Origin of the sequence: Streptomyces sp. NPDC058470 (assembly GCF_042721055.1) — a bacterium.
Classification (GTDB): domain Bacteria; phylum Actinomycetota; class Actinomycetes; order Streptomycetales; family Streptomycetaceae; genus Streptomyces.
In genome coordinates, this window is record NZ_JBHXMF010000056.1 from 1 (window position 1) to 56,095 (window position 56,095).

Annotated in this window: 52 protein-coding genes (1 of these 52 cut by a window edge); 30 read left to right on the top strand and 22 right to left on the bottom strand. The window is 70.5% G+C overall.

Annotated features, from left to right (window positions below):
- Window positions 1–98 precede the first annotated feature (98 nt).
- The 3 genes from proB to ACFWP7_RS32830 are packed head-to-tail and all read right to left on the bottom strand — an operon-like array spanning window position 99 to window position 2,928.
- Complete coding sequence (proB, locus tag ACFWP7_RS32820; protein WP_384389109.1) at window positions 99–1,379, bottom strand: glutamate 5-kinase; 1,281 nt, start codon at window positions 1,377–1,379, stop codon at window positions 99–101.
- Complete coding sequence (locus ACFWP7_RS32825; RefSeq protein ID WP_384388961.1) at window positions 1,379–2,362, bottom strand: alpha/beta fold hydrolase; 984 nt, start codon at window positions 2,360–2,362, stop codon at window positions 1,379–1,381. The genes proB and ACFWP7_RS32825 overlap by 1 nt, the downstream gene beginning before the upstream one ends.
- Window positions 2,359–2,928 carry a WhiB family transcriptional regulator gene (locus tag ACFWP7_RS32830; protein ID WP_384388964.1) on the bottom strand — a complete coding sequence of 190 codons (570 nt, stop codon included), beginning with the start codon at window positions 2,926–2,928 and terminating at the stop codon, window positions 2,359–2,361. The genes ACFWP7_RS32825 and ACFWP7_RS32830 overlap by 4 nt, the downstream gene beginning before the upstream one ends.
- 582 nt (window positions 2,929–3,510) lie before the next feature.
- On the opposite strand from ACFWP7_RS32830, the gene ACFWP7_RS32835 reads away from it, so the two are divergent.
- Window positions 3,511–4,572, top strand: coding sequence for a type III polyketide synthase (locus ACFWP7_RS32835; protein WP_384388967.1), 1,062 nt, complete (start codon window positions 3,511–3,513; stop codon window positions 4,570–4,572).
- A gap of 129 nt (window positions 4,573–4,701) precedes the next feature.
- On the opposite strand, the gene ACFWP7_RS32840 is transcribed toward ACFWP7_RS32835, so the two are convergent.
- Both ACFWP7_RS32840 and ACFWP7_RS32845 read right to left on the bottom strand, forming a co-directional pair.
- Window positions 4,702–5,433 (bottom strand): TetR/AcrR family transcriptional regulator, encoded by a 732-nt coding sequence (locus ACFWP7_RS32840; protein ID WP_384388970.1) that lies wholly within the window; start codon window positions 5,431–5,433, stop codon window positions 4,702–4,704.
- 160 nt (window positions 5,434–5,593) lie between these two features.
- A complete protein-coding gene (locus tag ACFWP7_RS32845; RefSeq protein ID WP_384388973.1) occupies window positions 5,594–6,223 on the bottom strand; it encodes a hypothetical protein in 630 nt (209 codons plus the stop codon).
- Window positions 6,224–6,382: 159 nt separating this feature from the next.
- Between ACFWP7_RS32845 and ACFWP7_RS32850 the strand changes: the two genes are divergently transcribed.
- Genes ACFWP7_RS32850 through ACFWP7_RS32860 form a run of 3 tightly spaced genes read left to right on the top strand, consistent with a single transcriptional unit; the run spans window position 6,383 to window position 9,312 of the window.
- Window positions 6,383–7,468, top strand: coding sequence for a 3-oxoacyl-ACP synthase III family protein (locus tag ACFWP7_RS32850; RefSeq protein WP_384388977.1), 1,086 nt, complete (start codon window positions 6,383–6,385; stop codon window positions 7,466–7,468).
- Window positions 7,465–9,078: an acyl-CoA carboxylase subunit beta gene (locus tag ACFWP7_RS32855; RefSeq protein ID WP_384388979.1), complete on the top strand. Its 1,614-nt coding sequence runs from the start codon at window positions 7,465–7,467 to the stop codon at window positions 9,076–9,078. The genes ACFWP7_RS32850 and ACFWP7_RS32855 overlap by 4 nt, the downstream gene beginning before the upstream one ends.
- A gap of 21 nt (window positions 9,079–9,099) precedes the next feature.
- Window positions 9,100–9,312 (top strand): acyl-CoA carboxylase epsilon subunit, encoded by a 213-nt coding sequence (locus ACFWP7_RS32860; protein ID WP_384388982.1) that lies wholly within the window; start codon window positions 9,100–9,102, stop codon window positions 9,310–9,312.
- 64 nt (window positions 9,313–9,376) lie between these two features.
- Here ACFWP7_RS32860 and ACFWP7_RS32865 read toward each other — a convergent pair whose 3' ends face one another.
- The 3 genes from ACFWP7_RS32865 to ACFWP7_RS32875 all read right to left on the bottom strand — a co-directional run bounded on the left by ACFWP7_RS32865 (window position 9,377) and on the right by ACFWP7_RS32875 (window position 12,296).
- Window positions 9,377–9,943: a TetR family transcriptional regulator gene (locus ACFWP7_RS32865; RefSeq protein ID WP_384388985.1), complete on the bottom strand. Its 567-nt coding sequence runs from the start codon at window positions 9,941–9,943 to the stop codon at window positions 9,377–9,379.
- 93 nt (window positions 9,944–10,036) lie between these two features.
- On the bottom strand, window positions 10,037–11,635 hold the full coding sequence (locus ACFWP7_RS32870) for an FAD-dependent oxidoreductase (protein WP_384388987.1): 1,599 nt from the start codon (window positions 11,633–11,635) through the stop codon (window positions 10,037–10,039).
- Window positions 11,619–12,296: a hypothetical protein gene (locus ACFWP7_RS32875; RefSeq protein ID WP_384388990.1), complete on the bottom strand. Its 678-nt coding sequence runs from the start codon at window positions 12,294–12,296 to the stop codon at window positions 11,619–11,621. Before ACFWP7_RS32875 ends, ACFWP7_RS32870 begins: the two co-directional genes overlap by 17 nt.
- A gap of 250 nt (window positions 12,297–12,546) precedes the next feature.
- Between ACFWP7_RS32875 and ACFWP7_RS32880 the strand changes: the two genes are divergently transcribed.
- The 5 genes from ACFWP7_RS32880 (at window position 12,547) to ACFWP7_RS32900 (ending at window position 16,371) form a co-directional block, all read left to right on the top strand.
- Entirely contained in the window at window positions 12,547–12,987 is a 441-nt protein-coding gene (locus tag ACFWP7_RS32880) for a DUF6278 family protein (protein WP_384388991.1), read from the top strand.
- Window positions 12,988–13,153: 166 nt separating this feature from the next.
- Window positions 13,154–13,897, top strand: coding sequence for an amino acid ABC transporter ATP-binding protein (locus ACFWP7_RS32885; RefSeq protein WP_384388994.1), 744 nt, complete (start codon window positions 13,154–13,156; stop codon window positions 13,895–13,897).
- Between the two features lie 17 nt (window positions 13,898–13,914).
- Window positions 13,915–14,832: a glutamate ABC transporter substrate-binding protein gene (locus ACFWP7_RS32890; protein WP_384388997.1), complete on the top strand. Its 918-nt coding sequence runs from the start codon at window positions 13,915–13,917 to the stop codon at window positions 14,830–14,832.
- A gap of 7 nt (window positions 14,833–14,839) precedes the next feature.
- A complete protein-coding gene (locus tag ACFWP7_RS32895) occupies window positions 14,840–15,484 on the top strand; it encodes an amino acid ABC transporter permease (RefSeq protein ID WP_384388999.1) in 645 nt (214 codons plus the stop codon).
- Window positions 15,481–16,371, top strand: a complete 891-nt coding sequence (locus tag ACFWP7_RS32900) for an amino acid ABC transporter permease (RefSeq protein WP_384389002.1) — start codon at window positions 15,481–15,483, stop codon at window positions 16,369–16,371. Before ACFWP7_RS32895 ends, ACFWP7_RS32900 begins: the two co-directional genes overlap by 4 nt.
- Before the next feature lie 48 nt (window positions 16,372–16,419).
- Here ACFWP7_RS32900 and ACFWP7_RS32905 read toward each other — a convergent pair whose 3' ends face one another.
- Both ACFWP7_RS32905 and ACFWP7_RS32910 read right to left on the bottom strand, forming a co-directional pair.
- A complete protein-coding gene (locus ACFWP7_RS32905) occupies window positions 16,420–17,994 on the bottom strand; it encodes an alpha/beta fold hydrolase (protein ID WP_384389004.1) in 1,575 nt (524 codons plus the stop codon).
- 117 nt (window positions 17,995–18,111) lie between these two features.
- Window positions 18,112–18,870 carry a hypothetical protein gene (locus tag ACFWP7_RS32910; RefSeq protein ID WP_384389007.1) on the bottom strand — a complete coding sequence of 253 codons (759 nt, stop codon included), beginning with the start codon at window positions 18,868–18,870 and terminating at the stop codon, window positions 18,112–18,114.
- Between the two features lie 104 nt (window positions 18,871–18,974).
- Between ACFWP7_RS32910 and ggt the strand changes: the two genes are divergently transcribed.
- Complete coding sequence (gene ggt, locus ACFWP7_RS32915) at window positions 18,975–20,780, top strand: gamma-glutamyltransferase (RefSeq protein WP_384389009.1); 1,806 nt, start codon at window positions 18,975–18,977, stop codon at window positions 20,778–20,780.
- 93 nt (window positions 20,781–20,873) lie between these two features.
- Here ggt and map read toward each other — a convergent pair whose 3' ends face one another.
- A complete protein-coding gene (gene map / locus ACFWP7_RS32920) occupies window positions 20,874–21,641 on the bottom strand; it encodes a type I methionyl aminopeptidase (protein WP_384389012.1) in 768 nt (255 codons plus the stop codon).
- 32 nt (window positions 21,642–21,673) lie between these two features.
- Here map and ACFWP7_RS32925 point away from each other — a divergent pair, with 32 nt between their 5' ends.
- The 9 genes from ACFWP7_RS32925 to ACFWP7_RS32965 all read left to right on the top strand — a co-directional run bounded on the left by ACFWP7_RS32925 (window position 21,674) and on the right by ACFWP7_RS32965 (window position 33,171).
- Window positions 21,674–21,925, top strand: coding sequence for a helix-turn-helix domain-containing protein (locus tag ACFWP7_RS32925; protein WP_384389015.1), 252 nt, complete (start codon window positions 21,674–21,676; stop codon window positions 21,923–21,925).
- Window positions 21,926–22,100: 175 nt separating this feature from the next.
- Entirely contained in the window at window positions 22,101–24,026 is a 1,926-nt protein-coding gene (locus tag ACFWP7_RS32930; protein WP_384389017.1) for a hypothetical protein, read from the top strand.
- Between the two features lie 174 nt (window positions 24,027–24,200).
- On the top strand, window positions 24,201–25,043 hold the full coding sequence (locus tag ACFWP7_RS32935; protein WP_365427199.1) for a nitrilase-related carbon-nitrogen hydrolase: 843 nt from the start codon (window positions 24,201–24,203) through the stop codon (window positions 25,041–25,043).
- The gene (locus ACFWP7_RS32940) at window positions 25,040–26,326 is read left to right on the top strand and encodes an aspartate aminotransferase family protein (protein WP_384389020.1); all 1,287 of its coding nucleotides are present in this window, start codon (window positions 25,040–25,042) and stop codon (window positions 26,324–26,326) included. Before ACFWP7_RS32935 ends, ACFWP7_RS32940 begins: the two co-directional genes overlap by 4 nt.
- Window positions 26,327–26,348: 22 nt before the next feature.
- Window positions 26,349–27,905: a PucR family transcriptional regulator gene (locus ACFWP7_RS32945; RefSeq protein WP_384389023.1), complete on the top strand. Its 1,557-nt coding sequence runs from the start codon at window positions 26,349–26,351 to the stop codon at window positions 27,903–27,905.
- 148 nt (window positions 27,906–28,053) lie between these two features.
- Complete coding sequence (locus tag ACFWP7_RS32950; RefSeq protein ID WP_384389025.1) at window positions 28,054–28,896, top strand: nitrilase-related carbon-nitrogen hydrolase; 843 nt, start codon at window positions 28,054–28,056, stop codon at window positions 28,894–28,896.
- A 160-nt stretch (window positions 28,897–29,056) separates the two neighbouring features.
- A complete protein-coding gene (hydA, locus tag ACFWP7_RS32955; protein ID WP_384389027.1) occupies window positions 29,057–30,457 on the top strand; it encodes a dihydropyrimidinase in 1,401 nt (466 codons plus the stop codon).
- A gap of 29 nt (window positions 30,458–30,486) precedes the next feature.
- Entirely contained in the window at window positions 30,487–31,509 is a 1,023-nt protein-coding gene (locus ACFWP7_RS32960) for a TIGR03842 family LLM class F420-dependent oxidoreductase (protein WP_384389030.1), read from the top strand.
- A gap of 132 nt (window positions 31,510–31,641) precedes the next feature.
- The gene (locus ACFWP7_RS32965; RefSeq protein WP_384389032.1) at window positions 31,642–33,171 is read left to right on the top strand and encodes an NCS1 family nucleobase:cation symporter-1; all 1,530 of its coding nucleotides are present in this window, start codon (window positions 31,642–31,644) and stop codon (window positions 33,169–33,171) included.
- Window positions 33,172–33,302: 131 nt separating this feature from the next.
- Here ACFWP7_RS32965 and ACFWP7_RS32970 read toward each other — a convergent pair whose 3' ends face one another.
- The gene (locus ACFWP7_RS32970) at window positions 33,303–33,971 is read right to left on the bottom strand and encodes a hypothetical protein (RefSeq protein WP_384389035.1); all 669 of its coding nucleotides are present in this window, start codon (window positions 33,969–33,971) and stop codon (window positions 33,303–33,305) included.
- Between the two features lie 281 nt (window positions 33,972–34,252).
- On the opposite strand from ACFWP7_RS32970, the gene ACFWP7_RS32975 reads away from it, so the two are divergent.
- Window positions 34,253–34,885 carry a DUF4232 domain-containing protein gene (locus tag ACFWP7_RS32975; protein WP_384389037.1) on the top strand — a complete coding sequence of 211 codons (633 nt, stop codon included), beginning with the start codon at window positions 34,253–34,255 and terminating at the stop codon, window positions 34,883–34,885.
- Between the two features lie 23 nt (window positions 34,886–34,908).
- On the opposite strand, the gene ACFWP7_RS32980 is transcribed toward ACFWP7_RS32975, so the two are convergent.
- Window positions 34,909–35,973, bottom strand: a complete 1,065-nt coding sequence (locus tag ACFWP7_RS32980) for a biotin/lipoate A/B protein ligase family protein (protein WP_384389040.1) — start codon at window positions 35,971–35,973, stop codon at window positions 34,909–34,911.
- Window positions 35,974–36,141: 168 nt separating this feature from the next.
- Between ACFWP7_RS32980 and ACFWP7_RS32985 the strand changes: the two genes are divergently transcribed.
- The 6 genes from ACFWP7_RS32985 to ACFWP7_RS33010 all read left to right on the top strand — a co-directional run bounded on the left by ACFWP7_RS32985 (window position 36,142) and on the right by ACFWP7_RS33010 (window position 43,316).
- Window positions 36,142–37,962: a gamma-glutamyltransferase family protein gene (locus ACFWP7_RS32985; protein ID WP_384389043.1), complete on the top strand. Its 1,821-nt coding sequence runs from the start codon at window positions 36,142–36,144 to the stop codon at window positions 37,960–37,962.
- A 218-nt stretch (window positions 37,963–38,180) separates the two neighbouring features.
- Complete coding sequence (locus tag ACFWP7_RS32990) at window positions 38,181–39,026, top strand: inositol monophosphatase family protein (protein ID WP_384389046.1); 846 nt, start codon at window positions 38,181–38,183, stop codon at window positions 39,024–39,026.
- A gap of 179 nt (window positions 39,027–39,205) precedes the next feature.
- Window positions 39,206–40,615 (top strand): phytoene desaturase family protein, encoded by a 1,410-nt coding sequence (locus ACFWP7_RS32995; RefSeq protein ID WP_384389112.1) that lies wholly within the window; start codon window positions 39,206–39,208, stop codon window positions 40,613–40,615.
- Between the two features lie 74 nt (window positions 40,616–40,689).
- Window positions 40,690–41,199 carry an O-acetyl-ADP-ribose deacetylase gene (locus ACFWP7_RS33000; RefSeq protein ID WP_384389049.1) on the top strand — a complete coding sequence of 170 codons (510 nt, stop codon included), beginning with the start codon at window positions 40,690–40,692 and terminating at the stop codon, window positions 41,197–41,199.
- A 75-nt stretch (window positions 41,200–41,274) separates the two neighbouring features.
- Window positions 41,275–42,015, top strand: coding sequence for a class I SAM-dependent DNA methyltransferase (locus tag ACFWP7_RS33005; protein WP_384389052.1), 741 nt, complete (start codon window positions 41,275–41,277; stop codon window positions 42,013–42,015).
- 152 nt (window positions 42,016–42,167) lie between these two features.
- Window positions 42,168–43,316: a HoxN/HupN/NixA family nickel/cobalt transporter gene (locus ACFWP7_RS33010; RefSeq protein ID WP_384389055.1), complete on the top strand. Its 1,149-nt coding sequence runs from the start codon at window positions 42,168–42,170 to the stop codon at window positions 43,314–43,316.
- A 9-nt stretch (window positions 43,317–43,325) separates the two neighbouring features.
- Here the strand turns inward: ACFWP7_RS33010 and ACFWP7_RS33015 are convergent, their stop codons facing one another.
- The 3 genes from ACFWP7_RS33015 to ACFWP7_RS33025 all read right to left on the bottom strand — a co-directional run bounded on the left by ACFWP7_RS33015 (window position 43,326) and on the right by ACFWP7_RS33025 (window position 44,629).
- The gene (locus ACFWP7_RS33015) at window positions 43,326–43,904 is read right to left on the bottom strand and encodes a hypothetical protein (protein WP_384389058.1); all 579 of its coding nucleotides are present in this window, start codon (window positions 43,902–43,904) and stop codon (window positions 43,326–43,328) included.
- A 189-nt stretch (window positions 43,905–44,093) separates the two neighbouring features.
- Window positions 44,094–44,249, bottom strand: coding sequence for a hypothetical protein (locus ACFWP7_RS33020; RefSeq protein ID WP_384389061.1), 156 nt, complete (start codon window positions 44,247–44,249; stop codon window positions 44,094–44,096).
- Window positions 44,246–44,629 (bottom strand): BlaI/MecI/CopY family transcriptional regulator, encoded by a 384-nt coding sequence (locus ACFWP7_RS33025; protein WP_384389063.1) that lies wholly within the window; start codon window positions 44,627–44,629, stop codon window positions 44,246–44,248. Before ACFWP7_RS33025 ends, ACFWP7_RS33020 begins: the two co-directional genes overlap by 4 nt.
- A gap of 235 nt (window positions 44,630–44,864) precedes the next feature.
- On the opposite strand from ACFWP7_RS33025, the gene ACFWP7_RS33030 reads away from it, so the two are divergent.
- Together ACFWP7_RS33030 and ACFWP7_RS33035 are read left to right on the top strand one after the other, a co-directional pair.
- On the top strand, window positions 44,865–46,367 hold the full coding sequence (locus ACFWP7_RS33030; RefSeq protein WP_384389066.1) for a hypothetical protein: 1,503 nt from the start codon (window positions 44,865–44,867) through the stop codon (window positions 46,365–46,367).
- Window positions 46,364–47,305, top strand: coding sequence for a YbhN family protein (locus ACFWP7_RS33035; RefSeq protein WP_384389069.1), 942 nt, complete (start codon window positions 46,364–46,366; stop codon window positions 47,303–47,305). Before ACFWP7_RS33030 ends, ACFWP7_RS33035 begins: the two co-directional genes overlap by 4 nt.
- A gap of 13 nt (window positions 47,306–47,318) precedes the next feature.
- Here ACFWP7_RS33035 and ACFWP7_RS33040 read toward each other — a convergent pair whose 3' ends face one another.
- From ACFWP7_RS33040 to ACFWP7_RS33060, 5 genes are all read right to left on the bottom strand, one after another.
- A complete protein-coding gene (locus tag ACFWP7_RS33040) occupies window positions 47,319–48,050 on the bottom strand; it encodes a response regulator transcription factor (RefSeq protein ID WP_384389072.1) in 732 nt (243 codons plus the stop codon).
- Between the two features lie 29 nt (window positions 48,051–48,079).
- A complete protein-coding gene (locus ACFWP7_RS33045; protein ID WP_384389075.1) occupies window positions 48,080–50,719 on the bottom strand; it encodes an FtsX-like permease family protein in 2,640 nt (879 codons plus the stop codon).
- A gap of 198 nt (window positions 50,720–50,917) precedes the next feature.
- Entirely contained in the window at window positions 50,918–51,610 is a 693-nt protein-coding gene (locus ACFWP7_RS33050; RefSeq protein WP_384389078.1) for an ABC transporter ATP-binding protein, read from the bottom strand.
- Entirely contained in the window at window positions 51,597–52,301 is a 705-nt protein-coding gene (locus tag ACFWP7_RS33055) for an ABC transporter ATP-binding protein (protein WP_384389081.1), read from the bottom strand. Before ACFWP7_RS33055 ends, ACFWP7_RS33050 begins: the two co-directional genes overlap by 14 nt.
- Before the next feature lie 10 nt (window positions 52,302–52,311).
- Complete coding sequence (locus ACFWP7_RS33060) at window positions 52,312–52,914, bottom strand: hypothetical protein (RefSeq protein ID WP_384389084.1); 603 nt, start codon at window positions 52,912–52,914, stop codon at window positions 52,312–52,314.
- A 161-nt stretch (window positions 52,915–53,075) separates the two neighbouring features.
- Here ACFWP7_RS33060 and ACFWP7_RS33065 point away from each other — a divergent pair, with 161 nt between their 5' ends.
- Window positions 53,076–54,401, top strand: a complete 1,326-nt coding sequence (locus ACFWP7_RS33065) for an ATP-binding protein (RefSeq protein WP_384389087.1) — start codon at window positions 53,076–53,078, stop codon at window positions 54,399–54,401.
- 40 nt (window positions 54,402–54,441) lie between these two features.
- Window positions 54,442–55,293 (top strand): hypothetical protein, encoded by an 852-nt coding sequence (locus ACFWP7_RS33070; protein ID WP_384389090.1) that lies wholly within the window; start codon window positions 54,442–54,444, stop codon window positions 55,291–55,293.
- On the opposite strand, the gene ACFWP7_RS33075 is transcribed toward ACFWP7_RS33070, so the two are convergent.
- Window positions 55,274–56,095 carry the 3' portion of a sensor histidine kinase gene (locus ACFWP7_RS33075; protein WP_384389093.1) on the bottom strand. Its footprint extends 456 nt past the window's final position, so only the last 822 of its 1,278 coding nucleotides appear in the window; its start codon lies off the right edge, out of view — the gene reads right to left on this strand; its stop codon occupies window positions 55,274–55,276. The genes ACFWP7_RS33070 and ACFWP7_RS33075 overlap by 20 nt on opposite strands.

The window sequence follows — 56,095 nt, forward strand, 5'->3', positions numbered from 1 at the left end:
AGTTGATGGTGTTTCCTCAACTCGCCATCGGTGCCCGCCCTTTGCCGCAGTACCGCACCCGGCAGATCCGGCGGACCTGCCGGGGCGGAGGCCTCCGGTCAGAGCGGAGGCTCGTCGTGGGCGCCTCGTGCGAAGGACCCTGCCGAAGCCGGCAGCGGGACCGCGTGCGGGACCTCGTGCGGAACTTCGTGCGCGGGCCGGATCCGGATGCTGACGCGCCGTCGCAGCGGCAGGCGGCGGGGCGGAAGCCCGGCCTTCGTGGCGTTCGGCAGCAGCACGAGGTCGTCCCGGTGCACCACCTCGCGCTCCGAGTTCCCCAGGAGCCGGGACAACTCCTGGACATCGAGACAGGCCAGGCCGCGTGCGATCACCCGCCCCGCCTCGTCGAGCAGTTCCACCGCGTCGCCGACGATGAAGTCACCCTCGGCCCGAGTCACCCCGGCCGCGAGGAGCGGTCCTTCGCCTCGCGAGAGCAGCCGGACGGCGTCTGCGTCGAGGCCGATCACGCCGCGTGGGCTGCTGGCGTGCTCCAGCCAGAGCAGATGGTCGGAGGCTCGGTTGCCGGTGCGGTGGAAGAAGGTGCCGGTCTCGCGTCCGGCCAGTGCGTCGGCGGCGTGCCGCGCGGCTGTGAGGACCACGGGGATGCCCGCGTCGGTGGCGATCCGTGCGGCCTCCACCTTCGTGACCATGCCTCCGGTGCCGACGCCCGAGCTGCCCGCGCTGCCGATCTCCACGCCCACCAGGTCCTGGCGGCCGCGTACTTCCCGCAGCCGCTGTGACCCCGGTCGGCCGGGGTCCCCGTCGTAGAGGCCGTCGACGTCCGAGAGGAGGATCAGCAGATCGGCACGGACCAGATGTGCGACGAGGGCGGCGAGCCGGTCGTTGTCGCCGAACTTGATCTCCTCGGTGGCCACCGTGTCGTTCTCGTTGACCACGGGCACCGCGCCCATGGCGAGCACCTGCCCGAGTGCACGGTAGGCGTTGCGGTAGTGGGCCCGGCGGCTGATGTCGTCCGCGGTCAGTAGCACCTGGCCGACCCGTACTCCGTGGCGGGCGAACGAGGCCGTGTAGCGGGCGACCAGGAGACCCTGCCCCACGCAGGCGGCTGCCTGCTGCCTGGCCAGGTCGCGTGGCCGCCGAGCGAGCCCCAGGGGTGCCAGGCCCGCGGCGATCGCGCCCGAGGAGACGAGGACGACCTCTGTGTCCGCCGACCGCGTCCGCGCGAGCACGTCGACCAGGGCGTCCACCCGGTCCGGGTCGAGGCCGCCGGCGGTCGTCGTGAGAGACGATGAGCCGACCTTCACCACGATCCGACGGGCCGTCAGAACATCGGTGCGCAGGCGTGGTTCACCGGTCGGCCCGGCGTGCCCGTTTGCGATCACCAGAGTGCCGGGACCGACGGGGCGAGGGTTCCGGGCAGGCCCCGGGGCATCTCGCGCAGCAGCGCGTGTACGGTCTCCACGACGAGGACGGGCCGCTCGTACGGCAGGTCGTGGCCCTGTCCGGGCACCGTCTGCAGCACCGCGCCCGGTATGTCGTCCGCCAGCCTTCTGGCCTGTGCGGGCGAGGTGAAGCAGTCCAGGGAGCCGACCAGGATCCGGGTGGGTACCAGGGCCAGTGCGCCGAGGTGGCCGGCGCAGTCGTGGGTGGTGAGTGCCGAGTAGAACTCGGCGACCGTCGTCGCCGGTATGTCCCGGAAGGCGCGGGCGCCCGCGCGGGCCGTCTCGGTGTGGGGTCCCGCCCCGAACACCGCGCGCCACAGCGGGGCGGTGGTCGGGTGCGAGAGCGGTCCGGTGAGCAGTCGGTGCACGGCCCTGGCCGAGCGGGGCGAGCGCAGCAGGCCTTCGGCGACCCGCTGCTGGGCTTGGACGCGGCGGCGTGCCGCCGGGGTGCCGGCCATCAGCGAACCCACCTTGTCCAGGCAGGTCGAGATCAGGCCCACGCCGGCCAACTTGACTCCGGGAAGGGCCGGTTGGCGGACGGCGAGCTGCTGGATGGCCATGCCTCCCATCGAGTGGCCGATCACGATGACGGGGTTGCCGTCCGAGGCCGCCTCGGCGAGGACGAGAGCGAGGTCGCGGCCGAGGAGTTCCATGTCGAGTACGGCGGTGCCCCGGGTGGACCCGCCATGGCCGCGCTGGTCGTAACTGACGGCCCGCAGAACCGGGAAGCCCTGGCGGGGGCGGGTCAGCGCGTCGATGTGCGGCCGCCAGTCCTGGGCGGATCTGGTCCAGCCGTGGCACAGCAGCACGGTGGCCGCGGCGTCGGGATCGCCGTGCGTGTAGACGGCGATCCCGGCGCCGTCGTCGGTGGTCACCGTGCGCACGAGTCGGCGGGGTTGCGCGAGGGCGAGGGCTGTCATGATGTCCGACCACGGTCGGTGGCGACCGCCCCGGCCCTGGGTGTGCAGGCCCTCGGCATACGGGCCTCGGGCGTACGGACCTCGGGCGTGCGGCCCCGGACGTGGACGGATGCGAACTCGGCCGTCCGCAAGGCCTGTTGGACCTGGCTGAGGGTCAGTCCCAGTGCGCCGGCGATCCGTGTGGCGCCCCAGCCGTGACGGCGCAGGAGCCACGCGTACGCCGGGCGTTCCCGTGCGTGCGGACTGATCCGCCTGCCTCCGTCCTCCAGGAAAGCGGTCAGAGCGGCGCTGATCGCGTCGAACGTGCCGGCGACCCGGAACAGCTCGCGGCGCTCCCGTACGGTGAGCCCGCCCCAGATCCCCGTGGTCTCCTCGTGTGACAGTGCCTCGCGTAGGCATGGCTCGGCCACCGGGCAGCGAGCGCACAACTGTTTGGCGGCCGCCTCCCGTTCGGTGTCGTCCGTGCCCCCGGCAGGCGGGAAGAAGGTCTCGGGGTCGGCATCATGGCAGGCCGCGTACTCCACCCAGGAGTCCGTGCCCGCGCGGTGGCGCACCGGTGCATGCATGACGGTCTGCCCTTCCTTGGCGAAGAAGTGGGCGGTTCCTGGGTCGAGCCTAGAACTCAACGGGCAGTGAGTTCAATAGGTGTTGAGTTTTTTTGACGGCGGCCCGGCGATGAATCCGGGTGTGACCGTGAGGTGTGTGGATGGCGCCCGCCGGTAGATTCCACGCTTGTTGAAATACCCTCTTGCTGGTGCCAAGTTCTGTGGAGTACCGTCGAGTTGTCTCGATCTGCCGGGCCCCGAGCGGGCCAAGGGGAGTGCCGACGGACGAGCCCAGGGCTGTTGCCCGGGCACCCCTACCGGCCGAAGCGCTCCGAAGACGGAGAGCCGAGCCTCGTGCTCTTCATTGTCATGCGCCATCGAGTTCGATGTCCTTCATCAGCGCTGTACAGCGCTCCCAACGGGGGAGCACACGGTCAAGCACCGGGGGGTGTTTCGCGTGCGCAGACTTCCATGGCCACAGCGGCTGAACGGGCCGGACCGTCGTCACCCGGAGCCCGTCATCGACGGCCGCCGGGTGCCGCTCCACCTCAAGCACGGGCTCGTGTATCAGTTCGCCACTGTCCGAGAGCTCTTGGAGGTCCCATGCCTGTCGTCACCGCACCTGTCGTCGCCCTGCCCCGCTATCAGGTGACCACCGACGAACTGCTTGAGCACATCACGGAGTTGTACGGGGAGCATCCCAGGCTCCCCGAGGTCCAGCGCGTGATCAGGGCCACCACCGTGCGCAACCGCTGGTACTCCCGGCCGCTGACCGAGCAGTTCCGCGAGAGCGGCAGTCTGGAGGAGCGGGGGCGTGAACATCTGCAGGACTCCCTCGACCTGGCGGAGAACGCCGCACGCGGAGCGCTCTTCGAGGCCGGCCTGTCGCCGGGCGATGTCGATGCTCTGGTGGTCATCAGCGCCAGCGGTCACACCATGCCGGGGCTCGACATCCCCTTACTGGAACGGCTCGGCCTTCGTTCCTCGGTGCGACGTCTGCCGGTCACCCAACTCGGGTGCGCCGGAGCGGTGTTCGGCATCGCGAGAGCCATGGACCTGGTGACCGCCCGCCCGCATGACACGGTTCTCGTGGTGTGTGCCGATGTGTACAGCCATTATCTGCACGGCGGCGACGTCGGCATGGACGGCATGATCTTCAAGGCACTCATCGGCGACGCGGCCGGCGCCTGTCTGGTCAGGGCCCATGCCGACGGCCCTCGTATGGAACTCGTCGACTCCTGGGAAACCGTCCACCCCGGCAGCCGCCACATCGTCGGAACCACCATCGGCAACGACGGGCTCCACGCTCACAACTCACCCAAGCTGCTGGGAGCGATCCGGGGCGTCATGCCCGCACTCCTCGAGTGGCTGGAGAACACCGTGCCCGCCGGTACGGATGCCGTGCCGCAGTTCGTCGTGTCCCACACCGGGAGCCCCAGGGTTCTCGACACGCTCGTCGAAGGTCTGGGGTGCGCCCCGGAGATGGTCGGTCTGGCCCGCGATTCGCTCCGTGAACTGGGCAACCTCGGTTCCGCTTCGGTCCTGGAGGTTCTGGAGCGGACCTTCGCCAAGCCGCCCTTCGACGGTGCCCACGGCCTCATGCTCACGGCCGGCCCGGGTATCTCCGTCATGGCGTTGAAGGGCATCTGGAGGACCGGCGACTGACGGTCGCGCGTACGAGGTGCGTGCCGTGCGCCGCTGACTCGTACGTGGGGTGTACCGGGGGGGTTCCGGCTCGGAGGCTCCCGGGTACACCCTTGTCGGCCTGTCGGCCTGTCGCGCTCGGGCGGAAGGTCAGTCCGCCTTCCGCTTGCCGGACCTGCGGGGCTCCAGCGAGGTGGACAGGCGCAGTTCCAGCGCGGGCACCACCCAGTTGAGGAACTCCTCGAACTCCATCGTGGCCAGCGGGTGGATCCGGAGTACGTAGCGCATGAGGGCCAGTCCCGCGAGATGGCCCGAGGCCAGGGCCGCGCGGGTCTCGGCGTCCGGGCGGTCCTTGTAGCCGGAGTGTCCGGCCCAGTTCTTGGCGCTCGCCTCGACTCGGGCCCGCAGTACGTCCGAGGTGGCGCTGTCGGCGAGGCCCGCCCGGTAGATGGCGGTCATGGCGTAGCGGGTTTCCTCGTTCTCCCAGAACGAGAAATAGGTCTGGGCGATCCAGGTGGCCTCTGCCGGGCCGCTCTCGCTGTCGAGTGCAGGCTCTTCGTCGAAGGCGAGGGAGACGCTCAGGGACGAGTTGACGGCGGCGTCGAAGACCCCTTCCTTGTTGTCGAAGAAGTGGTGCACCAACGCCGGGTCCACCTGCGCGTCCTCAGCGATCGCGCGGATCGTGGTCCTGGAGTAGCCGCGGTCAGCGAAGAGGTGCAGTGCCGACTCGAGGATCTGATCACGGGTGCCGCTGTCCCCGGGCCGGCGTCCGCTGCGTGCGCGAAGCGGACGTGGCTTCCTTGCTGCCGGGGAGGGCGCCCGCTGGGGCGAACTGGGCTTGCGAGCGGGGGTGGGGGAGCTGTCTGCGTGCCTGGATGTCATGGGATCACTGCGCTTCGGGGGATCTGTGAGCGGGTAATTCACTGCTGGGTGAAAACATCGTAACAGGCGGGACCCCGGGATTCCATCCATGGGTGGCGCTCAGGATTCCGTGGGCGTTCCGGGGAGCTGGTGCCGCTGCCGACTCCCCGTCAGCCGCCCGTCACCGTACCGTGCGTGGGTGTGATCGCCGGGAGCTGTCGGGTCCGAGCAGCGTGTGCCGCAGGCTCGGCGTGACCGTTTCGATCACCGTCTCGATGTCCGCGGAGGTGAGGGGCGCGGCTCCGACCAGGTGGCGGACGATGGCGGTGTCGGCCAGTTGGGCGCCGAAGAGCGCGGTGCGCAGTTCCGCGTCCTGAGTGGCCAGTTCGCTGCCGACCGACGTGTTGAGGGAGTCGGAGATGCACTCGCGCAGCACTGCGGAGGCCTCCTTGTCGGAGAGTGCGACGCGGTACACCTCGATCAGGGGGGACTCCTCCTCGCCGGGCTCCCACAGTGTGAGATAGGCGCGGGCGAGGCGGGTCGGCAGGTCTTCGTCGACGCCCTCGGCCACCGCGGGGCCGAGTAGCCCCGCCACCTTGACCGTCCGTTCGATCAGGGCGCCGAAAACCGCGGCCTTGTCCGGGAGGAGCTCGCGGGCGAACTCCGGCTCCAGACCTGCGGTCCTGGCCAGGTCCGCGAAGTCGGTCTGCCGGTAGCCGCGCCGAGTGAAGAGGGTGCGGCCTGCGGAGATCAGAGCCTGGGTCGCCTCGGCCCGGGCCTCGGCCGCTGTCCCTACGCTGGTGAACGTCATGGTCTGCAACTCCCGTTGAGTATGGGGGCGTTGGTCAGGCGCGTTCGATTATTTCACCATCTAGTGAACTCTTTCGGTGTTGAATTCGTCAAGCTCGTCTGCGATGATTTCAACGCATGGTGAGTTAAGTCATGGCTCGCCGCTGCCCGAGGAGGAATCGTGCGGTCCATCGGCATTGTCGGAGTGGGCTCCTATCTGCCCGAGGCCATCATCAGCAACGCGGAGATCGGACACGGCGCCGGCGTGACCGACGAGTGGATCGTCCGCAAGACCGGGATCCGCGAACGGCGGCGAGCCGCGCCGCACGAGGCCACCTCGGACCTGGCCGTTGAGGCTGCCCAACGAGCTCTGGACAGCGCGGGTCTGACGGCGGATCAACTCGCGTACGTGGTGGTTGCCACCTCTACTCCCGACCATCCGCAGCCGGCCACGGCCGCCCTCGTGCAGCACCGCATCGGCGCCCGCAGGGCCGCGGCCTTCGACGTCAACGCGGTGTGCAGCGGCTTCGTCTATGCCCTCAAGGCGGTGGAGAAGCTGCTGAGCGGTGCCACCGGCGGCGAGCCGCGTCACGGTCTGGTCATCGGCGCCGACATCTACTCCCGCATCCTCGACTACAGCGACCGCCGGACGGCCGCGCTCTTCGGGGACGGCGCGGGGGCGGCGGTCCTCGGACCGGTCGCACCGGGCCTGGGCCTGCGACAGGTCTCGCTGGTCTCGCGAGGCGATGCCCACCAGCTTATCCGCGTCGTCGCCGGCGGCAGCCGTCGGCCGTCCTCGCCGGAGACCGTGATGGAGGGCGGGCACTACTTCCGGATGGACGGCCGCGGTGTGCGCGACTTCGTCCAGCGCACACTCCCCGTAGAGATCGAAGCACTGCTGCGCCGCGCAGCGGTCCCGGCGGACGCCGTACAGCACTTCGTCCCGCACCAGGCGAACGGCATCATGCTCGCCGAACTCTGGCCGGAGCTCGGTCTGCACCGTGCCGCCCTCCACCTCACGCTGGAGCGGTACGCCAACACGGGAGCCGCCTCCGTGCCGATCACCCTGGCCGAGATGGACCGCGCGGGGTTGGCAGCGCCGGGGGACCTGGTCGTCCTCGCCGCGTTCGGCGGCGGGATGAGCCTCGGCACGGCGCTGCTGAACTGGTCGATGGGTGCCCGGGAGAACTCCTCGGCAACCGACGGGAGTTCGGTGGTACCGCACCTCCTCACGGCCGGCGACCACCGCTCGCCGCTGGCGCCGTGACCTCCGGCGACCCGACCGCGCCGCCGCCCGCCCGGCCTGCTCCGGACGTCGAGCCCGCGTCGGACGTCAGGGGCCGCGTGGCGCGGTTGCGGGCGATCCGGGAGCTGGTCGAGCGGGGCCAGGACGAGAAGGCGACCGCCGCGCAGCGTGCGAAGGGAAAGCTGACGGCCCGGGAACGCATCGCCCTGCTCCTGGACGAGGGGTCGTTCCACGAGGTGGAGCCCTTGCGGCGGCATCGCGCGACGGGATTCGGGCTGGAGGACAAGAGGCCCTACACCGACGGGGTGGTCACCGGATGGGGCACGGTGCACGGGGCGACCGTGTTCGTCTACGCCCATGACTTCCGTATCTTCGGCGGCGCCCTCGGAGAGGCGCACGCGGAGAAGATCCACCGGATCATGGACCGGGCGATCGCCGCCGGGGCCCCACTGGTCTCGCTCAATGACGGAGCAGGTGCGCGGATCCAGGAGGGTGTCACCGCCCTGGCCGGGTACGGAGGAATCTTCACCCGCAACGCCCAGGCGTCCGGAGTGATTCCTCAGATCAGCGTGATGCTCGGACCCTGTGCCGGCGGGGCGGCATACTCTCCGGCTCTGACCGACTTCGTGTTCATGGTGCGCGAGACCTCGCAGATGTTCATCACCGGCCCCGACGTCGTCCGGACGGTCACCGGGGAGCAGGTGACGCACAACGGTCTGGGAGGCGCGGACGTGCACGCCGAGAGGTCGGGGGTCGCGCACTTCGCGTACGACGACGAACCCACCTGTCTGGACGAGGTCCGCTATCTGCTCTCACTGCTGCCGCAGAACAACCGGGGCACCGCGCCCGCGGCGCCCTCCGAGGACCCGGCGGACCGGCGGTGCGAGGCGCTGCTCGACCTGGTGCCCGCCGACGGCAGCCGTCCGTACGACATGCGGCGCGTGATCGACGAGATCGTGGACGAGGGCGAGTTCCTCGAGGTCCACGAGGGGTGGGCGACCAATGTGATCGTCGCGCTCGCCCGGCTCGGCGGACAGGTGGTGGGGATCGTCGCCAACCAGCCGCAGGCACTGGCGGGGGTGCTCGACATCGACGCCAGCGACAAGGCGGCCCGCTTCGTCCAGCTGTGCGACGCGTTCAACATCCCGCTGGTCACCCTGGTCGACGTGCCCGGCTTCCTCCCCGGCGTCGACCAGGAGCACAACGGCATCATCCGGCACGGCGCGAAGCTCCTGTACGCATACTGCAACGCGACCGTCCCCCGGATCTCCCTGGTGCTGCGCAAGGCGTATGGCGGCGCGTACATCGTCATGGACTCCCGCTCCGTGGGAGCGGACCTTTCGTACGCCTGGCCCACCAACGAGATCGCGGTGATGGGCGCGGAAGGCGCCGCCGACGTGATCTTCCGGCGTGGGATCCGGGCGGCGGACGATCCCGAAGCGATGCGTCGGCAGATGGTCAAGGAGTACAAGGCCGAGCTGATGCACCCCTACTACGCAGCCGAGCGCGGCCTGCTTGACGACGTCATCGACCCGGTCGACACACGCCGGGTGCTCATCGAATCCCTGCGCATGCTACGGACGAAACACGCGGACCTGGCAGCACGCAAACACGGCAACCCACCGCACTGAAACGGTAACTGAAGGAGCGTCATGACCGCAGCAACCGAAGCACCGACTCTCGTCCGTGTGATCAGGGGAGGTGACATCCCCGACGCGGAACTCGCGGCCCTGACCGCCGTGCTGCTCGCCCGCGCCGCCGCACAGACCGCGGACGCCGCACGGGACGAGGTCTCCGTCATGCCGTTGTGGGAGCGCCCGGGGCACCGCAGTCCCTACCGGTCGCCGCTGAGCTGGCGCAGCTGAGGCAGGGCAGCGTGCCCGTTGCCGTCGGGGTGGCGGCAACGGGCACGCTGTGCGTCGGGGGTGATCAGGGATCCGCGAGTGCCGTACGCATCGAAGGTGCGACCAGGTCGGCCAGGGCCTGCACCGACAGGTCGGCTATCGGCTGCAGGCGCAGCAGATAGCGGGCGAACGCCACGCCCAGGAGCTGAGCGGCGACCAGTCCGCTGCTGGAGGCCGCGCGTTCGGCACCGAGTACACCGGTCAGGCTGCTGGTGAGCTGCTCGTGGAGGATGCGGCGCAGGCGCTCCGCGGCCCGCTCGTTGGTCGCCGCGGAGCGCAGCAGCAGCCGCAGCGAACCCTCGTCCGTGTCGTTCTCCCACGGCGCGAGGAACCGGGTGATGAGGGCATGCGGGAGCAGCTCGGGAGGCGTTCCGGTGAGGTCGGGCAGCCCCAGGTCGAGATCGAGGGCGGCGTCGAAGAGCTGCTCCTTGCTCCCGAAGTAGCGCATGACCATGGAGGGATCTATCGCCGCGGTGGCCGCTATGGCGCGAATTGTGGCTCGCTGGTACCCGTGTGAGCCGAAGTGTATGCGTGCGGCGCACAGGATCGCCTCGCGCGTACGTTGGGAACGAAGTGATGCGCTCTGTTCCACGGCTGTGGCCCTTCGCTGATCAGATGTAGACGAGTACGAGTACGAGTACGAGTACGAGGTCCGGCTCGGCGGACGGCCCCCATGTGCGGCTCCTCACGTCCGTTCGGCGCGGGCGGACTCGGGCTCGGACACCGGCGCTGTCACGGGGTCGGCGTGACCGGCGGCCACGGGGTCCGGCTGCGGCGCCGGCCCTTCCACGCCGCACCACCGGTGCAGCGCGTCCCGTACCCGTTCGTCGCGTCCGCCCGGCTCCTCCTCGCCCTCCACCCACGCCGCGTAGCCGTCCGGCCGCACCAACAGCGTTCTGACGCCGGTGAGTTCGGGAAGCGGACCGCCGACCCGGACCGGGCTCACCCGGGAGCCCCAGGCCTCGGTGAGAGCGGCGGCTCGGCCGTCGTCGCTGAGGTCGAGCAGCAGGAACCGGCCGTCCCGCATCAGCTCGTACAGCCGTACCGGGGCGGCCCCGGCCCGGGGGACCGTCAGGTCGGGCACCCGCTGTCCCGCGCGCATCCGAAGCCCGCCCCGCACACCGCGGCGCGCGTAGTCGGCTCGCAGACCTGAGATCGACTCCCCGACGAACCTCTGGATCCGGCGGTGCGAGAGGGCCTTCGCGAGCGCGGTGCGGCGCAGCGCGGTCAGGGCCGCCGAAGTGGTGGTGGCCAGTCGGGTGGCCCGGTCGGTGGTCTGCAGGATCCGCTCGGCCTGAGGCCTACGCTCAGTCTCGTACGAGTCGAGCAGGTCGGCAGGCGCCCAGCCCTGGACCTCGGCGGCGAGCTTCCACCCCAGATTGACGGCATCCTGAATGCCCAGGTTGAGGCCCTGTCCGCCCAGTGGCGAATGCAGATGTGCGGCGTCCCCGGCCAGCAGGACCCGCCCGGTCCGGTACTGGTCGGCGATCCGCTGGTGGATCTTGAACCGGGCGAGCCACTCGGGGGCGTACGGTTCGGGGTCGAAGCCGAGCGCCCGTGTGAGCAGATCGCCGAGTTCCTCCAGGGTCACGGGATCGCGTGTCCACGGCCGGTCCCGGCGCGCCACCGCGATGCGGTACAGGCCGCCGCCGTACGGCACCGAGACCATGACGCCGCCACGGCCGGAGAGCAGCAGCAGATCGTCCGGCGGCGGCTTGCGCAGCCGGACATCGGCGAGGATCGGTGCGATGTCGTACGTGCGGCCGCGGAAGGCGATGCCGGAGAGTTCGCGTACAACGCTGTGGGCGCCGTCGCAGCCGACGACGAAGTCGGCGCTCTCCTCCCACTCCCCGGCCGCCGAGCGCACTTGGAGTGTGACACCTGAGCCGTCCTGCTCCAGGCCGAACACCTCGGCCTCGCGCTCGACGGTGACCCCGAGGCCGAGCGCGTGCTGCTGCAGCACCTCTTCGGTCCGGCTCTGCGGGATGACGTTGAGATAGGGGAACCGGCTGTCCAGTTCGGCGAAGTCGACCATCGCTCCACGCGCCGGCACCATGCGGCCGACCGGGCGGCCGAGGGCCGCCAACGCGTCGGCGTGGCCGCGCAGATCGAGGACTTCCATCGTCCTGCTGTACAGGCCCATGGCGCGGGACTGGGCGGACGGTGTGAGGCGGCGTTCGAGGACGGTGCAGGACACACCGGCAGTGGCCAGCTCACAGGCCAGGGCGAGACCGGTGGGCCCGGCCCCGACCACTATGACGGACTGCTCAGGGGCGACGGCCACGGGATTCTCCTTGGACGGTGGGCGGAGAGTGCGGTGGTTGCGAGGTGACAGAGCTCGGCGAAGGTGCCAGCCGTACGTCGCGCTGCTTGCGGCGGCCCCAGTACCGGCCGGAGCTGCAGGTAATCGGTCGCACCGCAGCCCTTGGGATCGCCGGTGGGGTGTTCCGGGCCGGCGGAGGGCAGCGGAACGGACACCAGACGTCCTCGCGGGCCACCGGGCACGGGCCGCGGGCGGAGTGGCCGTTGCAGCGGATGTCGCGGAACTCGTCGAAGCCGTGCTCCCCGATCCGCGCGAACGACCGCATGGGCATGTTCCCGGCCCGGTAGCCCTGCCCGGACACGCAGTTGCTGTATGGGTCCACGTCGCCGAGGCTGTCGACGTGGACGACCGAGCGGCCGCACTTCTCCTGGCCCACGGCACGCTCCGGGCGCCGGCAGAACTGGATGGTGTACACGGCGGGGACGGGTGCTGAACCTGTCCAGCGTGACCGGCGGAGCGGATAGGAGCGCATGTGGCTCATCGGCTCGTCCGCGGCCACCGAACGCCCTGCGTTGTGGCGCTCGATCAACTCCCTTGCCGACGCGGCAAGGAGATCTGCATGCCCGTTCGGCGGGAGAGCGACCGGCCAGCCTTCGTTCACCTGGGAGGGGATCTTCTGCACGGGCCCTGCCTCTCCTGGGCACGGGATGGCGGAACTCTGAAGTCAACGGATGTTGAACTCATGTGTTGTTGAACTCTACGAAGGATGAATACCGTTGGCAAGGCGCGTGGACGGCCGGCCCGGAAGGGGGTGAGGGCGCGACGCGCGGCCGGTGTGCGGGAGTGGGGGCGTGGTCCGCGGTCGATGTGCGGGGAACTGGTGTTCCGCGCGCCGGTGGTGCGCGGCCCGGCGTGAATGACACGCTGGGCCGATGAACATCCCTTTCCTCGGCAACTGGCGCAAGAAGCGCGGCCCCGCCTTCGGTGTCGCGGTGCTCTCCGACGGTGCCGTCGACGCCGAGGGTGTCGCCGAACTCCTCGCCGAGTGTGATCTGCTGCGCTCCCAGGCGGAGTTGGCGGGGGTCGAACTCGACGACTCCGTGGCCTCGTTGGAAGCGCTCGACCAACTGCTGCCACGCTGGCGGGACGACGAGGAGGGCCTGCCGTGGCTCGGCAACGACGCGGGTCTGTACGTCGGCACGGTGATCGTGCGCACCGTCCCCGGAGCCGTCTGGCAGGTCTGGCCCAACGGCCATCCCGTGGTGCTTCTGCCGTCCGGCCGGGAGATCGACGTGGTCGCCTCCGGTCAGACCTGGGCGTCGAGCGGTGAGCCCGAACTCTCGCAGCTGTACGCGGAGGTGTCGGAGGGTTAGGGCCTGTCTGGCAATTCCCGCCTGCGGGCGACGACGGGAATTGTCAGACAGGCCCTAACCGCACAATACGGCTAATGCCTGAAAAGTGCGTGTCGCGCAGTAAGTCCGTTCTTGTCCCGATAGTTTGCGGCAACTGCGACACAGCTGAGAGTGGGTAGGGCCGGGCATGGCTGTCGATCCGTTGATCGAGCTGCATGACGTGAACAAGTACTTCGGGGAGTTGCATGTCCTTCAGGACATCAATCTCACCGTCGGCAAGGGGGAGGTGGTCGTCGTCATCGGCCCGTCGGGGTCGGGCAAATCGACACTGTGCAGGGCGATCAACCGGTTGGAGACCATCGCGTCGGGGACGATCAAGCTCGATGGTCAGCCGCTCCCCGATGAGGGCAAGGCGCTCGCCCAGCTCCGCGCCGAGGTGGGCATGGTCTTCCAGTCCTTCAACCTCTTCGCCCACAAGACGGTCCTTCAGAACGTCTCGCTCGCCCAGACCAAGGTCCGCGGCCGCAAGCGGGAAGAGGCCGACAAGCGCTCCCACGAACTCCTGGACCGCGTGGGCCTCGCCTCGCAGGCCCCGAAGTACCCGGCACAGCTCTCCGGCGGACAGCAGCAGCGCGTGGCTATCGCCCGCGCCCTCGCCATGGATCCGAAGGCTCTCCTCTTCGACGAGCCGACCTCGGCGCTCGACCCCGAGATGATCAACGAAGTGCTCGAGGTCATGCAGCAACTGGCGCGCGACGGTATGACGATGGTCGTCGTCACCCACGAGATGGGCTTCGCGCGCTCCGCCGCCAACCGCGTCGTCTTCATGTCCGACGGCCGCATCGTCGAGGACCGTACCCCGGAGGAGTTCTTCACCAACCCGCGCAGCGAGCGCGCCAAGGACTTCCTCTCCAAGATCCTCAAGCACTGAGCGGGGGAGCGCACCGCATGATCCGTACCTCACGTGTGTGCCGCACCCTCGCGGCGCTCACGGCACTGATCGCCACGGCCGTGGCCTGCGGCAAGGAGGGCAGCCCGCCCACCAAGGGTCCCGCCGCCGGGAAACTGCCCAACTACCAGGTGACACAAGGCTTCCAGCTCCCCTCCTCGGCCACCTGGAAGCGTGCCGAGAAGCGCGGCTACTTCACCGTCGGTGCCAAGGAGGACCAGCCCTACCTGGGCGAGAAGGACCCGGCGAGCGGCGCCTACTCCGGCTTCGACATCGAGATCGCCAAGATGATGTCGGCCTCCCTCGGCCTCGCCCCGCAGACGGTCCACTTCAGGACGATCGCCTCGGCGAACCGCGAAACCGCCCTGCAGAACGGTCAGATCGACTACTACGTCGGCACGTACACCATCAACGACCTGCGCAAGAAGCTCGTCGGCTTCGCCGGCCCGTACTACATGGCGGGACAGTCCCTGCTGGTGCGCAGCGACGAGAACGACATCCACGGCCCGCAGGACCTCGCGGGCAGGACCGTCTGCTCGGCGGCCGGTTCGACCCCGTACCAGCGCATCAAGGCGGACTACCCGAAGGCGAAGCTCGTCTCGTACGACACGTACTCCGTCTGCGTCGACAACCTGCTCACCTACCAGGTCGACGCCGTCACCACCGACGACGCCATCCTGATCGGCTACGCGGCGAAGGTCCCCGACGAACTCAAGGTCGTCGGCAAGCCGTTCTCCGAGGAGCCGTACGGCATCGGCGTACCGCGCGGCGACAGCGCGCTGCGGTTCGCGCTCGACGACGCATTGGAGGCCCGCGAGAAGAACGGCGACTGGAAGAAGGCGTACGAGGCGACGCTCGGCCTGTCCGGAGTGCCCGCGCCCACCCCACCCAAGATCGACCGCTACCAGGGGAGTTGAGGGCGTCGTGAACGTACTGACAGACAACTTCTCCACCTTCGGCGACGGTTTTCTCGGCACCGTCGAACTCACTTTCTACGCCTCGCTGTTGGCCCTGGCCCTCGGCTTCCTGATGGCCTCCTTCAGGGTGGCTCCGGTCGGCTCGCTGCGGGCCCTCGGCACGGCCTGGGTCACGGTCCTGCGCAACACCCCGCTCACCCTGCTGTTCTTCGCGGTGCTGCTCGGCCTGCCGCGCTTCGGACTTGTGCTGCCCTTCGAGGTGTTCGCGATCCTGGCGCTCGGCTGCTACACCTCGGCCTTCATCTGCGAGGCGCTGCGGTCGGGCATCAACACGGTGCCCAAGGGGCAGGGTGAGGCGGCCCGCAGCCTCGGTATGACGTTTGGTCAGAACCTGTCCCTGGTCGTCCTGCCGCAGGCCTTCCGCTCGGTGATCCCGCCGGTCGGCTCCACGCTCATCGCGCTCGCCAAGAACTCGGCGATCGCGGGGGCCTTCAGCGTCACCGAACTGCTCGGCACCTACAAGACCCTCAGCGAACTCGGCTACGACATCGTCTGGACCTTCGTCTGGATCGCCCTCGGATACCTGATCATCACCCTCGCCATCAGCGCGGTCTTCAATGTCCTCGAAAAGCGCTGGGGAGTCGCCCGATGACCGCCACCGCCACCGAATCCACCGCCCTCTACGACATCCCCGGGCCCAAGACCCGCGGGCGGCACCGGATGTACGGGGCCTTGTCCACCGCCGTGATCCTCGGGCTCGTCGGCTGGCTCCTGTATCTCCTGTTCGACACCGACCAGTTCACGTACACGAAGTGGATGCCCTTCGAGTACAAGGGAATTCAGGAGCTGCTGCTGCGTGGTCTGGGGAACACGCTCAAGGCCTTCGCGCTCGCCGCCGTACTGTCCCTCGCTCTGGGCACCGTGCTCGCGACGGGCCGGCTGTCGGACCACGGGCCGGTGCGCGGGGTCTCCACCCTGCTCGTCGAGTTCTTCCGCGCCATGCCCGTACTGGTGATGATCTTCTTCATCTTCGTGGCGCTCAAGGTGCAGCCGCTGCCCGCGCTGGTCACCGGTCTGACCCTCTACAACGGCTCGGTGCTCGCCGAGGTCTTCCGCGCGGGCGTCAACTCCGTCGAACGCGGCCAGCGGGAGGCGGCGTTCGCGCTCGGCATGCGCAAGACCCAGGTGATGTCGTACGTCCTCGTGCCGCAGGCCGTACGGTCCATGCTGCCCACCATCATCAGCCAGTTGGTGGTGGCCCTGAAGGACACTTCGCTGGGCTATCTGATCACCTACGAGGAGTTTCTCCACGCCGGCAAGCTCATCGCGTCGAACCTCGACTACGATTTGCCGTTCATCCCCGTGGTGATGGTGATCTCGCCGATCTACATCGGGATGTGCATGCTGCTCAGCTGGTTCGCCCAATGGGTGTCCCGGCGGGAGCAGCGCAGTCCCAAGACCGAGGCCGTGGATGTGGCACCGGCCGAACCAGGGACGCTGCTGCCGGGTGGGGGTCCCCCCACAGCCCCGAGATTGTAGGGGAGCAGCAGCTCACGGGCCCTCAACCCGCCCGGCAGCAGCCGGAGATCACTGCTTGCGCAGGGGCACGGACACATACGACGGGTCGTGCCCCGGCGAGGAGAAGGTCAGCTGCGCGCCGGACGGGTTGTGCTCGATGTAGAGCGGGTCGACCGTGTCGACGACCAGGGCGAGCCGATGCCCTGCCGGGACGTCGTAGGCCGTGGAGAACAGCTCCAGGTCGACGCCGAACGGCTTGCCGGGCGTCTGCCCGTGGAAGGTGTACGGTGCGTTGCTGACCAGCTTGCCGAGGCCGAGCGGGCCTACGTCGTAGAGGTACGCGACGAGGGTTCCGCTCTCCTTGGTGCCGGTGACCGTGGTGTGCAACGTGACAGTGCCGCGCACTTGCTGGGCGCTCCCGTACCGCTCCGACTGCCAGATCGCCGCCCAGCGGCGCGGGAGCAGCGGGGTCGACGCCGCGGGGGGCAGCTGGGCGAGCTGGTCGAGGATGCTGGAGAGGAAGATGACTCCGCCGTTCGCGCCCGAGTCGACGTTCGTGCTGATCGTTGTCGTGCCCGCGAGGGCGATCCTCTCCGTCGTCGCGCCGACCGACTTCCAGTTCGGGTAGCCCTCGTAGTCACCTGTGGAGCGGGACTTGAGCTGGACCGGCTGCTCGCGGTCGATGCCGTTGTCCTCGCCCTTGAGGTAGTGGTCGAACCAGCGGCCGGTGTCCGTCCACACGTCGTTGGGGAGTCCGAGGAGACCGGTCACCTCGGCGGTGGCGTGGTCGCCGGGGCGGAACTCCAGGCGCTTGGGGCCGGTCAACTGCTCGTAGAACTTGGCGTATTCATTGGGCGGAAAGATCGTGTCGCCCCAGGTGTTGGCCATCATGATGGCGGCCCCGTTGGCGTTGATCTGGTCGACGTAGGCGCCTGGGGAACGTTTCTTTCCCCAGGAGATGATCTCCGGCTCCCTGGAGAGGTCGGAGGCGAAGAAGTCCTTGAAAACCTGCTGGAGTTCGGCGCTGGGACGGCCCGTGAGCGTGCCGACGCCGTCCAGCAGGGCGGCCGCCTGGACGTGCTGGGTGCGGCCCGAGTAGATCGATTCGATCAGGTCCGCCCAGCCGCTGAGCGCGGCAACCGCCTTGATCCGCGGGTCGTACGCGGCAGCGAGCAGGCTGATGCCCGCGCCGTACGACATGCCCGCCATGCCGATCTTCCCGGCGTCGGCCGGGGTGTTCGCGAGCGACCAGTCGATCACCTTGGACACGTCGGCCATGTCCGGTGGGCCCGCCACTTCTATCTCCCCGCCGGACTGCCAGAAGCCGCGGACGTTGTAACTGACCACCACATAGCCGGAGTCCGCCAGTTTCTGGGCCTGGGCGAGGTACTCGACCTGGGGCAGGCCCCAGCTCGTGGGCAGCACGATGAGCGGGTAGCCGTGTGTACCGGCGGCGCCCGAGGGGGTGACGACGTTGGCCTTGAGGACGGTGCCGCCGTCTCCGGCGATGTCTACGAAACGGACACCCGTCGTGCTGGGGGAGGCCTGGGCGGCGGTGGCCGGGCCGAGGGTGGTGCCGGCGATCAGGGTCGCCGAGACGACGCTGGTGGCGGTCATGCGCAGAGCCTTGCGCGGGTGTCCCACGGGGTCACTCCCTACTCGTGCACGTGCAAAGTGACCCGACAGTAACCTCGGCGAATTACCGCAAGTAACCCGTCGGTAAGTTACGCGGCAGTAACGATTGTTGAAAGGTGATGAAACCTACGAGGCGCGGTGGGAGTTCCGAGCCGCGGTCGCCTCCGGCAGCGGGGCCCGTGCCGCGCGCGTCACATCCGCGACCAGCTCGACGACGTCGGGGCCGTACGCCTGGGAGTTGACGACCTTCAGGAGGAGGACGAAGGAGTCGTTGCCGTGCTTGCGGGCCAGTCGTTCGTGGTTGCGGGCCAGGTAGCGGGAGGCCGCCTGGTTGGTGATCGCGCGCTGGCCGCAGAACAGGAACACCGGCCGGGCCGGGCCGGGTTGCCCGGCCGTGAGCCGTGCAAGCAGCACGTACTCGGTCACGCCCTGCTCCATGCGGTAGCGCTCACTGCCGACCTGGAACGCCAGCCGGTCCGGGACCGGTTCCGGGTCGGTGTTCACGCGGACCCCGGGCAGCATGGCCTGCATATGGGCCGCCATGCGCCGGTTCGACCCCGGGCCGCCGACGCAGAACTCCGTCCGCTCTCCGAAGCCCTGCCGGGCCGCGTCCTGGGTGATCACCTCGGCGTGCGCGCCGCAGTCCTTGATGAGCGCGGCGAGTTCCAGAAGCGCGAACACGTCGTAGCGGTGCACCGCGAGGTCGGCGCTGCCGGCGTCGCGGTTGACCACCAGCAGCGACTCGGAGTTGGCCGGCAGCCCGAAGAAGGCCTGCTTGCGGCGGAGCTTCCGCTTCCACAGATAGGTCCGTGCGAGCCAGCCGAGCGCGGCGCTGATGCCGGCGGCGAGCACGCCCAGGACGATGTTGCGCACGTCGTCAGTCATGGGCGCGCATGCTAGCGGGAATGCGCAACGGTGTTCGAGGGGGTCCTGACGTGAGCTCTGTGCTGAAGTTACGCTGCGCGGACGGTTGTCTACTGGAGGTACGGATGCGTCGCCCTGTTGCACGGAGTCTGGCGGTTTTGGCGGTTTCGGCCGCGGTGGTGTCGATCGGTGCGGCGGCGCCACCGTCCGCCACCGGCGGCGGGGCCGTCGCGGAGAAGGTGCCGGTCGCCGTCGGCTACGGCGGTGCGGTGGCCAGTGTCGACGCGGACGCCTCCGCCGCCGGGATCGAGGTCCTGAAGAAAGGCGGCAACGCGGTGGACGCGGCGGTCGCCACCGCGGCGGCCCTAGGTGTTACCGAGCCCTACTCGTCGGGCGTCGGCGGGGGTGGCTACTTCGTCTACTACGACGCCAAGTCCGGCAAGGTGCACACCATCGACGGCCGGGAGACCGCGCCGCTGACGGCCGACTCCGGACTGTTCCTGGAGAACGGGCAGCCGATCCCCTTCGCCGACGCCGTCACCAGCGGGCTGGGCGTGGGCACGCCGGGCACGCCCGCGACCTGGCAGACGGCGCTGGACAGCTGGGGCAGCGAGCGGCTGAGCAGCGTGCTCAAACCCGCCGAGCGCCTCGCGCGCGACGGCTTCACGGTCGACGCCACCTTCCGCTCGCAGACCGAGTCCAACCAGGCCCGGTTCAAGAACTTCCCGGACACCGCCGAGCTGTTCCTTCCCGACGGCTCGCTCCCGGTGGTCGGCTCGACCTTCAAGAACCCCGATCTGGCCCGTACGTACCAGGAGTTGGGCAGGAAGGGTGTCGACGAGATCTACCACGGCGACCTCGGCCAGGAGATCGTCGACACGGTGAACAATCCGCCGGTGGACCCGAGTTCGGGCTACAACGCCCGCCCCGGCGAGCTGTCGCTCAAGGACCTCGCGGCGTACGAGGCGAAGCAGCAGGCGCCCACGAAGACCTCGTACCGCGGTCTGAACGTCTACTCGATCGCCCCGTCCTCCTCGGGCGGCACCACGGTCGGCGAGGCGCTCAACATCCTTGAGAAGACCGACCTTTCGAAGGCGAGCGAGGCGGAGTACCTGCACCGCTACATCGAGGCGAGCCGGATCGCGTTCGCGGACCGGGGGCGCTGGGTGGGCGACCCCGCCTTCGAGGACGTACCGACGAAGGAACTGCTGTCGCAGAAGTACGCCGACTCGCGCGAGTGCCTGATCAAGGACGACGCGACACTGACGAGCCCGCTCGCGCCGGGTGACCCGCGTAATCCGGCGGCCTGCTCGACGGCCGGAACGGCGGCCCCGACGACGTACGAGGGCGAGAACACCACGCACCTGACGGTGGCCGACAAGTGGGGCAACGTCGTCGCGTACACCCTGACCATCGAGCAGACCGGCGGCAGCGGCATCACGGTCCCGGGCCGCGGGTTCATCCTCAACAACGAGCTGACGGACTTCTCCTTCACCCCGGCGAGCCCGGACGTGCCCGACCCGAACCTGCCGGGTCCCGGCAAGCGGCCGCGCTCGTCGATCTCGCCGACGATCGTCCTCGACCAGCACAACAAGCCGGTCGTGGCGCTCGGTTCGCCCGGTGGCGCGACGATCATCACGACCGTGCTGCAGACCCTGACGGAGTTCGTGGACAGAGGTCTTCCGCTGGTGGACGCCATCGCGGCACCGCGCGCGAGCCAGCGCAACCAGACCACCACCGAACTCGAACCGGGCCTGTGGAACAGTCCGTTGAAGGCTCAGCTGGAGTCCGTCGGACAGGCCTTCCGGCAGAACCCCGAGATCGGCGCTGCGACGGGCGTTCAGCGGTTGCCCAACGGGCAGTGGCTCGCGGCGGCGGAGACGGTTCGGCGGGGCGGCGGGTCGGCGATGGTGGTGCGGCCGGCGTCGTAGCGGTGACGAGGCGGACGGCCTCGCCGTCCGCCTCACCGGGTGCGGCCGCCCCTGGGGCACGCCCATCTCACCGGACGTGCGCCGGTACGGGCGTCAGCGCGCCGTCAGGATGCGCGGGCCCGCGTCCGTGATCGCCACGGTGTGTTCCGCGTGGGCCGCGCGGGAGCCGTCGTTCGTGCGGAGGGTCCAGCCGTCGGGGGCCTCGTGGTAGCCGTCGGTGCCGCCGCCGATGAGCATGGGCTCGATGGCGAGGGCCATGCCGTGGCGGAGCGGGAAACCGCGGCCGGGGCGGCCCTCGTTCGGGACGGACGGGTCCTCGTGCATACGGCGGCCGATGCCGTGGCCGCCGAAGCCCTGCGGGATGCCGTACCCCGCGGTGCGGCACACCGTGCCGATGGCGTGCGCGATGTCCCCGATGCGGTTGCCGACCACGGCGGCCGCGATGCCCGCGGCCAGGGCGCGCTCGGCGGTCTCGATGAGGCGTACGTCGGCGGCGCGCGGCGTTCCGACGGTGAAGCTGATCGCCGAGTCGCCCACCCAGCCGCCCAGTTCGGCGCCGAAGTCGATGGAGACCAGGTCGCCGTCGCGCAACCGGTAGCCGGTCGGGATGCCGTGCACGATCGCGTTGTTCACGGACGCGCAGATGACCGCGGGGAACGGGGTCGTCGCGAACGAGGGGCGGTAGTCGAGGAAGGGGGAGCCCGCCCCCGCGTCGCGCAGGATCTGGTGTGCGATCTCGTCCAGTTCCAGGAGTGAGACGCCCACGTCCGCGGCCTCCCGCACCGCGGTGAGGGCTCGGCCCACGACCTGGCCCGCCTCGTACATCTCGTCGATCGATGTGTCCGTCTTCAGTTCCACCATGCCAATTACTATACCGGTATTAGAATGCGGGCATGGTCCGTAACCCCCTGACCCCCGAAGAGCGTGAGCGCGGCGAGCGGCTCGGCCGGCTGCTGCGTGAAGCCCGCGGTGACCGGAGCATGGCTCAGGTCGCCGCACATGCCGGGATCTCCGCCGAGACCCTGCGCAAGATCGAGACCGGGCGGGCGCCCACCCCTGCCTTCTTCACCGTGGCGGCGCTCGCGCGGGCGCTCGGGCTCTCCATGGACGACCTCGCGGGGGAGTGCGTGTTGGTCGTGGTGTGACCGGCGTGACTGCCTTCGGCCTCCCGAGGGCCTTCCGGATCCCCGCCGGATCACCGCAACTCCCGGTGGGATCAAAGGACTCTGCGTCCGGTCCGAAAACTACTCGTAGCCGTTCCGTAACACGGAGGGTGTTTTCTACCGGATCAGAGCACTCCATTCTGGCGGGAGTTGTGTGATGGCTGTGGAACAACTCCCGGTTCAGGTGGGAGAGTTCGCAAGGTTTCTGAACACGCTGATGGAACGGCTCGACCAGGGTGGCGGCTGGTGCGGAGTGTTCTGGCAGCGCGACCCCGACGGAATGCGGGCCTGCCTGGGCGGGTGGGAGGTGCCGCCCTGGGACGTCGTGGAGGCACTCCTCCAGGACGTCGCGGCTGAGTACGGCGACCGCGCCGCCGCCCGGGAGACCGAGCGGGCCCGCGCCCTGCACGGTGCCTCGCTCGCCGCGTACGACGCCCGGCCGGGTGGCCGCGACGCCCTGGCCGACCGTCTCGACGTCGTTCTCCGCGAACAGCGTTATGCCGCAGAGCGCCAGGCGGAGCTGGACCGGCTGCTCCGCTCGGCCTCCTCGCAGGAGGAGGCCGACTCGATCCGCCTCGACCTCGCCTGGGCCCGCGACGACCACGAACGGGCGACCGCCCGCTGTGCGGAGACCCGCCGCCGGATGGACGAGATCGACCGGAGCGCCCTGAACCCGCATTCCCGGAGCGCACCGAACCTCGGGATGTGGGAGCCCGAGAGCGGGGCGGAGCCGCCTGACGGGGCCGCTGCTCGGCAAGGCGGTGGGGACAGGTCGGCCGAGGCGAGTCGCGGGGGGCTGGGACCGGGCCGGGCGGCCCGCCGCCGCGGGCGCGTTCCGGAGCAGACGGGACCGTCGTCGTTGTCCGCGGATGGCGGGATGCCGGACGACGGGGCGGTCTCGGGGGCGCCCTTCCCTGGCCCCGCCTCGAACAATGCTGCCGGTGCGTATCCGGATGAGTACGCCCCGGAGTATGACCGGCAAGCCCAGCGTGAGGGCGCGTACGGCGCGGACGGTTCCAGCCCCGGCGCGCACACCCAGCGCGACGGCGTGTACGCCCCGGCTGCCGGTGCGTATCCGGATGAGTACGCCCCGGAGTATGACCGGCAAGCCCAGCGTGAAGGCGCGTACGGCGCGGACGGTTCCAGCCCCGGCGCACGCCCCCAGCGGGACGGCGCGTATGCCCCCACCCCCCAGCGCGACGACGGCTCCCGCCCTGCTGCGGCGCACCGTGACGGCGTACACGCCCCTGACGCGCGACCCGACAGCCCCCACGCGCCCGGCGCGCGGTCCGACACCCCCCAGCCCCCCACGGAAGACCGCACGCCCCCCACCAAGCAACGCTCGAAGCGCCGCACCCGAGGCAGTGCCCGCTTCGCCGGAATGATCGAGCCGGAGGCGGAGACGCCCCAGCCCCCCTCGGGCGCCCCTGAGGCGGTGGCGCCCGCCGTGCCCGCCCCGGCAGGGAAAGGCGGCCATGCCCCCCGTGGAGCCCGTTTCGCCGGAGCCGCCACGGAGACGGAGACGGCGCAGCCGCGGCGGGTCCCGCTGGACGACGACGCCCGCCGGGACACCGTCGAGACCGTGGGCGCACTGGTCCGGCTCCGGAGCGAAGGCCGCAGCGGTGAGGCACACGCCCTGCTCGTGGAGGCCGCGTACTGGCCGGCCCCCCGCTTCCCGCTGCTCGCCGCCGAACTGCACCGCGCGAGCCTCGACGCCGACTGGGCCACCCTGCTGTGGGAGGCCGCCTCGCTGCCCGCCGACCGGCTGGTCGCCGCCGCGGACGCGCTCGTCGCGGCGGGCCGCACGGCCGACGGGCAGCAGCTGCTGCGCCAGGGCGTCGCCCGCCCCGCGCCGGAGATCGGGGCCGCCGTACTCGGCCTCGCGGAGGAGGGCCGCCACCGGGAGATCCGCGCGCTCCTCGGCGCGTACGTACGGATGCGCACCCCCGAGGAGACGGTCCACAGCGCGGAAGCGGACCCGCAGCGGCTGGTGCCGCTCCTTCTGGAGGCCGCGAAGGGGGTTTCCGAGGAGCGCCACCGGGATCTCGTCCACGCCCTCCGGGTCGCCGGGTTCACCAGCTGACCGGTCCGGCGCGGGTCCCGCGCGCTCACCCACAAGAGGTGCGAAACGTGATCGACTCAGCGGGTTAACGACGATGGTCTTGGCAAGGCTGTTCAGTGGGCTTACTTTCGAGCCTCTACCGCCTTTGTCTACGGGCGTAGAAGCTCTCTGACGTCCCTGTCGAAGGAGCAGCTCATGGCCAACGTCGTACGCGCCGCTCTCGTCCAGGCCACCTGGACCGGCGACACCGCATCCATGGTCGCCAAGCACGAGGAGCACGCCCGCGAGGCGGCCCGGCAGGGCGCCAAGATCATCGGCTTCCAGGAAGTCTTCAACGCGCCCTACTTCTGCCAGGTCCAGGAGCCCGAGCACTACAGCTGGGCGGAGCCCGTGCCGGACGGGCCCACCGTCACGCGTATGCAGGAGCTCGCCCGTGAGACCGGCATGGTCATCGTCGTGCCCGTCTTCGAGGTCGAACAGTCCGGCTTCTACTTCAACACCGCGGCGGTGATCGACGCCGACGGCAGCTACCTCGGCAAGTACCGCAAGCACCACATCCCCCAGGTCAAGGGCTTCTGGGAGAAGTACTACTTCAAACCGGGGAACCTGGGCTGGCCCGTCTTCGACACCGCGGTGGGCCGCGTCGGCGTCTACATCTGCTACGACCGCCACTTCCCCGAGGGCTGGCGTCAGCTCGGTCTCAACGGCGCCCAGCTCGTCTACAACCCGTCGGCGACCTCCCGCGGCCTCTCCTCCCACCTCTGGCAGTTGGAACAGCCCGCCGCGGCCGTCGCCAACGAGTACTTCATCGCCGCGATCAACCGGGTCGGCGAAGAGGAGTACGGCGACAACGACTTCTACGGAACCTCGTACTTCGTCGACCCGCGCGGCCAGTTCGTCGGTGAGACGGCGAGCGACAAGGCCGAGGAACTCATCGTCCGCGACCTCGACTTCGACCTGATCGACGAAGTGCGCCAGCAGTGGGCGTTCTACCGCGACCGGCGTCCCGACGCCTACGAGGGGCTGGTGCAGCCGTGACCGACCTGTATGCGCGCCACAAGGCCGTGCTGCCCGACTGGCTCGCCCTCTACTACGAGGACCCGATCGAGATCACCCACGGCGAGGGCCGGCACGTCTGGGACGCCAAGGGCAACAAGTACCTCGACTTCTTCGGCGGCATCCTCACCACCATGACGGCGCACGCGCTGCCCGAGGTGACGAAGGCGGTGAGCGAGCAGGCCGGCCGGATCATCCATTCCTCGACCCTCTATCTCAACCGGCCGATGGTCGAACTCGCCGAGCGGATCGCCCAGTTGTCCGGCATCCCGGACGCGCGCGTCTTCTTCACCACCTCCGGCACGGAGGCCAACGACACGGCCCTGCTGCTCGCCACCGCGTACCGCCGGAGCAACCAGATCCTGGCGATGCGCAACAGCTACCACGGCCGCTCGTTCACCACGGTCGGCATCACCGGCAACAAGGGCTGGTCGCCGACCTCGCTCTCACCGCTCCAGACGCTGTACGTCCATGGCGGCGTCCGCACCCGTGGTCCGTACGCCCATCTCAGCGACGCCGAGTTCATCGCGGCCTGCGTCGCCGACCTGGAGGACCTGCTCGGTCATGTGCGGCCGCCCGCGGCCCTGATCGCCGAGCCCGTCCAGGGCGTCGGCGGTTTCACGGCCCCGCCCGACGGTCTGTTCGCGGCCTTCCGCGAGGTCCTGCACGAGCGCGGCATCCTCTGGATCTCCGACGAGGTGCAGACCGGCTGGGGGCGGACGGGCGAGCACTTCTGGGGCTGGCAGGCGCACGCCGACGCGGGCCCGCCGGACATGCTCACCTTCGCCAAGGGCATCGGCAACGGCATGTCCGTCGGCGGTGTCGTGGCGCGCGCCGAGATCATGAACTGCCTCGACTCCAACTCCATTTCGACCTTCGGCGGCTCGCCGGTCACCATGGCGGCGGGTCTCGCGAACCTCACGTACCTCCTCGAACACGACCTCCAGGGCAACGCCCGGCGCGTCGGCGGGCTGCTCATCGAGCGGCTGCGGGCGATCACCGCGCACGTGGACGGCGTACGGGAGGTCCGCGGCCGTGGGTTGATGATCGGCGTCGAGCTGGTCAAGCCCGGCACGGACGAGGCTCATCCGGAAGGCGCCGCCGCCGTGCTCGAAGCGGCCCGGGACGCAGGCCTGTTGATCGGCAAGGGCGGTGGTCACAACACCAGCGTGCTGCGGATCGCGCCGCCGCTGACCCTCACCGTCGCGGAGGCGGAGGAGGGCGCGGCGATCCTGGAGCGCGCGCTGAGGTGTATCACCCCGTAGGACCGAGTAAGGGAACGTCGCCATGACCACCGCCTTGGAGCCCGCGCTTTCGGTACGCCAGGTCCTCACCATGGACCGGGTGCTCGCCGGAGAGCCCGAGGTGGTGGCCGGGGCGAGCCATCTCGACCGGGCCGTGCGCTGGGTGCATGTCGCCGAGGCCGCCGACGTCGGTGTGATGCTCACGGGCGGCGAAATGGTGCTCACCACCGGGGTGCTGCTCGCCGGCGACGTGGAGGCGCAGGTTGAGTACATCCGTTCGCTGCACCGCGCGGAGGCCGCGGCCGTCGTCCTCGGACTCGGCCGCGCCTTCCCCACGCCGCCGGACGTGATGCGCAGGGCCGCCGAGCGGTGCGGGCTGCCGATGGTGGTGCTCCACCGGCCCTTTCCCTTCGCCGAGTTGACGGAGGAGGTTCAATCCAGGCTGGTCAGAAGCAAGTTCGCGGCCGTGAGCCTCTCCGAGGCCGTACGGACGGCGCTGACGGGGCTCATCACCTCGGGCGCTCCGCTGCAGCGCATGCTCGGCGAGATCGCCGGGCACGCCGCCTGTCCCGTCGTCGTCACCAACGTCGCCCACCGGGTCCTCGCCACAGCGGGGGAGCGGTCCGCCGTGGACGACGTGCTGCGTGACTGGGAGCGCATCTCCCGGCAGGCGGGCGGCAGCGAGGGCGACGGGTGGATCAGGGCCGAGCTGGGCGGGCGGGGGGAGCGCTGGGGCCGCATCGTGCTGTGCGGTTACCGCGGTGACGCCGCCACCGGGCGGCTGCTCGCCGACCGGGGCGCCGAGGCCCTTGTCCTGCACCGGATGCTCGGCAGCTCCGTGCACACGTGGGAGGAGCAGTCCGCACAGAGCCTGCTGACCGACCTGGTGAGCGGTGTCCTACCGGCCCGGCAGCTGTTGCCGCGGGCGCGGGCGGCCGGGCTGCCCGTCAACCGGCGGGCGTTCGTGCCGCTGGTGGTGCGGGACGGTGACCCGGCCGAACTCGACCGTGTGCTGCGGTTGTTGGGGCTTTTGGGCCTGGTCGCCGAGCTCGCGGACGGGGCCACCGCCGTGCTGCTCAGCCTCGCCAGGGACCAGGACGCGGAGGCGCTGGCCACCCACTTCGCCGTACGGCTGCGGCACGAGAGCGGCACCCCTACGATCGTGGCCGCCGCGTCCCCCCGTACGGCATGGGACGATGTCCCCGCGGGCCTGCGCGAAGCGCTGCATGTCGCGGAGGCAGCGGCCGACGCGCCCGCCGACCAGGAGCAGCCGGTTCTCCTGCGGCTGCGTGACGTCCATCTGCGCGGCCTGGTGAGGCTGTTGCGGGACGACCCGAACGTGCAGTCCTTCGCCGAGCGGGAGTTGGACGGGCTGCTGTGCGGCGCTGACGCCGAGTCGGAGCTGCTGCCCGTGCTGCGGACGTATCTCGCGACCGGCCGCAACAAATCACGCACCGCGCAACTCCACCATGTCAGCAGGCCCGCGCTGTATCGCCGTCTTGAGGTCATAGAGGCCCGCCTCGGCGTCGACCTCGACGACTTCGAGCAGGCCGCCTCCGTACACATCGCGCTGCTCGCGCACGACGCCCAACAGAGGTGAAATGCCGTGGAAATGAGCGGGAAACGCGTGCGTACGGGCGAGAGTGACACGGTGGAACGACCGGCGTCCGTAGACGTGACACGGTGCAACTCAAACCCGGCTCCGGGACTTCCTAGGCTCCTCGTACACCGAGCGACCGGAGGTCCCGATGAGCAGAGTGATCCGAGCCGCCGTCTTCCAGACCGCGTGGACCGGCGACAAGGAATCGATGATCCAGGTCCACGAGCAGGCGGTCCGCGACGCGGCCGCGCAGGGCGCACAGGTCCTGTGCTTCCAGGAGCTGTTCTACGGGCCGTACTTCTGCCAGGTCCAGGACAAGGCGTTCTACGAGTACGCCGAGCAGATCCCCGAAGGCCCGATCGTCCGGCGCTTCCAGGCGCTGGCCAGGGAACTGGGCATCGTCCTCGTCCTGCCGATGTACGAGGAGGAGCAGCCCGGCGTCCTGTACAACACCGCGGCCGTGATCGACGCCGACGGCTCGTACCTGGGCAAGTACCGCAAGACCCACATCCCCCAAGTGCAGGGATTCTGGGAGAAGTTCTACTTCCGGCCGGGCAACTCCGGCTGGCCGGTCTTCGACACCGCCGTCGGGAAGATCGGTGTCTACATCTGCTACGACCGGCACTTCCCGGAGGGCTGGCGGGCGCTGGGTCTCGCGGGCGCCGAGATCGTGTTCAACCCGTCGGCCACCTCGCGCGGCCTGTCCGGCTACCTGTGGCAGCTGGAGCAGCCGGCCGCGGCCGTCGCCAACGAGTACTTCGTGGGCGCGATCAACCGGGTGGGCGTCGAGGAGTACGGCGACAACGACTTCTACGGGACCTCGTACTTCGTGGACCCGGAGGCCCAGTTCGTCGGCGAGGTGGCCGGCGACAAGGAGACCGAGCTCGTCGTCCGGGACCTGGACCTGGCCAAGCTCCGCGAGGTGCGCGACCGGTGGCAGTTCTACCGGGACCGCGCTCCGGGGGCGTACGGGTCGCTGACGGCTCCGTAGCCGCGGCGGGTCCGCTGCACGGCGGTCCGGTTCACGCGGGCCCGGCTCACGGGGGGTCGGGCCCGCGGGACCGATCTGCCTACCAGGAAACAGCGTTGACCCCAGTCTTCAACAGCTTCGGTATTCCCTCAGTGCACGCACGACCGGAAGGAGAGGGACCATGAGCCGTACCGTCATCCGTGGTGGCCTCGTCGTCACCGCGTCCGACGAGATCCATGCCGACGTCCTGATCGAGGACGGCCGGATCGCCGCTCTCGCCGCCACCGGCACCCCGGCGGCCGACGCGTGGACGGCCGAGCGGACCATGGACGCCACCGGCAAGTACGTCATCCCGGGCGGCGTCGACGCGCACACCCACATGGAGCTGCCCTTCGGCGGCACCTTCGCCTCCGACACCTTCGAGACGGGCACCAGGGCCGCGGCCTGGGGCGGCACCACCACCATCATCGACTTCGCGGTGCAGAGCGTGGGCCACTCGCTGCGCGAGGGCCTCGACGCCTGGAACGCCAAGGCGGACGGCAAGTGCGCCATCGACTACGGCTTCCACATGATCGTCTCCGACGTCAACCAGGAGACACTCAAGGAGATGGACCTCCTTGTCGAGGAGGGCGTCACCTCCTTCAAGCAGTTCATGGCCTACCCGGGCGTCTTCTACAGCGACGACGGCCAGATCCTGCGTGCCATGCAGCGCTCCGCCGAGAACGGCGGGCTGATCATGATGCACGCGGAGAACGGCATCGCGATCGACGTGCTGGTGGAGCAGGCGCTGGCGCGCGGCGAGACCGCCCCCCGCTTCCATGGCGAGGTGCGCAAGGCGCTCCTTGAGGCCGAGGCCACCCACCGCGCCATCAAACTCGCGCAGGTCGCCGGAGCACCCCTGTACGTGGTGCATGTCTCGGCGCAGGAGGCGGTCGCCGAGCTGACGCGGGCGCGCGACGAGGGCCTGAACGTCTTCGGTGAGACCTGTCCGCAGTACCTCTTCCTGTCCACGGACAACCTGGCCGAGCCCGACTTCGAGGGCGCGAAGTACGTGTGCAGTACGCCACTTCGGCCCAAGCAGCACCAGGCCGCCCTGTGGCGCGGACTGCGTACGAACGACCTCCAGGTCGTCTCCACCGACCACTGCCCCTTCTGCTTCGTGGGCCAGAAGGAACTCGGACGCGGCGACTTCTCGAAGATCCCCAACGGACTCCCGGGCGTCGAGAACCGGATGGACCTGCTCCACCAGGCCGTCGTCGACGGGCACATCTCGCGCCGCCGCTGGATCGAGATCGCCTGCGCGACCCCGGCCCGGATGTTCGGCCTGTACCCGAAGAAGGGCACCATCGCGCCGGGCGCCGACGCCGACATCGTCATCTACGATCCGCACGCCGAGCAGGTCCTGTCGGCCGAGACCCACCACATGAACGTCGACTACTCGGCGTACGAGGGCAAGCGGCTCACCGGCCGGGTCGAGACGGTGCTCTCGCGCGGCGAACGCGTCATCACCGAGCGGGAGTTCACCGGACGCGCGGGCCACGGCGTCTACACCCCCCGCTCCACCTGTCAGTACCTTCTCTGAACCTTCTCCGAGCGACCAGGAGTGGCGCCATGGACTTCGGACTCGTCCTGCAGACAGACCCCCCTGCCTCCCGCGTCATCGACCTGATGAAGCGGGCCGAGGGCAACGGCTTCACGTACGGCTGGACCTTCGACTCGGCCGTGCTGTGGCAGGAACCCTTCGTGATCTACAGTCAGATCCTCGCGAACACCGAGAAGTTGACGGTCGGCCCGATGGTCACGAACCCGGGCACCCGCACCTGGGAGGTCACCGCCTCCACCTTCGCGACGCTCAACGACATGTACGGCAACCGCACGGTGTGCGGCATCGGGCGCGGCGACTCGGCGATGCGCGTCGCCGGACGCAAGCCCAACACGCTGGCCCGGATCAGCGGCGCCATGAAGGTCATCCGGGCCCTCGCGCGTGGCGAGGAGGCCGACCTCGGCGGCACCGTCATCAAGCTCCCCTGGGTCAGGCCGGGTGCCGAACTCCCTGTCTGGATGGCCGCGTACGGGCCCAAGGCCCTGAAGATGACCGGCGAGGAGGCCGACGGGTTCATCCTCCAGCTCGCCGATCTGTACCTCACCGAGTACATGGTCAAGGCGGTGAAGGACGCGGCGGTCGGCGCGGGCCGTGACCCGTCCGAGGTCAAGATCTGCGTGGCGGCACCCGCGTACGTCACCGCGGACGACTCACCCGAGGCGCTCGCCCACGCCCGCGAACAGTGCCGCTGGTTCGGCGGCATGGTCGGCAACCACGTCGCCGACCTCGTCTCCAAGTACGGGGAGCACTCCGCCGCCGTACCCGACGAACTCACCGAGTACATCAAGGCCCGCGAGGGCTACGACTACTCCCACCACGGCCGCAGCGACAACCCCGACACCAAGTTCGTGCCCGACGAGATCGTCGACCGGTTCTGCCTCATCGGCACGCCCGAGCGGCACATCGAGAAGCTGAACGCGCTGCGTGCTCTGGGCGTCGACCAGTTCGCGGTGTACGACATGCACGACGCGCAGGAGGCGACCATCGACGCGTACGGGACGAAGGTCATCCCGGCCGTCAACGGCCGGTAGTGCAGGGGGCCTTGAGGCCCCTCCCCGTTCTCCCCTTCCCGCCGTCCCGGGAAGGGGGCCAGGGCGCCCCCCCGCGCCCCCCAAGTGCCCCGCACGGCCTTTCCTGCCACTCCTCACCTGATGGGCCTGCCCATGACCGAGACCGTCCCCGCCGAGAGTTCGCCGCCCGCCGCTCAAGTCACGCTCCCGGACGGCCGGGTGGAGATAGCCCCCGGCGCGCCCCTGCCGAGCGGCCCCTACGCCAACGAGGACCTGCTGCCGGTTCCGATCGAGAAGCGGACCTGGACCACGTACAACTTCTCGGCGCTCTGGGTCGGTATGGCCCACAACACCGCTTCCTGGACCCTGGCTTCCGGTCTGATCGCCGTCGGCATGGACTGGAAGCAGGCCGTCTTCACCATCGCGCTGGCCAACCTGATCGTGCTCGTCCCGATGCTGCTCACCGGGCACGCGGGACCCAAGTACGGCATTCCGTTCCCCGTCTTCGCGCGGGCCTCCTTCGGCGTCCGTGGCGCCAACCTGCCTGCTGTCGTAAGGGCGTTGGTGGCCTGTGGCTGGTTCGGTATCCAGACCTGGATCGGCGGTGAGGCGATCTTCTTCCTCGCCGGGAAGTTGCTCGGCGACAGCTGGGCCGGCGCCGGCCACATCGGTGGCTACGCCTGGACCATGTGGCTGTCCTTCGCGATCTTCTGGGTGCTCCAGGTCGCCATCATCTACCGGGGCATGGAGACGATCCGCCGCTTCGAGAACTGGGCGGCGCCCTTCGTGCTCGTCGGCGCCGGCGTGATGCTGTGGTGGATGAGCGACAAGGCGGGCGGCTTCGGCCCGCTGCTCGACCAGCCGTCCAAGCTCGGCTGGGGACCCGACTTCTGGACGCTGTTCGCTCCCGCGCTCATGGGCATGATCGGCTTCTGGTCCACGCTGTCGCTGAACATCCCGGACTTCACCCGGTACGGGAAGAGTCAGAAGGCCCAGACGTGGGGCCAGGCGCTCGGCCTGCCCACCACCATGACGCTGTTCGCCTTCCTGTCCGTCATGGTCACCTCGGGCTCGCAGGCGGTGTACGGCGAGGCGATCTGGGACCCGGTCCAGCTGGCCGCCAAGACGGACAACGTCTTCGGCATCATCTTCGCGCTGGTCACCGTGCTGGTGGCGACCCTGTCCGTGAACGTCGCGGCCAACCTGGTCTCACCGGCCTTCGACTTCTCCAACATCGCGCCCCGGAAGATCAGTTTCCGGGCCGGCGCCCTCGTCACCTGCGTCCTCGGCGTACTGATCTTCCCGTGGAGGCTGTACTCCGACCCGCAGGGCTACATCTTCACCTGGCTCGGCCTGGTCGGCGGTCTGCTCGGCACGGTCGCGGGCATCCTCATCGCCGACTACTGGATCCTGCGCCGGACCAAGCTCGACCTCGCCGACCTGTACAGCACGGGCGGACGTTACTGGTACGACGGCGGCTGGAACTGGCGGGCCGTCGTCGCCTTCGTCACCGGCGGTGTGCTGGCCGTCGGGGGCGCCGACTTCCATCCGCTGATCGACGGACGGCCCATTCCGGCGCTGGAGTCACTGGCCGACTACGGCTGGGCGGTCGGGCTCGGCACGTCGATGGCGCTGTACCTGGCGCTGATGCTGGCGCGTGGGCGTGGGAAGACGGCTGTCTGATTCAGGGGCACTTGGGCGGGGCTGACCGTTTGCTGGCGGTCGGCCCAGCTGTGCTTTGACGGTCAGCTCCGCCGTGTTTCGACGGCTGGCTCCGCCGTGTTTCGACGGTCAGGTCTGCTGTGCTCCGACGTTCAGCTCTGCTGGGTCTTCTCCAGTGCGGCCACCGCGTCCTTGGCGGCACTGATGGCGCCCTTGTTGATCACGTCGGCACTCGGCGACTTCTTCGTCTCGAAGTCGCTGCCGTTGTACGTGATGACGATCACTGCGTTGGACGCGCGGACGATCACCACTCCCTCGCGGGTGTCCTGCTTGTCCTCGGAGGTGAGGTTCACGACCGAGTAGGCCGTGTCGGCGACGCCGGGGACCGCCCCGCCGCCGCTCTTGTCCGCGACGCGCTCCTTGTAGGACGTCTGCGCCGCCGTGTCCGACTCCTTGATCTCGTACGAGACGTCGAGCCAGCGGTAGTCGAACCCCTTCAGCGCGTTCCAGGAGCAGGTGCGGCGGACGGCCTTGTCGGTCGACGCGATCTCCTGACCGGCCGTCTTGGCGCCCGGGACCAGCGCCTTGATCGTCTTTTCGGTCACGCTGGTACAGGGTGCGGGGGACGCGGCGTACGTCTTGGTGGCCGCGGACGTCGAGGGCCCGGACGCCGAATCCGTAGGCTTTTGAGACGGTTTGTCCTCAGCGGCGGTCGGGGTCGCGGCGAGCGGACCGGACGACAACGCCCAGCCCACCGAGGCGAGCACGGCGACCGGCAGCAGACGCGCGGTGAGAGCGAGCGGCAAAGGAAGAGAACGCACGGCGCACTTCTCGTGGGGGACGGTGCGGAGGTGGCCCGCACTGCGGACGGGACGCCAGTGTCACACGAGTCCCTGTGGGGCGGAAGTGTGAACTCGCTCTGTGCCTGTGCGGTGACAGTGACTTGCTGTTGACGGGATGTGGGACTCGGGGTCGGTGTGGACGACGACGGGGGTGCGCGGCTTCCTGGTGGGTGCCGAACTGCCGCGGGGGGCCGACGGAGGTCCTGAGGTGAACTCGCCGTCTTACGGATCTCGTCAGGGCCGCATGCCATCATCGGCGCGTGATCGCGATACGCCTGAAGCCGACCCGTGGTGCCGTCCTCGCCTGTGTGCTGGCGTTGACCGCGAGCGGGTGCGGGCTCTCCGCCGAGCTGGACCGCGAACTCAACCCCGAACGCACGCCCACGCCGTCGGAGACGCGGGCCGCGCCACCGCCCGTGCCCGCCACGCCCTCGTCCGCACCGTCGATAGCGGTCCAGCCGGTGAGCGGTTGCCCGTCGTCCGGTCTGCGCTTCCATGCCGGTCCCGTCGACGGGGCCATGGGGCTGCGAGCCATGACGCTCTCCGTGACCAACTGCGGCGAGCAGCCGTACGAGCTGAACGGCTATCCCTCCGTCAGCGTCCTGGACGAGGCGGGCGACCCGATTCCGGGCGTGCGCACGATCGAAGGGACGGAGGGCGTGCCCATGGCGTCGGACGACACCGGCCCCGAGCCCTTCACGCTCGGGCCGGGCGAGACCGCGGAGGCGGGGCTGGTGTGGCGGATGGCGGCCGAGGACGGTACGTATCTCCGCGTCGCGCCGGACAAGGGGCAGGACGCCGTGAACGTACGCCCTGAATGGCCTCTCGACATCGGCCCGGAGAACATACTCGGTACGCATCCGTGGGTCCCCGCCCCGAAGTCGGCTTCCTGAAAGGCGATGACGTACGCGGCCGCCTACGGCACCCGGCTCGTCCACTCCGGCGACCCGAACTTCGTCCGCACCAGTTCCTCCGCGCGCGCCAGCTCCTGCGGTGTCACCTTGCCGTCCGTCAGTCCGTACCGGCCGCGGAACGAGTCGATCATCTGCTCGATGACCGCCTCGCGCGCCAGGCCGGTCTGCCGACGCAGCGGATCCACCCGCTTCTTCGCGCTTCGCGTGCCCTTGTCGGAGAGCTTCTCCCGGCCGATGCGCAGCACTTCGAGCATCTTGTCGGCGTCGATGTCGTACGCCATGGTCACGTGGTGGAGCACCGCGCCGGGCCCGCCACCCGGGCCGACCATCCGCTTCTGCGCGGCGCCCGCGACCTTCCCTGCCTCCGTGGCGATGTCGTTCAGCGGCTGGTACCAGGCCTTGATCCCCATGTCGCCGAGCGCGCCGAGCACCCAGTCGTCGAGGTACGCGTAGCTGTCCTGGAACGACAGCCCCTGGACGAGGGCCTCGGGCACGGAGAGCGAGTAGGTGATGGTGTTGCCCGGTTCCACGAACATCGCGCCGCCGCCGGAGATCCGCCGCACCACCTCGATGCCGTGCCGCTCGGCACCGGCCGGGTCGACCTCGTTGCGCAGCGACTGGAAGCTGCCGATGATCACGGCGGGCGCGGCCCACTCCCACACGCGCAGCGTCGGGGGGCGGTGGCACGCGGCGACCTCGCCGGTCAGGACCTCGTCCAGGGCCATGTGCAGCGTGGGGGACTGGGGGCCCTCGTGGATCAGCTGCCAGTCGTAGTCGGTCCAGTCGGTGGCGTGCGCGAGGGCCCTGCGGACGGCGATGGCGATGCCCTCCGAGGTCAGGCCGTACATCACCGTGCCCTCGGGCAGCGCGGCGTCGATACGGGCGGCCAGTCCTGCCGCGTCGGTGTCCGCGGAGGCGCCGTTCAGCGCGTGGTTGACGGCGTCCAGCGCCTCGTCCGGTTCGAGGAAGAAATCGCCCGCCACGCGCGCGTGGCGCAGGACTCCGCCCGCCACGTCCAGATCCACCACGACCAGCTTGCCGCCGGGGACCTTGTACTCACCGTGCACCGATCCGCCTCCGTTCCGTTTTACGAGGACCAACGCCGACCTCGGATGATTGATTCCGGTCATTGCGGGCGGGGTGCCTGCGATGACCGCGCGCCCTGTCCTCCGGGGAGCCGCAAGTGCCATAGTCGATCGCGAGGTTGATCGTTCGGCTCAGCGAGGTGGCACGGCATGTTCACAACCCGACCGACGCTCCAGGGCACCTTCGGCATGGTGTCCTCGACGCACTGGCTCGCCTCACAGTCGGCGATGGCCGTCCTGGAGGACGGCGGCAACGCCTACGACGCCGCGGTCGCCGCCGGGTTCGTCCTGCACGTCGTCGAGCCGCACCTCAACGGACCGGCGGGCGAGGTCCCGATCATCATCGCCCCCGTGGGCGGCGAGGTGCGGGTGCTGTGCGGGCAGGGCGTCGCGCCAGCCGGAGCGACGATCGCCCACTACAGCGGACTCGGTCTGGATCTCGTACCCGGTACCGGGCCGCTCGCCGCCGCCGTGCCCGGCGCATTCGACGCCTGGATGCTGCTCCTGCGCGACCACGGCACCAAGTCCCTCGCCGACGTACTGAAGTACGCCATCGGGTACGCGGAGGACGGGCACGCGCCCGTGGAGCGCATCGGCGAGACGGTGGAGACCGTGCGCGAGCTCTTCGAGACGGAGTGGACGTCCTCGGCCGAGGTGTATCTACCGGGTGGCAGGGCTCCGCGACCCGGCGAACTGTTCCGCAATCCCGCCCTTGCCGACACCTGGCGACGGCTGCTCGCCGAGGTCTCCGAGGAGGCGGACCGGGTGGCGCAGATCGAGGCCGCGCGGAACGTGTGGCGTTCCGGTTTCATCGCCGAGGCGCTCGTACGCCAGGGGCGGCGTCCCACCCTGGACACCAGCGGCGAGCGCCATACCGGCACCCTGACGGCCGCCGATCTGGCCTCCTGGTCCGCGAGCTACGAGGCCCCGGCGACGTACGACTGGCGCGGCTGGACCCTGTGCAAGGCCGGCCCCTGGAGCCAGGGCCCGGTGCTGCTCCAGCAGTTGGCCCTGCTGCCGCCGGAACTGCCGCGCTACGGCTCCGCCGAGTACGTCCACCTGCTGATCGAGGGCTGCAAGCTCGCGATGGCCGACCGGGAGGCCTGGTACGGGGACGCGGCCGAGGTGCCGCTCGACGTGCTGCTCTCGGAGTCGTACAACACCGCCAGGCGCGCGCTCGTCGGGGACAAGGCGTCGCGTGAGCTGTGCCCCGGCAGCCCCGGAGGGCGCGTTCCGCGGATGAGTGAGCACGCGCGCGTGGTGGCCGCCGGGGAGCCGGGCTTCGACGCGCTCGCGGTGCCGGGTGCCGGGGAACCCACAGTGGCCCGGGCTGTTGCGCACCCCGAGGTGGCGCCGGACGGCGGTACCCGCGGCGACACCTGCCACCTCGACGTCGTCGACCGCTGGGGCAACATGGTCGCCGCCACGCCCAGCGGAGGCTGGCTGCAGTCCAACCCGGTCGTACCCGAACTGGGCTTCCCGCTCGGCACCCGGCTCCAGATGGCCTGGCTGGAGGAAGGACTGCCCAACTCCCTGACGCCGGGCCGCCGTCCGCGCACCACCCTGACACCCTCCCTCGCGCTGCGCGACGGGGTGCCGGTCATGGCGTTCGGCACACCGGGCGGTGACCAGCAGGACCAGTGGCAGACACACTTCTTCCTCTCCGTGGCCCTGCGCGCCGAGGTGCGCGGAGGTCTCGACCTCCAGGGCGCGATCGACGAGCCGAACTGGCACAACGACAGCTTCCCCGGCTCCTTCTACCCGCGCGGTATGTGGCCCGGCAGTGTCACCGTCGAGTCCCGTATGGACGCCGGGGTCATCGAGGAGCTGCGCCGCCGCGGCCACGACGTCCAGGTCGGCGACGCATGGTCCGAGGGCCGGCTGTGCGCGGTCGCACGGGATCCGGGGACGGGCGTGCTGTCGGCGGCGGCGAACCCGCGGGGGATGCAGGGGTATGCGGTGGGGCGCTGATCCGCGAACGCGGTGTCATGACGTAGGCCCGTGATGTCAGGTAGGCCCGTGTCATCGCGTACTCGACGTGCTCAGTGTCATCAGGTGCGCCGGGTGGTCGCGGTATGCGAGGTCTGCGTGCACTCTGCGTAGCCATGGGGTCCGGGAATTCATGGGCATTCCACCCGGAGTGCACCGGCCCGGTGAGGATTGTCAGAGGCGCGTGCTGTCATGGAGACATGATCGTAGACATCGAAACCATCGACGAGTTTCTCACCCACCGCACCTCCGACGTCGAAGAAGTGGTCCGGCAGGCGGCCGCCGCCGAGGTCATGCCGCGCTTCCGACAGCTCGCCGCGCACGAGATCGACCAGAAGAGCGGCCCGCACGATCTGGTGACGGACGCCGACCGCCTGGCCGAGGAGTACCTCGCCGAGACCCTCACCGCGCTGCTGCCCGGCTCGGTCGTGGTCGGCGAGGAGGCGGTGCACGCCAACCCGACGACCTACGAGGCGGTACGCGGCTCCGCGCCGGTCTGGATCGTCGACCCGGTCGACGGGACACGGCAGTTCGTGCACGGCGACCCCGGATTCTGCATGCTGGTCGCCCTCGCGCTGGACGGCGTCGTGCACGCGTCCTGGACGTTCGCTCCCGCGCGCGACGAGTTCGCCACCGCGATACGTGGCCGGGGCGCCTTCCTCGACGGTGCGCCCCTGCGGGCGGGTTCACCCCTGCCCGGCCGCGACCTCGACATCGCCACCTCGCACCCGGACTACACCACGGACGAGCAGAAGCGCGCCCTGCTCGCGCTGCGCGCCGAGGGTGTCGTGACCCGCCCGTGCGGCTCGGCGGGCCTGGAGTATCTGGCCGTGGCCCGCGGGGAGTTGGACGCCACGGCCTTCTCCTGGGAGGCCGCCTGGGACCACGCGGCGGGCCTGCTGCTGGTCGAGGAGGCGGGCGGCGTCCACCTGACGCTCGCGGGCGAGCCGTTCCGTATCACCGGGGGAAACACGCTGCCGTTCACGGCGGCCAGGGACGAGGCGACGGCCCGCAGGGTGGTCGCGCTGCTGACGGCCGGGGGCTGAGGGCCGGGGCGGCTGGAACCTGAATGCTCGGGGCGGCCACGGAGCCTGAGTGCCGAAGACAGCTGTCTTCCATCAGCTTCCCCCTCCCGCAATCGCCCGCGCCGCCAAGGCTGTCAGCCCCCCGGCATATCCTGATCCCAGTTGCCATCGGCTGACAAAGGAGTCCGAAGGTGCCGTCGATGCTCGATGTGGTCGTGGTGGGTGCGGGGCCGAACGGACTGACGGCTGCCGTGGAGCTGGCCCGCCGGGGCTTCTCCGTGGCCGTGTTCGAGGCGCGGGACACCGTGGGCGGCGGAGCCCGCACCGAAGAGCTGACGCTGCCCGGATTCCGGCACGACCCGTGTTCGGCGGCGCATCCGCTGGGCATCAATTCCCCGGCTTTCAGGGCGATGCCCCTGGAGCGGTACGGCCTGGAGTGGCTGCACGCGGAGTTTCCCATGGCGCACCCGTTCCCGGACGGCACGGCGGCGGTGCTCTCGCGGTCGGTGGCGGAGACGGCCGCCTCGTTCGGGCCGCGCGACGCCGGTGCGTACCGGCGCCTGGTCACCCCCTTCCTCCCCAAGTGGGACACGCTGGCCCACGACTTCATGTCGCTGCCCCTGACCGCGCTGCCCCGCGACCCGGTCACCCTCGCCCGCTTCGGCCTCGCCGGACTGCCGCCCTCGACCTGGCTGATGCGCCGCTTCCGTGACGAGCGGGCCAAGGCACTGTTCGCCGGACTCGTCGCCCATGTCGTCGCCCCGCTCGACGGGTTCGCGACCGGCGCCGTGGGCCTGGTCTTCGCCCTCGCCGCGCACGCCCGCGGCTGGCCCGTGGCCCGGGGCGGCTCCCAGTCCATCTCCGACGCGCTCACCGCGTACCTCAAGGACCTCGGCGGCAGCGTCCACACCGACTACGAGGTCAAGCGCCTCGACGACCTGCCGCCCGCGCGCGCCTACGTCTTCGACACCTCACCCACCGCGCTGTCCCGGATCGCGGGCTTCGGCCGCTACTACGAGCGGTACCGGTACGGAGCGGGCGTCTTCAAGATCGACTACGCGCTCGACGGCCCCGTGCCGTGGACGGCGAAGGAGGCGCGCACCGCCGGGACCGTGCAGGTCGGGGCGAGCCGCGCGGAGATCGGCAGCGCACTGCGGGCGGCCTCGCGCGAGGGCCGGGCGCCCGACGCACCGTTCCTGATCACCGTGCAGCCCAGTGTTGTCGACCCCTCCCGGGCACCCGAGGGCAAGCAGGTGTTCTGGGCGTACGGGCATGTCCCGAACGGCTGGACCGGAGACCTCACGGACGCGATCGAGCGCCAGCTGGAGCGGTTCGCGCCGGGCTTCCGCGACCGTGTCCTCGCCCGCGCGACGGCGGGCCCGCCCGAACTGGCCGCCCGTAACGCGAACTACGTGGGCGGCGACATCGCCTCCGGCGCCGCCTCCGGGCTCCAGCTCCTCCTGCGTCCCAAGCTCTCCCTCTTCCCGTACAGCACCCCCCACCCGGCCGTCTTCATCTGCTCCTCGGCCACCCCGCCGGGCCCCGGCGTCCACGGCATGTCGGGGCACAACGCGGCGAAGGCGGTATGGAAGAGGCTGAGACAGGCATGACATGGAAGGGGCTGAGACAGGCATGACATGGAAGAGGCTGAGACAGGCATGACATGGAGGAGGCCGAGAAGGGCATGACCACGATCACGCTGGTGCAGGGCGACATCACCCGGCAGAGCGTCGACGCCGTCGTCAACGCGGCGAACTCCTCGCTGCTCGGCGGGGGCGGCGTCGACGGGGCGATCCACCGCCGGGGCGGTCCCGCCATCCTCGCCGAGTGCCGCAAGCTCCGCGCCTCCCACTACGGCAAGGGCCTGGTCACCGGACGAGCAGTCGCCACCACAGCCGGTGAGCTGGACGCGCAGTGGGTGATCCACACCGTCGGCCCGGTGTGGCAGGGCCCCGGCAGCGACAGTTCGCTCCTCGCTTCCTGCTACCGGGAGTCCCTCCGGGTGGCAGACGAGCTGAGCGCGCGGACCGTCGCGTTTCCGGCCATCTCGACCGGCGTCTTCAGATGGCCGATGGAGGAGGCCGCCCACATCGCCGTGGAGACGGTGAGGGACACGGAGGCGGCGGTCGAAGAGGTCAGGTTCGTCCTCTTCGACGAGCGGGCGTACAAGGCGTTCGCGGAGCAGATCCGCTGACCGTCCTGGCCGGGAGGTGACGGGCCGCGGAAAAATGGCGGGTGTTGAACACGCCCTCCGAAGTACGGTCCTGCGGTGACTGATGCGGATGGGTACTTCGGAGAGAGTGTCGCGGCGACCTACGACGAGGCGGAGGCGGGCGAGTTCGAAACGGGCGTCGTGAAGGCGGCGGTCGACGTACTGGCAGAGCTCGCCGGCGACGGCCGGGCCTTGGAACTGGGCATCGGGACGGGGCGTATCGCGCTGCCCCTGGCAGGCAGGGGAGTCCCGGTCCACGGCATCGACCTGTCGCGGGCGATGGTCGAGCGGCTGCGCGCCAAGCCCGGCGGCGACGCGATCGGAGTGACCATCGGCGACTTCGCGACGACGAAGGTGGACGGGACGTTCTCCGTCGCCTATCTCGTCTTCAACACGATCATGAACCTGACGACACAGGCGGCGCAGGTGGACTGCTTCCGCAACGTCGCGGCCCACCTCGAACCCGGCGGCCGATTCGTCATCGAGGTCATGATCCCCGACCTGCGGAAGCTCCCGGCGGGGCAGACCGTCGTGCCGTTCCACGTCAGCCCGACGCGATGGGCGTTCGACGCCTACGACGTCGCCACTCAGGAGATGAGCTCGAACTACGTCGAGGTCGTCGACGGGCGAGGCGAGTACCACTCGATTCCCTTCCGTTACGTGTGGCCGGCGGAACTCGACCTGATGGCTCAGCTCGCCGGGCTGCGCCTGTCCGAGCGGTGGGACGGATGGACCCGGGAACCGTTCACCGGCGAGAGCGGCCGGCATGTCTCGATCTGGGAGAAACCCGCCGCGTAATCACCCGTACAGCCGTTCGGTCGGCCACCTGAGCAGCGGCTCCGGCTGGACAAGTGCTGGTCCAAGCTTTACTGCGAATAGATTGCAGGTGGGAAAGCTGAGCATGAGGGTGAGAGGCGCACCGCCCGCCCCGAAAGAAGAAGGACCCCACCATGCGTCGTACGTCGCTCACGCGGCAGGAATGGGGCCGGCTCGGCGGGATGGGCGCGTTCATTCTCGCGCTGCACGTGATCGGCTGGTTCACGCTCATCGCCGTCGTCGCGCCGGAGCACTACAGCATCGGCGCGAAATCGTTCGGCGTCGGGATCGGCGTGACCGCGTACACGCTGGGCATGCGGCACGCCTTCGACGCCGATCACATCGCGGCCATCGACAACACCACCCGCAAGCTGATGAGCGAGGGGCAGCGGCCGCTGTCGGTCGGTTTCTGGTTCTCGCTCGGCCACTCCAGCATCGTCTTCGGGCTGGCCTTCCTGCTCTCCCTGGGCGTTCGGACGCTGGCCGGACCGGTGCGCGATGACGACTCGAGCCTGCACGACGTCACCGGGCTGATCGGCACGACGGTCTCCGGGACCTTCCTGTACGTCATCGCCGCCATCAACCTCGTCATCCTCGCCGGGATCTGGAAGGTCTTCCGGCAGATGCGCTCCGGCCACTTCGACGAGGCGGCCCTGGAAGAACAGCTGAACAACCGCGGGCTCATGAACCGCCTGCTCGGCCGCGTCATGAAGTCGGTCACCAAGCCCTGGCAGATGTACCCGGTGGGCCTGCTCTTCGGCCTCGGCTTCGACACGGCCACCGAGGTCGCCCTGCTGGTCCTCGCGGGATCGGGCGCGGCGTCCGGGCTGCCCTGGTACGCGATCCTGTGCCTGCCCGTCCTGTTCGCGGCGGGCATGTCCCTGCTGGACACGATCGACGGTTCGTTCATGAACTTCGCGTACGGGTGGGCCTTCTCCAAGCCGGTGCGCAAGGTCTACTACAACCTCACCATCACCGGACTGTCCGTCGCCGTCGCCCTGATCATCGGCACGGTCGAACTCCTCGGCCTGCTCGCGGAGCGGCTGCAGCTGCGCGGAGCCTTCTGGGACTGGGTCGGCGACCTCGACCTGAACGTCATCGGCTTCGTCATCGTCGGCCTCTTCTTCGCCACCTGGGTCATCGCCCTTGTGGTGTGGAAGGTGGGCCGGATCGAGGAGAAGTGGACGGCGGGGCTGCGCCTCCCGGCGGACGGTCTTCGCCACCCCGGGGATGCCGGGCTCTCCGACCCTGCCCGGCAGCCCGCCCGCCAGCCCGTCGACTGACCCATCCGACTACCAACCCGGCAGCCGCAGCGGGTCCACGGTGGCGTCGGCCGCGCCGAGGGCCGGCAGGGAGTCCAGGGCGAGGACGGCCGCGCCGATCGGCCACAGCTCGGGAGGCGGTGCGGCCTGGAGGGCGGTGATCCGGCGGGTGACGGCGTGCTCGGAGGAGTGCGGGGCACCACCCGGCCGGGTGCGCCGGGCGACCAGGATGGCACGAGCCGGCGCCCGTGCGGTGGTGCGGCGGTCGCCGACGGCATCAGCCGCTTCCTCGTCGGCCCAGCGCTCCAGCAGGGAGGTGACCGTGCTGCGCACCGGTGTGAGGAGCGGGTTGGCGGCGGCGGCCAGGGCGACGGCGGTCGCCAGAGCCGAGTGGCGATGGGCGAGACGGGCACGCTCGTGGGCCGGCAGGACACGGCGCTCCGCCGGTTCCAGTGCGCCGAGTATCGCCGAGGTGACCAGGATCCGGCCGGCCTGCCAGGGGTGGCGGAGGCCTGCGGGGTCGAGGACGCGGCGGCGACGAGCTCGCTGTCGGGAGGGTGGCCTTCGCGGAGCCGGTTCAGGACACGTCGCGTCGCGGAAGGCACGCACACGGCGCGGATAAGCCGGAAGGCGATCAGGCCGAGGACCGCGACCGCGCAGAGCGCGACCGCCTCGGGGACAGGTTCGGGCAGCGGCGCCGACCCTCCTCGCCTGCCTCCGCGGCCATCCACCCCTGCGGTCTGGTTGACCAGGGTGGCGACGAGCGAGGCTCAGGGCTCAGGCGGAGGCGGCCCGCGGTCAACGCGGGGCGATGGTCGGCACCCGGGCGGCGTACGCCGGAGAAACGCGCGCGCCGACCTGTGGGGCGACGACCGCCGGCAGCAGCGGCAGCATCAGCGGGACGTAGACGTCGATCCTCATGGCCTCAGGCCCGTACTTCCCGACGAGCCTCACGGCCCGCTCCCCCCGAGGAGCTCGCGCAGGGCCGTTTCCTCCCTGGGGCTCAGCCCGGTCACGAACTGCTGGAGCACCGCGATGGAGTCGGGCCCGCGGTCGAGCGCCTCGTGCATGGCCTCGGCGGTCAGCTCGGCGGCGTTCTTGGCGGGCCGGTACGCGCCGCGCCGCCCGTCCATGTCACGCAGGACCAGACCCTTGTCGTACAGGCGCTTGAGGATGGTGTGCACGGTGTTGTAGGCGAGGCCGCCGGAGATCTCGGCCTGGATCTCGGCGGGCGTCATAGTGTCGTCGGTGGCCCAGAGAGCGGCGAGGACTTCGCTCTCCAGCTCGCCGGCGCCGCGCCGTTCCGCCCTGCTGTGGGGGCCTGTGCCAGCCATGTCGGCCACCTTACAGCGCGTAGGGGAGTGGTGAAGGGGGCGGCTTCCTGCCGCGCCTTCGGATGCCGCACCCACTCTGCGCTCCGGAGCGGAGCGAGGTAATTTATCCATGTTTCCTACTATTTAACCGTGTTATAGATTTCCGGGCTTTCGTCGTGTTGCCCCGGTTTTCGCCTTTACCCTACGGGTTGTAGGGTGAGGAGGCCCTACGGTCTGTAGGGGTGAAGGGTGGACGATGGCCAAGACGTTGAACGCGGCGCTTGTCGGCGCCCCGCGCCCCGGCCCGCCCCCGGCTGCCGGCATGTCCCGACGCTCCTCCGAGCTATGGCTCGCACTGGTGGCGGCTGCCTTCACCGTGACCCAGCTGCTCCTCGTACGCCCTGGAATGGGCCTCGGCTGGGACGAGACGGTGTACGTCAGCCAGGTGAGCGCGCACGCGCCCGCCGCCTTCTTCAGCGCGCCGCGGGCCCGCGGCATCTCCCTGCTCGTGGCGCCGATCACCTCCTGGTCGTCATCCACGGAACTCCTGCGCGTCTGGCTGGCGCTGCTCTCCGGACTCGGCCTGTTCCTCGCACTGCGCGTCTGGCGGAAGCTGTTCCCGACGCACGTACTGGCCCTTGCGGGCGCGCTGTTCGCCACGCTCTGGGTGACGGTGTTCTACGGACCGCAGGCCATGCCCAACTACTGGGTCGCGATCGGCGCCCTGGCCTGTGCCGGCTGCTTCCTGCGCGCCCAGGCCGACCGCTCCGACCGGGCGGCGCTGTGGGGAGTGGGCCTGAGTGCGGCACTGATGGCGTGGATGCGCCCCACCGACGCGGTCTGGGTGACCCTCCCGCTGCTCGCCCTCGTCGTGTGTGTCCGCCGTTGGCGCCGGCCGCGACTGCTGGTGGCACTCGCCGCGGGCCTGGTGGCCGGGGCGGCGGAGTGGGTCGTCGAGGCGTACGTCAGCTACGGCGGCCTGGTGCAGCGGCTTTCCGACGGATCGCGGATCCAGGGCGGCCTGGGCTGGAAAATCGCCGTCGGTGACCAGTTGCGCAGCCTGGGCGGGCGCACCCTGTGCCGCCCGTGCAGCGTGCCGACGCCGAGCGCCGCCGTGACGGCGTGGTGGTTCGCCCTGCCGCTGCTCGCCGCCCTCGGCCTCGTGTTCGCGGCCAGGGCCCGGCGCACGGCGAGCACGCTGCTGCTCCTGGCCTGCGCCGCGACGGCCGCCTTCCCGTACCTCTTCATGATCGGGTACGCCGCTCCGCGCTTCCTGCTGCCCGTCTACGCGCTCCTCGCCATCCCGGTCGCCGACGCGCTCGTCCACCTGGTAACCGCCCCGCGCCGGGCATGGCGGCCGCTTGCCGTGGTCCTGGTGGCGCTCGGCCTCGCCGGGCATCTGGCGGTGCAGTACGTGGTGCTGGAGAGGACCGTGCACCGCACCACCACCGCCCATCAGGACTGGGCCCGCACCGCGACGGAACTGCACCGGCTCGGCGTACGGCCGCCGTGCCGCCTGACCGGGTACCAGGCCCCCCCGATCGCCTTCTACGCCGGCTGCTCCTCCGTCGCGACGAGCGGACCCAACGCCAACACCACCGGGGCGGACATCGTGCGGGCCGCCCGGAGCGAGCCCTTCGCCGTGCTCACCACCCTCGGCGGAAGTCCGCCCGCGTACGCCCGTACCTGGCCTTCGCACACCATCGGTGACCTGCGCCTCCACGTCGCGCCCGGTGCACCGGGAGGCCCGGCGACATGACCGCTCCGCCGGCCGCTCCACCGACCTCGACCGCCGTCCGCAGGCGGGCCTCCTGGCAGGCCGGGATCTCGCTGCTCGTGATGGGATGCGCGGTGTATCTCGCGCGGCGTCACTGGCCGGTGATCGAGGCCGGAGGCGCCCGGCTGGCCGTCGCCGACCGAGGCTGGCTGCTGGTGGCGACCGCCGCCACCGTGGCGACCTGGGCGTGCTCGGCGCTCGCCCAACAGGGCGCGGTGGCCCGGCCGTTGCCGGCCCGCAGGCTGGTGGCGGTGCAGTTCGCGGCGTCCGCGGCCAACCACGTACTGCCCGCGGGTCTGGGGGCGGGCGCGGTCAACCTGCGCTTCCTGACCCGGTGCGGGCTGCCGGTCGCCCGGTCCGCGACCGCGCTCGCGGTGAAGGCAACCGCGGGGACTGTCGTACGAGGCTTCCTGATCGCCGTACTCGCGCTGGCCTGTCCGGGTGTCCTGCACCCTCCGCATGTCCCCGCGACCGCGGTGATGGTGGCGGTCGCCGTGGTCGGTATCGTCGTGCTGCTCCTGAAGGGACCGCTGCGGCGGGCCCTGCGGGCCGTGCTGGCGGATGTCCGCGCCGTGCACGAACTCCCCGCCCGGGCGGCCGCGTTGTGGGGTGGGTCGCTCGCCTTCGCCTCGCTGCACGCGGCCGTGGTGATCGCGGTGACCCAGGCCCTCGATCTGCCGCTGCCCCCGGCCCAGGTCGCCCTCGCCTACCTCGTCGCGAGCAGCGCCGCGGTCCTGCTTCCCACGCCCGGCGGCCTCGGCTCCCTGGACGCCGCCCTCGCCCTGGCCCTCACCCTCGCCGGAGCACCGGCAGCCGCGGCGGCATCCGTCGTCCTCGGCTACCGGCTCCTGACCGTGTGGCTGCCGCTGCTGCCCGGGCTGCTGGCGCTGGGGGTGCTGGTACGGCGGCGGGTGGTGTGAACTGCCGCTCGGGCTAAGCGAGTTCGAGACGGTAACCGTGCCCTCGAAGTGTCGTGATCAGGGGAACGCGGGACGGCTCGGACGCGGCGCCCGTGAGGCGGCGGCGCAGCCCCGCCATGGTGACATCGAGCGTCTTCGTCGAACCGAACCAGTTCTCGTCCCAGACCTCCGCCATCAACGTCTCGCGGGACACGGCCTCGCCCGCGTGCCGGGCGAGCACGGCGAGCAGCTCGAACTCCTTGGGCCGCAGGTCGACTTCACGGCCGTCGAGCGTGCAGCGACGCGCCGTGATGTCGACGACGAGATCGTCCAGCCGGATCGGCTCCTGAGGCGGCGCGGCAATGGCCCGCCTCCGCAGATGGGCCCGCAGCCGGGCGAGCAGCACGGTCAGGCTGAACGGTTTGACCAGGTAGTCGTCCGCCCCCGCGTCGAGCCCGGCGATGACGTCGATGTCGTCCGTGCGGGCGGTTAGGATGAGGATCAGCAGGTCGGGGAAGCGGGCGCGCAGCGTGCGGGCCACGTCGAGTCCGTCCATGTCGGGCAGACCGAGATCGAGGAGCAGCACGTCGTACGAGGACCGCGCGGCCTCCGCGAGGGCGCCCGCGCCGGTCCGGCTCCACGTGGGCCCGTAGCCGTTGCCGCGCAGTCCGGTTTCGAGATGTCGGCCGATGGTGTCGTCGTCCTCCACGACGAGAACGCGGGCGCGACTGTATCGACTGGGGTCCGGTGCGGCGGGCGTGCTCATGGTGGGCAGCGTAGAGCCGGACCGGGTGTTCACAGATCTCGGAGTTCCTCTACGGCGGGTCGGGTGGCTCGGCGTACCCCGTTCAGGGCCGCCGCCAGTACGGCCGCCCCGGCGGCGCAGCCGGTGAGGACCAGATAGGTGCCGGGGACGGACAGCGTGGTCGGCGGGGGGTCGAACACGCCCGTCAGCACCTTGACCAGCATCTCCGAGAGGCCCCAGCCCATCAGCGCGCCACCGGCGAGACCGCCGCCCGCCAGCAGGAGCGCCTCGGTGAGGACCATGCCGCGCAGTTGGCCGGCCCTGGCGCCAAGGACGGTGGCGATGGCGAAGGTCCGCCGTCGTTCCGCGAGGCCGAGCGCGAGGACCAGACCGCCCGCCCCGGCCGCGAGCAGCACCGCGAAGGCCAGCTCGATCCGGGTGAGTCCGGCCAGGTCCACGGAGGTCAGGCTGGTACCGACCGCGCCCCGGGTCTGAGTGAGGTCGGTGACGGTCGCACTGGTGCCGAGCTGCTTGCCGAGCTGCGCCGCGACCTGCTTCTGGTGGGTGCCGCCGGTGTCCACGAGGAACGCGCCGACCGCGTCGCTGCCGGTTGCCCTGGCCACGTATGAGGCGTTGGCGACGAAGAAGCTGTCCTTCGGCGCGGTAGGGAACTCCTTGGCGATCCCGGCGTAGTGGAACGTCACCGTGCGCAGTGCCTTGGTGTGAGCGTCCTGGATGCGCAGCCTGACGGTGTCACCGGGCGAGAGCTGGAAGTCGGTGACGGTCTCCGCGCTGACCAGCAGCGCGTCGGGCTGCTTCGCGAGCTTGTCCATGAGCGAGGCGGCGGTGCCGCCGGAGAAGTACGCGTCCTGGAGCGAGGTGGCAGAGGCGATGGTGCCCGGATTCACGCCGTACAGGTCCTGAAGGTCGGAGCCGACGTAGGCGAACCGGTGCTGAAGCGGCTCGACATGGCGCACGCCGGGGACCTTGAGGGAGGCCGCGGCGCTGGGCGGCGTCTGCGCCCCGGGGGGCTCGGTCACCGTGACGTCGGCGCCGTTGGTGAGGCGCGCGTCGACCTCGGCCTGCTGTTTGTACGTCGCGTTGAAGGTCGCCGTCGACACCGCGAAGGACACCGCGAGTGCCAGCAGGACCACCGAACGGGCCAGCGGACGCCGGCGCCGGGAGAGCACCGCGGCCGTCGTTCCCGCGAGATTCGACGTCAGTGGACGCGACAGCCGGGCCAGCACCCCGCGCCCGTGGGTGAGGGCGAGGAGTGTGAGCCGCCACAGCAGCAGGGCGGAGCCGACCCACAGCAGCGCGGGCCCGAGGAACGCCCAGTACGACACCGAGATGCTCGGCACCCCTTCGGGGGCGAGGACAAGGGCGTACTGGTTGCCGGACGAGGCCCGGAACACCAGCCAGGAGGCGATCAGCAGGGCGAGGTCGAGCCCGTACCGCATCCACCACACCGAGCCCGTACGCCGCTCCGGCCTGCGGGTGTCGGCGACCGTCACCCCGCGCAGGTCGCGCAGGGCGGGGACCAGGACGGCGCCCGCGGCCACGGCGGCGCCGAGCAGGAAGGCGAGGGCGTACCAGAAGGCCCACGCCCCGGCGCTCGTCCCGAACGACGCCGATCCGAAGGCGACACGACCTGTCAGCGCGGCGATGCCGAGTCCGGCGAGACCGCCGGTGACCCCCACCAGCCCGGCTTCCAGGCCCGACAGGGAGGCGATCCGCCTCGGCCGCAGCCCGCGCAGCCGCAGCAGGGACTGCTCCTGGCGGCGCCGTTCACCACCGGCGGCGGCGACCGCGGCGGTCAGCGCGGCGGCGAGGATCGCGCCCGGGACACCGAGGAAGAGGAAGAGGATCTGAGCGTAGGCGGCGTCCTGGCGGGCGGCGTCGAGGGCGGCGCCGAGGTTGTTCCCGACGATCACGCCGCCCGAGGAGCGGGCCTCCAGGTTGTGGGCGGCGCGCGTCACGGTGTTGAAGGCGGAGGCGGGGTCGGCGGGCAGCTTGGCGTCACTGGTGGTGTGGATCTGGGTGGTGACCGGGGTGTTGGCCGTCAGGGAGGTGAATTCGGTGGACGGGAGGAGGACCACGTTGTCGGGCGGTGCGGCGGGCTGGGACTGGCTCGGCGCGCCGACCTTCTGGAACAGCGAGTCGGCCTGCGGGAGGTCCACGACCCCGGCCACTCGGACCTGGCGTACGCCGGAGCCGGGGAGCTGGATGCCGATGGTGTCGCCGGGGGCCGCGTGCAGGTTGGAGGCGGTCTGCTGGGCGAGCAGTACGCCGCTGGAGGAGCCGGTGAGCGGCCGGATCTCACCCGGGAAGAGCTTCTGGTAGTCGGCCGGGAGACCGAGCACCATGCCGGGCCCGGTCGTCTGCGTCGTGCCCTGCGCCTTCGCCGTGAACGCGCTGCTGTGGGCGAAACCGACCGGGACGGCGGCCTGTACGCCGGGCGTGTGCTGAACCAGGGACAGGGTCGCCCCCGCGTCGGCACCCGGCTGCACCTCGACCTGCCAGTCGACGGCGACCGAGCCGACGGCGCGCTGGGTCATGGTCGCCTTCGACGCGGTGAGGAACGAACCGAGCGAGGCGATGAGGGCGACGGCCAGGGCGATCCCGGCCACGGCGGCCAGCAGTCGCCCGGAGCGGTGGCGGGCGAGGCCGCCGGCCCACGTGGTGTTCATGACGTCCCCTCGGCCTTCTGTCGGGTGGTCAACCAGCCTTCTGGCACGGTCTGTTGGGCGGTGAGGCGGGCGGCGATGGCCCATGCGGTTTTCATGAGGCCTGTCATGACGTCTCCTCGGCCTGCTGGGTGGTGTTCAATCGGCCGTCTGGGATGGTCCGTCGACTGCTGAGGAGGGCGGTGAAGGCCCCTGCGGTTTTCATGGCGTCTCCTCGGCCTTCTGCCGGGTGGTCAACCGGCCGTCTCGCATGGTCAGCCGGGTGGTGAGGCGGGCGGCGACGGCCGGGTCGTGCGTCGTGACGACGAGGGCCGCGCCCGTCCGGTCGGCCGCCGTCAGCAGCGCGTCCAGGACGTGCCCTCCGGTGGTGTGGTCGAGCCGGCCGGTGGGTTCGTCGGCCAGGATCAGGCGGGGGGCCTGGGCCAGCACGCGGGCGGCGGCGACGCGTTGCGCCTGACCGCCGGAGATCTCCTCGGGCAGCCGCTCGGCCAGCTCGGCGGCGTTCACCAGGGCGAGGGCCGCGATGGCCTCCTGGCGGGCGCGGTCGTCCGGCATTCCCGCGAGCACCAGCGGCAGCGCGGTGTTCTCGACGACGTCCAGGGCGGGGATCAGGCTGTCGCCCTGGAAGACGAGCCCGATGTCGCCGGGACCGGCGTGCAGGGCGGGCCAGGTGACGGTGCCGCTCGTGGGGCGTTCGAGGCCGGCCAGCAGATGCAGCAGCGAGGACTTCCCCGAACCCGAGGGTCCGACGACGGCCAGCCGGTCGCCGGCGCGCACCCGCAGGGTCGCGCCGTGCACGGCGACCACGGCGTTCGCGCCGCGCCCGAAGGTCAGGGCGGCGTCGTCGCAGGCGACGAGTACGTCGTCGGCGGGCGCGGTCTCATGCGGAGACATCGTGTGCCCTCCCGTCGTCCAGGGCGATCACCCGGTCGGCGATCCGTACGGCCTCCGCGCTGTGTGTCACGATCAGCACCGCGCAGCCCAGAGCGGCACGGTCGCGCAGCATCCGCAGGATCAGGCGCTCGGTGTCGCCGTCGAGTTCGCCCGTGGGTTCGTCCGCGAGCAGGACCCCGGGGGAGTTGGCGAGAGCGACGGCCAGGCCGGCCCGCGCCAGCTCCCCGCCGGATAGTTGGCGGGGCAGTGCGTGCGCCCGCCCGGCGAGCCCCACCTGCTCCAGCAGGTCCTCTGCCGACACCGCGGGTCGGCCCCGTACGGCACTGTGTGCGAGCCGCACGTTGTCGCGCACATTGAGATGCGCGACGAGATTGCGGGTCTGGAGAAGTACGCCGATGTGGCGGGCCCGCAGCCGGGCGCGCTCGGTCTCGGGCCGATGACTGACCCGTACGGCCCCGACGCGGACCTCTCCGCCCGAGGGCTCGTCGAGGCCGGCGAGGCACGACAGAAGCGTCGACTTGCCCGCCCCCGACGGCCCCACGACAGCGACCGTCTCACCGGGCCGCACCCGCAGGGACACCCCGCGCAGGGCGAGCGTCTCCTCCTCGCCGGCCCGGAAGAAGCGGTACAACTCCCGCGCGCTGAGTCCTGCTTCGGACTTCAGGGCGGCTTCCCGCACGACGTCTGACATGGCGCTCACCTCACTTCCAAGTGAAGGAGTCGCTGACGATGCGCCAGGGGTCCACGTTGTCGGCGTTCACCGGCCCGGACAGGGTGACGTCCACCTCGTGTCCCTGCCGGTAGAACGCGTAGCGCTCGAACGCGTCGCGCACGACCTTGCCGGTGACCGGGTCCGGAGCCGAGTCGCCCTGGTACTTCAACAGGACGGCACTCCCGCCGTTCCGGGTCACCTGCGACACCTTGGCTCCGCTGAACTTCGGTACCTGGCTGGTGAGCCGAGGAACGACCGTGCCGGTGACGGACGCGGTGGTGGGCGCCGAGGACGCGGACACGGCGGAGACCTCGACGCGGTTCAGCTTGTCGGTGAAGACCGCGGTGCCGCCCTGGGTGCTACGGGCCCAGCCCTCCGGCACCTTCACCGTGAAGCCGCCGCCGGACGGCTGGTAGGCGACGTACGCCTGGTTGTCGGGGATGTCACCGGGTGGATTGGACTCGGTGGGTGCTGCGGCGGCGCTGCTGGATCCACCCGAGGAAGCGGCGCCGGACGAGGAACACCCCGCGGTCACCGCCGCCGCGAGTACGAGTCCGACGACACCGATGGTTCGTACGCGTGTCATGGCCATAGCCACTGCCCTCCTGGGTAAGCCTGCCGAGCGACCGGACGTGGTCATGGCACCGACGCTAGGAAGCGACGGGTTAACGCCCCGCACGGCGAGGGTTAGACGACGGCAAAAGCGCGTGGCGGGCTTCGCCCGGCCCGGTGGGCGGCCCGCATGATGAGGGCATGAGACAGCGTGTCGTGCGGGTTGCGCTCACCGCGGTGCTGGTCGCGCTGGTCCTCCTCGCGATCCCCCTGGCCCTCGCCATCAGGTCCACCCTGTACGCCGACCAGCGGGACACCCTTGAACGGGCGGCGCTCGCCGCTGCCGTACGCGTGAATCCGGACTACGCGACCGGCGACCCGGTGGAGCTGCCGTCGCCGGGGCCGGGCGAACGCCTCGGCCTGTACGACCCGAAGCTGATCCTCCGGGCGGGCACCGGCCCCCGTAGCGGCGACGCCGCGGTCAGTGAGGCGCTCGGCGCCGTCATCGCCCGGGACCAGACGGCCGGCGAGCTCGTCGTCGCCGTACCCGTCTCGCACAACGAGCAGGTCATCGGCGTCGTAAGGGCCTCGTCGGCCGTGTCGGTGGTCCGTGACCGTGTCCTGCTCGGCTGGGCCGCCCTGCTCGGTGCGGCGGTGCTCGCCCTCACGGTCGCCGTGCTCGTCGCCCGGCGTCAGGCACGTGCGCTCGCGGCCCCGCTGGAGGCGCTCTCCCGGCACTCCCGGGCCGTCACCGACGGCGACCTGACCGCCAGGGCCGAGCCCAGCGCCATCGCCGAGATCGACCAGGTCGCCCGCACGCACAACGACATGCTGCACAGCCTCTCCGAACTCCTGCGGCACGAACGGGACTTCACCGCCAACGCCTCCCACCAGCTGCGCACCCCGCTGACCGGCCTCCACCTCACCCTGGAGACGGGGCTCGCCCAGGACGACGCCAGACTGCGGCCCGTGCTGGAGGAGGCCCTCGCCGCCACCCGTCGGCTGCACCACACCGTGGAGGAGGTGCTGCGCCTGGCGGGCTCACCCGGTCTGCCGCACCGAGTCGCACCGGACCGCCTGGTGGCACAGCTGCTCGACGAGACCGACGAACGGTGGCACGGGCTCTTCGCCCAGGACGGCCGACGGCTGGACTGCGGCTCCCAGGACGCCCCGGCCGACGTACGCGTCCCGGGCGGACCCGTCGCCGAGATCCTCGGCGTCCTGCTCGACAACGCCCGGACGCACGGACATGGCGGGGTCCGCGTCACCGTCCGGGACCTCGACGACGCCCTCGCCTTCGACGTCACCGACGAGGGCGGCCTGCGCACCGAACCCGGCCGCCTCTTCGCCCGCGGGCACACCGGCGGCGGCGCCGGCGGTACGGGCATCGGCCTCGCCCTCGCCCGTGACCTGGCCGTTTCCCTGGGCGGCAGGCTGTTCCTGGCGAGCGGCGACCCTACGACGTTCACGCTGCTCGTCCCGGTCCGCCAGGACGCGGGGGCTGTTTCGGGTGAGGCCGCACGGTAGTCAGGATGCGTTCAGGATCCGGCTGGCACGGTCGGGCCTCATGACATCCGAGACCTCTGAGACATCGGCTTCCGAGACGTCCGCGGTCCACGGCGGTGCCGGTACCGGCACCGCCCGACACCGCCTCCGCTGGAACAAGGTTCCCGAAGTCACCGCGTACTTCTGGATCATCAAGGTGCTGTGCACCACGGTCGGCGAGACCGCGGCGGACCTCCTGAACGAGAAACTGGGCCTCGGTCTGACAGGCGTATCGCTGCTGATGAGTGCGCTGCTCGCGGTGGTTCTCGTCGTCCAGTTCCGCACCAAGGCCTACCGGCCCGGCGTCTACTGGTCGGCCGTGGCCCTGATCAGCGTCGTCGGCACGCTGATCAGCGACAACCTCACCGACAACCTGGGGGTGCCGCTGACGACCAGTACGACCGTCTTTGCCGTGGCCCTCGCCGTCGTCTTCGTCGCCTGGTACCGCAGCGAGCGGACCCTGTCGATCCACAGCATCGACACCCCGCGCCGCGAGTCGTTCTACTGGCTGGCGGTGCTGTTCACCTTCGCGCTGGGCACCGCCGCCGGTGACCTGGTCGCCGAGCGGATGGCCCTCGGCTACTGGGTGTCCGCCCTCCTGTTCGGCCTCGCGATCGCCGCGGTCGCGCTCGTCCACTTCGCATTCGGCCTGAACGCGGTGTGGAGCTTCTGGATCGCCTACGTCCTCACCCGGCCGCTCGGAGCCTCGATGGGCGACTATCTGTCGCAGCCGACCGCGGACGGCGGCCTGGGCCTGGGCACCGTGATCACGAGCGTGCTCTTCCTGGCCGTCATCCTCGGCCTGGTGGTGTTCCTGTCGGTGACCCGGAAGGACGTCGCCGGGCCCGACCGGCTCACCCCGCAGGGAGGCTGACCACGAACTTCGCGCCAGGGGTGTGCCGTTCGTCGTGGCGCACCTCGCCGCCGGCGGAGCGGGCCAGGCGTCGCGCGAGCGGCAGGCCGAGGCCCGCTCCGCCGTGTCCGTCGCCGGGATCGGCCCGGCGGCCGGGCTGGAAGAGCCGCGCCGCGAACGACGGCGGTACGCCGGGGCCGGCGTCGCTGACCTCGACACGTATGCCGTGGGTGTGCGCGGCGGCCCGGATCTCGACCCGGGTGTGCGCGTACCGCAGGGCGTTGTCGAGCAGGGGGCTGGTGATCCGTTCCAGGAGGGCGTCCGGCACCCCGGCCGACAGTCCGGCGTCCGGGACGGTGACGACGACGATGACGTCTTGTGCGGGACCGAGGCGGTGCGTGAGGCGGTGCAGTACAGGCAGGACGACCGCCGTGCCGGGTGCGGTTGACGCGCTGTCGCGGGCCTCGTCGAGGAGGGTGTCGCAGATCGTGCGCATGGACCGGGCGGCGTCGGCGATGGCCGCGTGGGTGGCCGTGGTGTCGGCGGCGGAGCGGGGGAGTGCCTGCCACCAGTCCAGCTCGGCGATGATCTGGGCGAGCGGGTTGCGCAGCTCGTGCGACAACTCCCGGGTGAGCTGCCGCTCATGCCGCAACAGCGCGCGGATACGGTTCAGGAGGGCGTCCAACGACCCGCCCAGCTGGGCCAGTTCGGTGGGACGGGCGATGCTCCCGAAGCGTTCCTCGGAGGCGACGGCACTCCACCGGGTGGCGTCGTCGGTCATGGTACGCACGGGACGCAGCGCGCGTCCCACCGCCAGCCGCGT

Coding starts and splice junctions, on each gene's coding strand:
- ACFWP7_RS32825 (WP_384388961.1), bottom strand. CDS start 2,362: ATGACAGCCCTCGCCCTCGCGCAACCCCGCCGACTCGTGCGCACGGTG.
- ACFWP7_RS32830 (WP_384388964.1), bottom strand. CDS start 2,928: ATGCATGCACCGGTGCGCCACCGCGCGGGCACGGACTCCTGGGTGGAG.
- ACFWP7_RS32835 (WP_384388967.1), top strand. CDS start 3,511: ATGCCTGTCGTCACCGCACCTGTCGTCGCCCTGCCCCGCTATCAGGTG.
- ACFWP7_RS32840 (WP_384388970.1), bottom strand. CDS start 5,433: ATGACATCCAGGCACGCAGACAGCTCCCCCACCCCCGCTCGCAAGCCC.
- ACFWP7_RS32845 (WP_384388973.1), bottom strand. CDS start 6,223: ATGACGTTCACCAGCGTAGGGACAGCGGCCGAGGCCCGGGCCGAGGCG.
- ACFWP7_RS32860 (WP_384388982.1), top strand. CDS start 9,100: ATGACCGCAGCAACCGAAGCACCGACTCTCGTCCGTGTGATCAGGGGA.
- ACFWP7_RS32880 (WP_384388991.1), top strand. CDS start 12,547: ATGAACATCCCTTTCCTCGGCAACTGGCGCAAGAAGCGCGGCCCCGCC.
- ACFWP7_RS32885 (WP_384388994.1), top strand. CDS start 13,154: ATGGCTGTCGATCCGTTGATCGAGCTGCATGACGTGAACAAGTACTTC.
- ACFWP7_RS32890 (WP_384388997.1), top strand. CDS start 13,915: ATGATCCGTACCTCACGTGTGTGCCGCACCCTCGCGGCGCTCACGGCA.
- ACFWP7_RS32900 (WP_384389002.1), top strand. CDS start 15,481: ATGACCGCCACCGCCACCGAATCCACCGCCCTCTACGACATCCCCGGG.
- ACFWP7_RS32910 (WP_384389007.1), bottom strand. CDS start 18,870: ATGACTGACGACGTGCGCAACATCGTCCTGGGCGTGCTCGCCGCCGGC.
- ggt (WP_384389009.1), top strand. CDS start 18,975: ATGCGTCGCCCTGTTGCACGGAGTCTGGCGGTTTTGGCGGTTTCGGCC.
- map (WP_384389012.1), bottom strand. CDS start 21,641: ATGGTGGAACTGAAGACGGACACATCGATCGACGAGATGTACGAGGCG.
- ACFWP7_RS32925 (WP_384389015.1), top strand. CDS start 21,674: ATGGTCCGTAACCCCCTGACCCCCGAAGAGCGTGAGCGCGGCGAGCGG.
- ACFWP7_RS32930 (WP_384389017.1), top strand. CDS start 22,101: ATGGCTGTGGAACAACTCCCGGTTCAGGTGGGAGAGTTCGCAAGGTTT.
- ACFWP7_RS32935 (WP_365427199.1), top strand. CDS start 24,201: ATGGCCAACGTCGTACGCGCCGCTCTCGTCCAGGCCACCTGGACCGGC.
- ACFWP7_RS32945 (WP_384389023.1), top strand. CDS start 26,349: ATGACCACCGCCTTGGAGCCCGCGCTTTCGGTACGCCAGGTCCTCACC.
- ACFWP7_RS32950 (WP_384389025.1), top strand. CDS start 28,054: ATGAGCAGAGTGATCCGAGCCGCCGTCTTCCAGACCGCGTGGACCGGC.
- hydA (WP_384389027.1), top strand. CDS start 29,057: ATGAGCCGTACCGTCATCCGTGGTGGCCTCGTCGTCACCGCGTCCGAC.
- ACFWP7_RS32960 (WP_384389030.1), top strand. CDS start 30,487: ATGGACTTCGGACTCGTCCTGCAGACAGACCCCCCTGCCTCCCGCGTC.
- ACFWP7_RS32965 (WP_384389032.1), top strand. CDS start 31,642: ATGACCGAGACCGTCCCCGCCGAGAGTTCGCCGCCCGCCGCTCAAGTC.
- ACFWP7_RS32985 (WP_384389043.1), top strand. CDS start 36,142: ATGTTCACAACCCGACCGACGCTCCAGGGCACCTTCGGCATGGTGTCC.
- ACFWP7_RS32990 (WP_384389046.1), top strand. CDS start 38,181: ATGATCGTAGACATCGAAACCATCGACGAGTTTCTCACCCACCGCACC.
- ACFWP7_RS32995 (WP_384389112.1), top strand. CDS start 39,206: ATGCTCGATGTGGTCGTGGTGGGTGCGGGGCCGAACGGACTGACGGCT.
- ACFWP7_RS33000 (WP_384389049.1), top strand. CDS start 40,690: ATGACCACGATCACGCTGGTGCAGGGCGACATCACCCGGCAGAGCGTC.
- ACFWP7_RS33010 (WP_384389055.1), top strand. CDS start 42,168: ATGCGTCGTACGTCGCTCACGCGGCAGGAATGGGGCCGGCTCGGCGGG.
- ACFWP7_RS33025 (WP_384389063.1), bottom strand. CDS start 44,629: ATGGCTGGCACAGGCCCCCACAGCAGGGCGGAACGGCGCGGCGCCGGC.
- ACFWP7_RS33030 (WP_384389066.1), top strand. CDS start 44,865: ATGGCCAAGACGTTGAACGCGGCGCTTGTCGGCGCCCCGCGCCCCGGC.
- ACFWP7_RS33035 (WP_384389069.1), top strand. CDS start 46,364: ATGACCGCTCCGCCGGCCGCTCCACCGACCTCGACCGCCGTCCGCAGG.
- ACFWP7_RS33040 (WP_384389072.1), bottom strand. CDS start 48,050: ATGAGCACGCCCGCCGCACCGGACCCCAGTCGATACAGTCGCGCCCGC.
- ACFWP7_RS33045 (WP_384389075.1), bottom strand. CDS start 50,719: ATGAACACCACGTGGGCCGGCGGCCTCGCCCGCCACCGCTCCGGGCGA.
- ACFWP7_RS33050 (WP_384389078.1), bottom strand. CDS start 51,610: ATGTCTCCGCATGAGACCGCGCCCGCCGACGACGTACTCGTCGCCTGC.
- ACFWP7_RS33055 (WP_384389081.1), bottom strand. CDS start 52,301: ATGTCAGACGTCGTGCGGGAAGCCGCCCTGAAGTCCGAAGCAGGACTC.
- ACFWP7_RS33060 (WP_384389084.1), bottom strand. CDS start 52,914: ATGGCCATGACACGCGTACGAACCATCGGTGTCGTCGGACTCGTACTC.
- ACFWP7_RS33065 (WP_384389087.1), top strand. CDS start 53,076: ATGAGACAGCGTGTCGTGCGGGTTGCGCTCACCGCGGTGCTGGTCGCG.
- ACFWP7_RS33070 (WP_384389090.1), top strand. CDS start 54,442: ATGACATCCGAGACCTCTGAGACATCGGCTTCCGAGACGTCCGCGGTC.